Here is a 57,671-nt window from a genome sequence, read left to right on the forward strand (position 1 = left end):
CATTTTGGCTGCGTCAAATCATTAATTTTTTAGTAGGTTCACATGAAAGACAAACACGATCTAAATCAACAAGAGCAAATGGCTTTGATAAGAGAAGAACAAGCCAGAAAATTTAATGAACAAAAAGCAAAAGAAGAGGCAAAAGAACTCTTAACTCATTTAAATTCACTCAATGACTTTTTCCATAGCTCTAAATTTCCTAAAGACAAAAGCGAGGATATTTATGCCTCAATGGAAAGCACAAATCAATATGTAACCTCTGTGATCGAGTTGCAACATAAAGTCGATGAGTTAATCAAAAAATGGAATAGTATTGAATCAGATCTAAAACTACTCAGTCGTGCAATGAAAGAGTTATCGCTTGCAACTGGAAAATCCAGCGGTTTGGAGAATTCATTCGAACATGACTTAACACAATTTTTTAAATATCTTTCTGTACTGCAGGAACATTTAAATGAAGTGATGTCGCATCTTAATGATCGAGATGAAGAGCGACGTTACTATGATAAAAGTATCATCGGTGAAGTAAACGTGCTTCAGGAAGGATTGCAATACATTATAACCCAGTTATCTGAAGAGCAATTGAATGATGTTGATGAAATGACTGCTTCCTCGGTTACTACTGCAGCAATTAACACAATTGACACAGCTGAAGGCGACGAAGATATAAATCAATTTAATCCTTTTTTCGAACTTCCTAATGAAATAATGATGCATATTCTGAGTCACGTCCCCCCCAAGGATTTGCTAAATGCCCGGGGGATGGCGAAATCGAAAACTGCAGTAGTTGATGCAACACTTGAAATCTTAACCCGCCCTCATTTTATCATCGATTACTTAAGTCATGCGGATAGAATTACAGGCAATCAATTTACCGCGTTCTACCAAAGAACACAGCGTTATCAAGAACTAAAGCGCAAAGTTCTTGCAAATGAGTCACTCACTCCCGAAGAAGCCATTTGTTATACGCTTTCCCGTGATTGCAATGTGTTACCTGCTAACTTAAAACAAGCGATGGACAAGGTAACATTAAGAAAAACTTCCAGAAAACATTTAGAGTCGATTATTGAGATGTCCGATAGGATTAGCGATAGATCTGGTGATGTACATTGGCATAGAATAGATTTAAGTGTTCATGTAAGTAATGATCATCATCCTCGAAACAAGCAACGTAGTCATTCTAAATTCTTTAATAAATTTGCTGGAGGAGATTTATGTGAATTGACGCTTAATAAAAATTTGGATTTTTCTCATCTTAATCTTAGAGGGATAAAATTTTATGACTCTGATCTAAGTGGTGCAAACTTTCGAGGTGCGTATCTAGAAGGAGCTGACTTTAATGGCGCAATTTTAGACGAAGCAGACTTTACTGATGCTGAATTTAGAGGCATACAATTAAATGGAACAAGCCTCGATAAGTTTGATTTATCGACAATTAATTTAGAAGAAATTGATTTTGAATGGGCATTGATTGGTCACAGCAGGTTATTACCTTCAGGGACACTGAATAGTCCAGAAGAATTACATACTTTTTTAAATCGATTTGAAAAAAGTATTGCAAAACACTCACTTAGAAGCAAACGCAACTTAGAGGAGCAAATACTCAAGGAAATTGCTAACGCAATTGAAGCAGACACGAGACTTAGCCTAAAGGAAAAAATAGCCTTGTTGGATATTGCATTGGCTGAAATAAAGCAAAAAGATACAATCGTGGGAATATTCCCATTTCAAAATGCCTGTCAGGAGTTAAAAGAAAAATATATTTCGCCACCCAAGCAGGATACCCCAGCACATCCACTGAAAAAAAAGACTCAGAAAATTGTTGAACGGATTTTGAGTGCTATTCATGGATTTGATATGGATACTGGGGAAAAAATATCGGATAAATCAGTCAATCAAAGTCGAAATCAGGCCTATGAAAGGGAATACAAGCAGTTGATTCAATGGATTGCAAAATATCCCGAATTAAATGATGGAATTAAAGTGGCCAAAGCTTTAGGTATTAGTCTTGAAATGTGGCATATGCTCTATTTTATGAGTCCTAACTCACGAAATACACCTAAGCAATTTCCAATCTTAATGGATTGTACGTTTCCTTCCCAGGAAACGAATGAAAATAAAGAAAAACATTACGCAAGCGAGGTGTTTAATGGCCATATATTTGATATCCAGCAACTTCAAGAAATAAAGTTAGACGAATTGGAACACTATTTATATGAAAAAGAAGATTTTGTTATCTTAAATGATAATCCATACACTAAATTACGCGTAAAGCTTGGTGATCTGTTTATAACTATTGACCTATTTAGGAGAGAATATTTTGCAACGATTGAGGTCATCGATTTTGAAAAGTGTAAGCGAAAACCTGCTTTTTCTGTTAGTTTGCTCCATAATGGAAGTATACCCCTTGAAGCATTTGTTCCCTTAGATCTCAGAAGTTTTTATGGAGATGATATTATTCCTTACCGGTCTCCTAACTCCAATCACGCTCGAAGTATTCAAGAAGCATATGCATTAAAGAAACATATAATAGAAAGAGTTTTTACTTCAGAAAAAATCTATCGTAATCATAAGAAAAATGTATTTTTTCCAATTTTTGAGCAACATGAAGAGCAAGAAACGAGCCAACTGGGTGCGTTGCCAGAGCAACTACTCGATAGAGTTTGTGCTTATGTCTATGCCAACAGTTTCAAAGAGCGAAAAAACACTGCTTCTCCTCTTGCCGAAATAAGTGAGTTACATGGATTATTTTTTGCTGAAAAAAACAATCAAGGCCAGACAAAGAGTCACAAAGCAGCACCAAACCCTTCTGAAAAAGGAAAAGAGAAAGAGGCTTCAAATAAGGAAAATCGACAGCCAACCCCCTCAAAACTTGCAGCACCCAAAGAACAAGGATTATTTTCAAGAACTCAAAAGGAAGTGGCTCAGAAAAGCGCTGAACTTGTTCAAAGCACGCAGAATTGTTTGATTTCATAAATAGAAATGGACTGAAGCCGATCGTATGAGCAAACTTATGTTTGCATAATATGATTGGCTAATATCTGTCAACAGAAAAAATTAGCGCCTTGTAAATTGAAATATTGAAAAATCTGCGGTTTTTTCGGGTTTGGAATTAAGAAAAAAATCCTTATTTCCTAATAATGAATAGCACACATTAAATTTAATTTTAATTCAATGAGTTAATTTGGATCTTCCCCAAATCCGGGGGCATTAATCAAGATCACAAAACCTTAACCCTTAATCTGTAATTTTCAAAATTTCTAAACCCATAAACACGTCGCTTAATTTTTAATTTGTCCGAATTTATCGCATTCTTGTTCTATAATTATGATTATCACTTACTCATCAAATATATAGCAAATGCATGAATCTTTGTCACAGTGCTTGCTAATTTTCATGAACAACATAGGAAGTTTTAAATATGGAAAATTATGAATCTGCCTCACAAAAACCTATTCTAACAAAATCAGTACCCTATGAAGGTATTCCTACTTTCTTTAGATCAGAGTATTCACGAACTTTAAAAGGTGTTGATCTTGCTGTTTATGGTGTTCCATTTGATTTAAGTACATTTAATCGTTCAGGCGCTCGCTTTGGACCTAGAAGCATTCGTGATCAATCATGTTACCTAAGTATACTTGGCACTTGTTGGCCCCATACATATAAAATAAATGACAAATTTAAAATTATTGATTATGGAGATATTGGTTTTCCTCCTGGCCAAACTAAAGCCATGTTGGAAAATGTTGAAGCAACCATAAGTGAATTGTGCTCACATAATATTTTTACCCTAGGCCTCGGTGGTGATCACTTAGTTGCTTATCCCGCTATAAAAGCGCTGGCTAAAAAACATGGCAAACTTGCCTTAATCCACTTTGATGCACACACAGATACAGTGCAAATGCCCTACTTGACACATGGAAGTATGTTTTATTATGCAGTTGAAGAAGGATTAATAGATGCTGAAGCTTCAATCCAAGTTGGCATCCGTACAAGCGTTCCAGAAACACCTAAATTAGATGTTATAACAGCGAATCATTGCTTAGAAAAAGGAACACAATTCGTAGTAGACAAAATAAGAAAAATAGTTGGCGATCGAAAATGCTATATAAGTCTTGATGTAGATTGCATGGATCCAGCCTTTACACCAGGAACAGGCACTCCCATGCCCGGTGGACTGACATCTGCTATGCAGCGTGAAATTTTGTGGGGGTTGCTCGGACTGAACATGGTTGGAGGTGATATTGTTGAGGTTTCTCCTCCATATGATATAGCCCAAACAACAGCATTAGTAGCAGCAACCGTTGCATTGGATATGCTACATATACTAGGCGATGCAAAACTACGTTTAGGTTGAGAACCGTAGACAAAAGATATTGACTGCCCCCGCATTAAGATTGCTTTATGGCTACAAGATCATCTTTCAACAAGCAAAAGCTATCATGTATACGATTATTGCAACAATTGGCTGGAGTAATTCAAACACTGGTGATTTCCCTTCTATTTTATATGGTAAGACTTTACAAGAATTTAATACTCCTGCTGTTCAATCTGGAGTCGATTCTTCTGAATCACTGCACGTAATGAGACATATAAAATTATATAATTTAAGTTAAGAAGTTATAATGTTTGATATAGAGCACTTGGTTATATACCAAGCGAGGTAAGTTGGGTTAGGCGTTAGCCGTAACCCAACATGCGATGTGCGTCAAACACCAAATTTCCTAATATAAATTCCTGATCCCCAAGCCCCTATATTCATTACCGCAACCTCCTCTGCCTTTAAAATAATTTATGAGTGTACGCATGTTCCCTTGTTGTGGGGCGACCTTATCTTTCCTAGCACGAAGACGTTCATTTTGTTCAGAAGCATTACTCTAAATAGATATATGAGGTATAATGAACCATCAAAAATAGATTTTTTAATGCAAGGAATAGCAATGAATAATTCATATGGTTTTGGCAAAAAAGTATCTTACTCTTTTGAGAAAGCAATAGAACAAGTTACTAAAGAGCTGAAAAAAGAGGGTTTTGGAATTCTTACAGAAATTGATGTTTCTGCAACACTGAAGTCAAAATTGAATCAAGAAATCCCTCCTTACCGGATACTTGGGGCATGTAATCCTCAATTAGCTCATCGTGCGCTTCAAGCAGATCCATCCATTGGTTTATTACTTCCTTGTAATGTGGTCGTTCGACAAGATGATACAGGCAAAGTATCTATTGAATTTATGGATCCAGAGGCAGTACTCGAATTAGTGAATAAGCCTGAAATTAAACCGATTGCAAAAGAAGTAAAAACTCGCTTGCAACGCGTTTTGCAAGAGTTATAAGCAATAATTCAGTTGATAAAGAACAATTAGGTATGTTGGTTGCGATGTTTTGGAAAAATACTCAAATAAAATGGCTTATTTTTATTGGAATGAGTCAATGTTTCGCTTCTGCAATAACAAGGGCTGAGGTATCTCAACCAATTAGTTATTTTGATGCAGTCAGGCTTTCACTTAGCAGTAATCCACGCATAGGTGCAAGCCAAGCTCATATTGAATCTGCTCAAGCTGCAATTATTGAAACACGCGGCTCAGGATTACCCAAGCTGGGTCTCGAAATGAATGCCGGACGCAGTGATAATCCTTTGACTGTGTTTGGTTATAAATTAAGTCAAGGTAATGCAACCTTTGCAGATTTTGGTTTCGCTCAATTTACAGGACCGGGTTCTCTATTCACTAAACCACAAGCACTTGATTCACCGGGTTATTACAACAACTACAATACTGCATTTAAATTAGTTGTGCCGATTTATTCAGGTGGTGAAACCATTGCTCGGCTTAAAAATACTAATGCATTACTTCGTGCAGCACAGCATGGAGATGAAGCGGCACGCATGCAATTAGCTTATGATATTCTGCAAGCATATGAAGGGGTACTTGCAGCAAAGAAATTGGTGCTTGTTGCTAAAGAAAATGTGGATGCTGCAACCTCATATCTCAAAACAACCAAGGCTCTTTTTAACCAATCGTTAGTCATTGAAAGTGACTTGTTGTTTGCGGATACTTATCTTCGAACCGCAAAAACATTTTTAGTGGCAGCGCAAGCCCAATCTCAAGATCAACTTGATGCGTTTCGCAGTCTTATTGGGCATCAGGAGCGTTCGTATACTCCTAAAGGCTCAGTCAATTTTCCTGCCACAAAAAAATCAATTGCTGATCTCACGCATGATGCTCTGCTTCATAATGCCCAGTTAAGTGCAATTAAATCAACAATTGACGCAGGTCGGGCAAACGTTGATGCAGTAAACTCAGCTAATAAACCCCAAGTTAACTTACAATTACGTCAAGATTGGAATGGAAATACCATTGGTGCAGGTCTTCCTTCAAATCTCATTGCACTGGGCGTAAATTGGGAATTGTTCAGTTCTGGTGAGCGCTCTGGGGCAACTAAAAAAGCAATTGCAGAGGTAAAACAGGCTACTTTTCAATTAGAAGATGCAGCCAATAGTTTGCGTCTTTCATTGATGCAAGCCAAACGTGCGGAACAACTTGCAGCAGTTCAATATCAAGCCAATCGTGCCAATGCGACACAAGCAAAAGAAGTTGTAAAGCATCTTGCCAAACGACATGGACGAGGGCTTGTACCTCTTGGACAATTATTGGAAAGCCAAATGAAGCTGACCGAGGCCAAGAATCAGTGCATCCAATCACAATACAATGAAGTCCTGGCCCGTGGCCGATTGTTAATGCTGACGAATAAACTTATTCCTTCTTTTGAGAAGTAAAAAAATAAAAGGATATTAATGATGCATGGAGCAAAAAAATTTGAATAAAAATATCCCTAAAAGACCTTTATTAAATAGTGCGGGTAAATTAGCACGAGCATTTATTCACTCAAAACTTACCTTACTGATTATTATTGGTTCCTTACTATTTGGTATATTGGCATTAGAATTGACGCCAAGAACCTATAACCCTGAAATTGTAGTCCCTGTTGTTGCTATTTCAGTAAGTCGTCCAGGAAGTGATGCCCATGAAATGTTGCATCAAATTATTAGACCATTAGAAGGCCTTATGGCCTCCATACCCGGAGTGGATCATACCTATGGTATGGCAGTGGATGATAATGCAATAGTTACTGTGCGTTTTAAAGTTAATGAAAATGAAGAAAACAGTCTGGTTAAAGTATACAACCAAATCAACAGTAATATGGATAAGATGCCCGCAGGCACTTTGATTCCCCTGGTGCAATCGATTAGTTTGTATGATGTTCCACTGCTGACAATTACACTGAGTTCCTCTCTATACAGTGGAACGATGCTGCAAAATCTTGCCACTCGGGTATTGGAAGAGTTACGCGGAGTACCTCAGGTAGGCAAAAGCTGGGTTATGGGTGCATCTCCATCTGCCCTACGTGTGTGGTTAGATCCTGATAAAATGGCGTCGCATTTCATTCCTTTGCAAAAAATAAAACAGGCTTTGGAGGTGAATAACGTCAGTTTTAATGCTGGCAAACTAGAACCGGATTTACATCAAACGCCATTGCGTGTCGAAGGAAATCTGATATCTCCTGAGGATCTGGGGAAGGTTATTATTGGGGTTGATAATGGTAAACCGGTTTTATTAAAAGATATTGCTCAAATTGAATTAGCACCAGCAGATGATACCATTCAATCCTATTTTGCTTTTGGTCCCGCCACATTACATCAGAATTCTGGCCAGCTTAAACCCGCAGTAACCATCGCACTTGCACGTCAAAAAGGAAGTAATGGCGTTGAGGTGGCAAATGCAGTTCTTGAGCGTCTGAAGTTAGTTCAACAAAATAATATTATCCCTAAAGAAATTACGACCACGATAACGCGCAATTATGGTGATGATGCGAATGATGCCGTGAATACTTTAGTGGAGCACTTAGGCATTGCTATAGCCTCTGTAGTGATTCTCTTAATGTTGTTTTTAGGCTGGAGGGAAGCTTCTATTGTAATTTTTTCCATTCCACTTATTCTATGCATCGTGCTGGGTATCGGTTGGATAGCTGGCCAAACGATTAACCGAATTACCTTGTTCGCTTTGATTTTATCCTTAGGTCTATTAGTCGATGACAGCATTGTTGTGATTGAAAATATCCATAGGCATATGCAGGAGCGAATTCAGCATAATTTTAGTCGATTGGTTGTTTTTGCTGCAAATGAAATTGGAAAGCCAACGATTATTGCCACGTTTACAGTAATTCTTGCCTTGATTCCCATGGCGTTTGTGTCGGGAATGATGGGCCCCTTTATGGGGCCTATTCCATTTAATGCGCCATTAGCTATGCTGGTCTCATTAATTATTGCTTATACAGTAGTTCCTTATTTAGCTTATCGTTGGCTTAAATCCAAGGCACGACGATTAAAGGCAATTGAAATCATTTCTCAAGAGAAACATCATTTAGGTTTTATTCATAAAATGTATCTTTATCTTTTTACTTCTTTATCACAATCAAGGTGGAAGCGTTATTTATTCTACGGTTTTGTGTTTGCGCTATTAATTTTGGTGATGATTCAACCTCTTTGGCAATTCATCAGACCATCAGGTACTAATGGTCCTTTAAGCACCATGGGTGTGGAACTTAAAATGTTGCCGGATGATAACGTCAATACCTTTCTTATTGAAGTCAATGCTGGGGCAGGAGCATCATTAGAACAAACACGAAACATAACAAAAGACATTTCTCATGTACTGGCTCAAAATCATTTTGTCACAAATTATCAACTGTTCTTAGGTCAAGCAGCACCTGAAGATTTTGCAGCGATGGTTCGTGGGGATGCAATGCAAAGAGGGACGAATTATGCGCAAATCCGGGTTAATTTAATCAATAAACACCAGCGAAGCATTGGGTCTCATGAAATAGCACAACAGTTTTATGATTCTTTATCTGATGTACGTCATTCTTATCCTCTGGCACATATTAAGCTATTCGAAAGCCCCCCTGGACCTCCTGTTCGTTCACAAATGGAAGCGGGGTTGTATGGGCCTGATTATGAACAACTGAGGACTTTAGGGCAATATATAAGTAATACGGTATACCCTAAAATTTATGGCATGATCAATATTGATAATTCAGTCACTGAAAATTTAAGCCAATACACCATACTCATTAACCGTAATGCGACTGTTTTAGCAGGTTTACTTCCAAGTATGCTGGCAAACGATATACTCGGTTATTTCAAAGGAGTACAAGTCGGTAATGGTCATCGGCCAGGTCTTCTTGAACCGGAAAATATAATACTTCGCTTACCTAAACTCTCGAGAGAAAACAGTACGGCATTAAAAAAATTATATTTACTCAATCAACAAAGCCAGCTTGTTCCACTTGCAAAAGTAGTTGATTTTAAGAGTGTGACCCAAGAAAAGCCTATATTTACTCGGGATCAACATCAAGTTGTTTACGTCACTGGTGAAATGTTGCATTCAAGCCCAGCTTATGCAGTTGCAACAACAACCCATATGTTGAAGCACTTAGAATTACCTAATGAGAGTCAACTGACCGTTGGAAATTTAGGATTTAAGGAGGAGCAGCCTCAAGACATTGCCAGGAATCAACTGTTTTGGTTAGGAGAAATGCGTTTAACCTTAGATGTATTTCGCGATTTGGGCTCTGCATTTATTGTCGCAATTGTATTGATTTATATATTGCTCACAGGTTTTTATCGATCGTTTTTCATTCCCTTAATTATTATGGGCGCTATTCCACTCACAATTATTGGGGTTTTTCCAGGTCATTGGATAATGCATCAACCTTTTACGGCGACCTCCATGATTGGCGTTATTGCCCTTGCGGGAATTGTGGTACGTAACTCGTTATTGCTTATTGATTTTATTTTGGAGAATCAGCGCAGTGCCTCTTCTATTGAAATCGCAGTAACCCAATCAGGCGTGGTTCGGCTTACCCCTATTTTGTTAACTGCTTTAGCGATTATTTTAGGTTCTTCTGTCATGTTATCTGATCCAGTGTTTGGCGGCCTTGCCATATCCCTGATTTTTGGGGCTTTTGCTTCAACAATACTTACATTATTTCTCATTCCTTTATTATACTTAAGTTGGTGGAAGTGGCGTCATTCTTAGATCATTGCTCAGGAGTTTAACATGAATACAGAGCGAATTGTTCGTATAGTTGCTGGGTCATTTATCTTGCTTTCTTTGGCATTTGGTGTACCTGAAAGTCCTCTATATTTGAGTAAGTACTTTCTTTGGGTTACTGTTTTTGTGGGAGCTAATTTATTCCAAAGTGGATTTACCCAATTTTGTCCTTTAGAGATGATTCTCAAAAAACTGGGCGTCGGTACGAAATAAAAGATTTATTTAGTTTAGTGAGTTGTTCCGTATTTTTTCTATACGTGTATTGACTAGAGGAATAAAAAGACGATATAGGAATTGTTTGACAATACTGGGGCGATTTCGATAAAGAGTAGATTGATAATATTCTGAAGGCTCATCCCATACTCCATGATCCTCAGTTACCGCGCACATTTGTTGGAAATTTTTTTGTTCAAAATTGGGTTTAGAAGTGTGTTCTTGAGGGGGACATGCTACTGCAAAACCAATATCCCAGCCTCGTTGTGCCAATTTATCCACTGCTCCACGAAAATAAATTAGATCATCAATATAACCATCAATACGTAGCCATGTGTTATCGATTTGAACTTCTATCCAGGAATGAGATATCTCTTTCGGTAAAAAGATATATAGAAATTCAGGAAAAACACCATGCTGAATTTCTCGTTTAATTAGCGAATAGTGAATTCGTGCTGGAATATTGCTTGCTTTACATAAAGCCAAGAAAAGAGTGCTTTTGGTATTACATTGTCCTAATTTTAATTTTAGTGTTTCTGAGGCAGAAACCCAATCGCCCTCTTTGGGGAAGCCAAATTTAATTTCATCACGTACAAAATTAAAAATACTCTGAATCTGCTCGCGAATATCCAGTTTGTTTTGAGTTAAATCATGCGCTTTCTTTTGTATTTCTGGATGAGTATAATCCGCCAAGATTTGAAAATTTTTTGTCATTTATAATCTCAGTTTTTTAATGGTTATTATTCGATCATCTACTCTATTTCCTAATAGTACGTATGTTGCCATAAGAAAATCGATTATGATAAGTTACAATACAATTCAATAGTTAATTCTATGAGAGCTTAACTCATGAATACAAGTTTGCATGTTGTTTGTCCTCATTGTAATACAATTAACCGAGTACCTTCTTCGCGCTTCAGCGAACATCCAAATTGTGGAAAGTGCTAACTGGCACTTTTTAATGGTAAGCCGATAAAGCTGGAAAATGATCAATTTGTTCGCCATATCGAACGAAATGATATTCCGGAGCTCATTGATTTTTGGGCTCAAAGGTGTAGCCCATGCAAAATGATGGCACCACAATTCGAGTCTGCAGCACATTTTATTGAACCCAATTGCCTAAGTTGATACTGAAGCGCAACCTTCTTTAGCCTCTCGCTATGCAATTCAGAGTATCCCAATGCTAATTCTTTTCCATCATGGCAAAGAAGTTGTGAGAAGCGCCGGCATCATGAGTTCACAAGATTTAGTAAAATGGGTAAATGAACATCTTGGTTGAATTGGTGTGCAAAGCTAGAAGCAAAAAGGTTACATTGGATGGTTCTATTTACAGGATGTCGCCCTTGGATCTGTTTCTTTAAATACAGATATTATAGATCGACTATATATTAACTCAGTAAAAGCACCTGTTGTTCCAGACAGTAATTGCTAAATTTGTTACATCGCAATATACTGATTTTATTATGATTTATTCTTAATCAACTTGGCTTTGAACCAAGGTGTCTGGGATTCTAGCCCTCCGATCGCGCCATTTTTTTCTTTTAAAATCAATTAGTTAACCTAATCGGTGTAGAGTACTTGGTTTTAAATTCAAATGTAGCAAAAAAACACTCATTCATGATCAAAAAAAACATCAACCCTTTATAAAAAGCAATATCTAGGGTCCCTTGAAGATAGGCTCATGAACGTTTACGAAAAAGCCATGCTGATGTTGTCAATGAAAAAAGTGATATGAGTGCAAGTGGCCAATATTGAGACCACAAGTGAATAATATGATTGCCTTCTAGGAATACACCACGCACTATAATAAGAAAATACCGCAAGGGATTGAGATAGGTCAGGTTTTGAATTAAAGGAGGCATATTGGCTATAGGTGTTGCAAAACCTGACAATATGATGGAAGGAACCATAAACATAAAAACACCAAGTAATCCTTGTTGTTGTGTCACAGCAAGAGAGGAAATCATAAGCCCTATTCCGATTACAGCGAGTAAAAACAAAAACATGCCTAGACCAAGGGCTAATAAACTGCCCATAAAGGGTACTTGAAACCATAATACAGCAATAATAGCGATCGCTGATCCTTCTACACCACCAATAATAAGTCCTGGTAATGCCTTACCAATCAATATTTCAGAAAGACTCATTGGAGTTACTAAGAGCTGGTCAAATGTTCCCTGTTCACGTTCTCGTGCTACTGAAAGTCCTGTCACGAGTAGTGTTACAACTTGCATTAGAAGAGCGATAATACCAGGGATAATGAACCAACGAGACAAAAGGTTGGGATTAAACCAAGCACGAATTTCCAATTCTGCAGGTGGTTTTGACCAGCCGTGGGCTTTAGCCCAAAGCTCATTAAATGAGAATAAGATACTGTTGGCATAATTTAGCGCAATCGTTGCAGTATTGGAATTACGTCCATCAATGATTACTTGTGTTTTTGCAGAATGATGGCGGAGTAAATCGCGCGTAAAATTCCGGTCTATATGCAAAACCAATAAAACGATTTTGTTATTAATAAGTGGAGCGATTTGTTTATCATCGTGAATCGACGCTACGTGCTGAAAAATAGGTGAACCTTGAAAATGTCCCAAGAGTTCACGAGCAGCAAAGCCTGGATCTTCATTATAAATAGCATAGGGAATATGATTTAGATCAAAAGTGGATGCATAGCCAAAGATTAATAATTGAACTAAAGGTGGTGCGATAACAACAAATCGACCTTTTTTGTCCCTAAACAGTGATAATAATTCTTTAATCGTTAAAGCCCATATTCGTATCCACATTTAATCGAGTCGCTTATTCGAACGTAAAACAGTTAATCCCAAAAAAAAGAAAGTCATGAGTAAAAGAGCAAGGCCATTCCAGAGCAAAATAGACCAAATGTTCCCTGCCAGAAAAAGAGTTTGCAATATATTAACAAAATAACGTGCAGGAATGATGTGCGTAATCATTTGGATGATAAAGGGCATGGAGCGAATATCAAAGATAAATCCTGAAAGAATAAATGCAGGCAAAAAAGTAACGATGACGGCAATTTGGCTCGCAACAAACTGATCACGTGTCACATTAGAAATCAATAATCCCATTCCTAAAGCAGCCAACAAAAATAAAGCCGAGAAACAAAACAGCACCCAAAAATCGCCTACCAAGGGTACAGAAAAAAGCGTAATGGCCAGCAAAACAGAAATCATCATACCACCCATACCTAAAAGAAAATAAGGAATGAGTTTTCCGAGCAAAATTTCACCTATGGTGACAGGAGTTGCCATAAGCGCTTCCATAGTGCCACGTTCCCATTCCCTTGCAACAACCAATGAGGTAAGCAATGCCCCAATGAGTGTCATGATTATGGCAATAAGACCAGGAACCAGATAGTCGCGACTACGTAGTGCTGGATTAAACCACACTCGACTTTGATTCTCGATTGGGATAACTAGAGTTAAACCCATGTTTTGGGCATATTGTTGCAGCCATATTTGCCAGACACCTTGCAAATATCCTTCAAGAATATTTGCTTCATTGGCATTAACCCCATTGACGAAAATTCCAATTGGAGCTGTATTGTCCTGTAAGAGTTGACGAGTAAAATTATTCCGTAACCACAGGATTCCTTTAACCTGACGATTCGTGATCGCTAGTTGCGCCGCGTTAATATCGGGAAATTGTTTCGGCGCAAAAAAAGGTGATTGCTGTAATCCCCCAATAAATGAACTTGTTGAGGATGTTGGATTATCTACGACTACTGCAATAGGCACATGATAAGAATCCAAAGATACCCCATAGCCAAATAAAAAAAGTAATACAACAGGCATAATAAATGCGATCCCAATTGCTGAAGGATCGCGAACGATTTGAATGAATTCCTTACGGATCAAACTAAGTAGACGTTGGACATTCATGACTCTCTCCTAGTTTGCATCTCATGGTGCTCGATCAGACGAATGAATGCATCGTTGAGGCTTGGTTTCGGATTTTGTGCATCTTGAGCTTGTGCACAAATTTGCTGTGGCGTTCCCTGAGCAAGAATTTCCCCTAAGGACATAAGAACTAAGTGATCACAATATTCTGCTTCATCCATGAAATGGGTCGTTATAAGTACAGTGACTCCTTGCTCTGCTAGTTTATTCACTCGCCACCAGAACTCGCGTCGAGTCAGAGGATCAACACCCGATGTAGGTTCGTCTAAGAAAAGAATGGGTGGTTCATGCAAAAGGGCGCCAGCTAAAGCTAAACGTTGTTTAATCCCCAGAGGTAATTGAGCTGCATTAATACTGCGGTATTCCTCCAATTCAAAACTATTCAAGGCCCAATCTACCCGTTCTTTTTGTTTTTTACCACGTAATCCATAGGCAGAAGAAAAAAAATGTAAATTTTGAACAATGCTCAAATTGCCATAGAGTGAAAATCTTTGTGATACATAGCCAATGCGGGCTCGTGCAGCAGTGGCGTAGCGCATGTCAACTCCTGCGACGTGTAACTTTCCAGATGAAGGAAGTAATAGACCACAAAGCATGCGAAATGTTGTGGTTTTCCCCGCTCCATTAGCTCCAAGAAGGCCAAATATCTCTCCTTTTTTGACATTAAAACTGAGGTTATTTACTGCAAGAAAACTGCCAAAATGGCGACTTAAGTTCTTAACCTCAATGATTGTTTCAGCGGATGAAATGTCTTTTGTTGGGGTGTAAGAATGGATTTTCAGTTCATTCGTTTCAGTCCCATTGATTCCTCCTAGTAGCGCCATAAACGCATCTTCAAATGTAGGCTTTATGTTTTCCCATTGTTCTCCCTGTTTAGGATGAGGTTGGCTATCAGAGCACAACACGCGATTTCCTTCTTTTACAATACGTGCATCAATCACTTGAGGACGTTTTCGTAACTGTTCTTGGAGGAGACGTCGAGAAATTTGAGGATTGGTTACAAAATAAGTTCGATTGATTAAAGAAGAATGAAATTCTTCTGGCGATTGTTGTCGCAACATTTCACCTTCATGCAGTAAAATGATTTCATCACATCGCTCTGCTTCATCGAAATAGGCAGTACTGATGAGTACCGTACCTCCTTCTTTTTTAATATCGTGCACGATATTCCAAAGTTCACGACGAGAGATAGGATCGACCCCTACTGTTGGTTCATCTAAAATTAGCAGACGAGGTGAGCGTAATAGAGCGCATGCTAAACCAAGCTTTTGTTTCATTCCTCCTGATAAGGCCTTAGCGGGTCGAGTAGCAAAAGGTCCAAGGCCAGTTAATTGAAGTAGTTGATGTTGCCGGGCCGTATTTTCCTGGAAGCTCAAGCCTTGCAGATCAGCATAAAGATCAAAATTTTCTCGTACCGTTAAATCTTCATAGAGTCCAAAATGCTGTGGCATATAACCTATTTGGCTTTGAATTTGCGATGCATTTTCTAGGCTGTCCATACCCAAAACGGATACTTTTCCTGTATTAGGGAGAAGTAATCCTGTCGCAAGACGAATTAAGGTTGTTTTACCTGCACCATCAGGGCCCAAAAGACCCGTGATACTCCCAGGACGCAAAGAAAAACTGAGCTCCTTCAGCACTTTTTTTTGCGTCGGACCAAAAGGAAAAAATTTAGTCACCTCGATAAACTGCAAAGGAGAAATGGTCATGTCCTCATGTCCTACAAGGATTCTTGCCTAATGGTTGTGGCAAATTATTTTTGAAGGCAATTTCTACAGTAACAGGCATTCCCAGACGTAAACGATAATCTGGGTTACACGCATAGACCCGCACTTGATAAACTAACTGTGTACGTAATTCAGTAGTTTGTACTGTCTTAGGAGTAAATTCAGCAACAGGGGAAATAAATCCTACCCATCCTGGAAAACGTTGTTCAGGGAACGAATCGCTTTGTATCCATGCCTTCATACCTAATTGTATTTTACCTAGCTCCTTTTCTGGAAGATAAGCACGTACCCAGACAGGATTATCCAATGCAAGAGTATATACAGGAGTTTGCGGTGTCACCATGTCTCCTGGTTCAAGAATGCGATCCTGAATCACTCCATCTTTAGGAGCATAAAGTTTACTATCGATAAGGTCTTGCTGGGCAAGTGCTAATGCCGCGCGATTTGCCTGTAAGGTATGATGAGCGATTCGATGAGCAGCGTCAGAATCATCTAAGTTTTGTTTTGATACTGCTTGGGACTTAACAAGGGTTTGATTGCGTGCCAAAGTGATTTTAGCATTTTTTAAAGTAGCTTCTTGAGCCGCTACTTGTCCTTTATTTTTGGCTACAGCATCCTGAAAACGTACTGGATCTAATTCTGCAAGAAGTTGCCCCTTATGGATACGATCGCCTTCTTGTACCCATAATCGATGAATACGGCCACTGACATAAAAAGCAGCTTCTACTTGGCGGATATCTATATTGCCATAAATGGTAAGAAGTTCAGAGTTGGTTTGGGGTCGTAAAAACCAATAAATCGCTATCCCACTGCCTAGAATAAGGGCGAGAATGAGTGTGATGAAACTCTTTTTCTTAGAAATGTCCATTTTCTACTTTTAATTTCCTAAGATTAAAATTGATTTTACATGGACGTAGCGACAAAATAAACTTAAATGTAAAAAAGCATTAGCTGACCCAAAGGATGGTCATGAATAAAACCAGGATAAAGCGCTGCGCCATACTACAGCTGAGTTGGAATCAATGTCTAATTAAGCAATTCCAAAATCTAATCAGTATCATATTATTAACCCTGCTTAGTGGTTGTCGTGTCGGACCCGATTTTGTACGTCCACCACCGCCTGAATCGACCTCCTACACAAAAGCAAAGGTAGCCTCTCACCTGGTTCCTGGAAATGGAGAGCCTTCGCAACATTTGATTCTTGGGAAAGAAGTTCCTGCTGCATGGTGGCAACTGTTCCATTCACCATCACTGAATCAAGTAATTCAACAAGCGATTGCCAATAGTCCAACAATAGAAGCAGCAAGAGCAAAATTAGCTCAAGCACAACAATCAATACTTATGGCACGTGGTTCGTTCTATCCACAAATTGATGGTTCAGGAAGTGCTCAGCGTGAGAAAGGACCTCCTTTGGCCTTTGGTTTATTATCTGCTGTACCTGCTACTACCATTAAAGGAGTACCTACCTACAATCTTTATTCATTTGGACCTACAGTGAATTTTGTCCCCGATGTATTTGGGCTTACATCAAGGCGAGTTGAACAACAAACCGCTCTGGCTGAAAATCAAGCCTACCAGCTTGCAGCAGCACAGCTTTCAGTAACCGGTAACATTGTGGCACAAGCGCTTACTATTGCATCCATTCGTTTGCAAATTAAGGCATTAGAAAAAATCATTGCAGACGATGAAAAGAGTCTTGAGTTGATGCAAAAAAGATTAGTCGTTGGATTAGTGAATCGCACCGATTTTTTATTGGCTCAAAACCAGCTTGAAAAAGACCGTAGCAACTTGCCACAACTGAAACAACAACTTGATGCTGCTGAACATGCACTGACTATTTTGGTAGGTAAATCTCCTGCAGAATGGAGCCCACCAGCCTTTAGCATGGATGAATTTACTTTGCCAAAAAATTTACCTCTTGTTTTCCCTTCCATGCTTGTTTCACAGCGTCCTGATATTATGGCTGCCGAAGCGGAGCTTCATGCAAGCAGTGCTGCCATTGGGATTGCTAAGGCACAACTGTTTCCAACAATTACCTTATCTGCTTCAGTTGATCCTACAGCACTGACTCCCGCTAATTTATTTAACAGCTCTAACTTAGCCTGGGATATATTTTCAGGTGTCGCTACACCAATTTTTCATGGTGGCACCCTCCAGGCACAAAAAAGAGCTGCAATTGATGCGTTTCAAACTTCCTTGGCTATGTACAAACAGACGGTACTAGAAGGTTTGCGTCAAGTTGCAGATAAGCTTCGTGCCTTGAGTCATGATGCGGAACTCGTGCAAGCAGATCGTCGCTCTCTTGATACGTTAAAAGCCTCAGTCACCTTACAACGTCAACGATTTACAGTAGGCACAGTTGATTTACTCGATTTACTTAATGCTGACCGAACCTATCAGCAAGCGCGCATCAGTTATGCGCAGTCACAGTCACAACGTTATTTGGATAGCGCCCAACTTCTTGTTGCGTTAGGAGGTGGATGGAACAAAAAATTAGCTTAATCTTTTAGTCATTAAATTGACATTTTTAATTCAAATATTTATCAATACAATTTCATGAAGTAATTTGTGATAGTAGCGCTAACTACTTTACTATTATTCAATCAGCTCTGTATCAATAAGAATCTTGGATGTTAATGTTCGATGCACTGGACACATATTGGCAATTTCTAGCAACCTTAAGCGCTGCTCTTGCGTAAGAGCTCCTATTAGTTCAATCCTGCGATTGATTCGGTCGATTTTTGAGCTTGTTTTTTCGCATCCAACACAATCCTCGATATAGGTTTTCTCATGCGTTAATTTCACTCTAACTTTTTCAAGGGGAAGTTTTTTAAGATCAGCATACATACGTATAGTCATAGAGGTGCATGAACCTAATGCTGCAAGTAAGAAATCATAGGGTGAAGGTCCTAGATCATTTCCACCATATATAACTGGCTCATCTGCTATGAGATGGTGTTCTCCTATAATAATTTCCTGGGCAAACCTCCCCCTTTCACCTTCCTGAACTATTGTTTCATGTAATTTATTGTTTGATTCCATGATGGCTCACTTTAAATCGACGCAATGAAGTATCGAACAAAAAAATTATATCTATATCTAAAATACTAGGAACTAAATTGCAAAATGCAAACATTAAATTATAAGATTTATATTGCTATACCCGTGATCATTGAAGATGCTTGCTTTTTGGAGCAAGTGAGATCAAACTCTTCATATGAAAAAAATCAAACTGACGGAGATAGAAAAGGAATTACTATCATGAGCACTTGTAGCACCCATCGTCTTTCTTTTTTAGATAGGTATTTAACTTTCTGGATTTTTCTGACTATGGCTGCAGGTGTTGGTATCGGCTCACTATTTACTGAAACACCACAATTTATAAACTCATTATCTATTGGCTCGACCAATATTCCTATTGCACTCGGACTGATTTTAATGATGTACCCTCCTCTAGCTCGAGTGAAATATGAAGAGTTACCGCTAGTATTTAAAGATTGGCGTATCTTGTTATTGTCTTTAATTCAAAATTGGCTTGTTGGTCCATTTCTCATGTTTGGGCTTGCTGTTTTATTCTTGCATAACTACCCTGAATATATGACTGGACTCATTCTCATTGGGTTAGCGCGGTGTATTGCCATGGTTATTGTATGGAATCAGTTGGCTGAGGGCGATAATCAGTATGTTGCAGCCCTAGTCGCATTTAACAGCATTTTTCAACTCTTGTTTTTTAGTATCTATGCATGGTTCTTCCTCACGATTTTACCACCTTGGGTAGGTTTGACTGGACGAATAGTTCACATTAATTTTATGACCATTGCTGAAAGTGTCTTGATTTATCTTGGTATTCCCTTTTTTTCCGGATTTTTAACTCGTATTGTATTGATTAAGAAAAAAGGACTGTCTTGGTATGAAACCATTTTTTTACCAAAAATTTCTCCTATTACCTTAGTTGCTTTACTTTTTACGATTTTGGCAATGTTTGCTTTAAAAGGTGCTATGGTTTTACAACTTCCAGCGGATGTGATACGTATTGCAGTTCCCTTGATACTATATTTTATTGTGATGTTTTTTATTAGTTTTGCGATGGGTAAGCTTATTGGTGCTAATTATGAAAAAACAACAGCAGCATCTTTTACAGCAGCAAGTAATAATTTTGAGCTAGCCATTGCTGTAGCAATAGCTACATTCGGACTTAATTCTGGAATTTCTTTTACAACAGTCATTGGTCCACTGGTTGAAGTGCCTGTTCTTATTATGTTAGTGAATGTTGCCTTTTGGCTAAAACGGTCTTGGTTTTCAGAAAAAAATCAGCAATCTGAAAATCAGGTGTAGCAGATTTGTAACGAAGTGTAATATAACCCTAGTTGTTTCAGGCAGTTCTAGGCAGTAACTGATCAATTTATTACATCGCAATTTACTGATTAATCAAGCAATGCATATATTTTTTCTACAAAGCTCCATATATAATTGAATATTGCACTGTGGGGACAAAATCAAATTTAAATATGTAGATTAAGAAAATCCTATCTATAATTTAGTTTAAATTGGATTTTTTCTAGAGCCTGCATGTGAAATGGAAATATTTTATTCACATCAGTTTAACTTGAGGTAATTAACGATGTTACCTACACAATTGCAGCCCTATTCAGTCATTTTCATTTTACTCCTTTCAATGATTTTCTTTATCTGGAATAAGTGGTCCTATGCAATTACAGCAATATTAGCATTAACTGCTGCTGTTATTCTTGGTGCAGTTCCAGTTGCTCAAACATTCTCCGGAATAAATAACCCTGCTGTAATAACAGTTGCAAGTATCATGATTGCTACAAATATTATTGCTAAATCAAATGTTCTTAAAATTGCAATTAACAAATTTGATATGCATACCCAATCTTTGCAGGTACTTTCATTCAGTCTTTTTATTGCATTTGTTTCTGCATTTTTAAATGATACAGGCGCATTAGGACTTGTATTACCTGTTAGTATCTATAGCTCTCTTAAGTACAACCGTTCACCTTCTTATATTTTGATGCCCATTGCAATGGCCTCATTAATGGGAGGGATGGTCACATTAATCGGCACAGCATCCAATTTAATTATTTCAGATTTTCGAGCAAAAGCTATTGGTAAACCTTTTAGTTTGTTTGATTTTACCTATGTCGGCTTTTTTACAGCTCTGCTCGGGGTTATATTTATTGCGTTTATTGGTTGGCGCTTGTTGCCTAAAAAGAGAATACAAAAAACTTCATTTAAACCCATTTACACCATTGAAATTCGTATACCCCCAAAATCAAAATGGATAGACAAGACTTTCAATTGTTTTGAAGAAAATATTAAAGAATTAGCTGAGATTATGGGACTTATAAGAAGAAAGCGAAAATTAGGTTTACAAACAAATACTGAAATCAAATCAGGTGATCGATTTATTATCCAATCAACCCTGGAAAACTTAGAAGAACTTTCAAATTCTGTTGATATAGTCATTTCTAACTTTATAAGAAAAGGAAGTAAAAACAAGTCAGAAGATATCCTACTAGAAGCTATTGTACCAACTAAATCAAATCTTATAGGCAAAAAAGTTAAAGAAACTAATTTAAGATCAGTTTATAAAACTTCTTTTATCGCCATATCAAAGGCAACCAATTCTAAAATTGGAAGAATCAGAAATATAATTATTGAAGCTGGTGATATGGTTCTATTGCATTGTAAAGATCCAAATGTGTTAGATACTCTTCCGTCTTATGGTTTGATTCCCATAGAGACATCAACTTTACAATTAAAAATGGAATTTAAAAATTTTATACCCTTAATAATCTTCGTCATTGCAATTTTATTATCAGGATTATCTATTATGCCAGTTCAAATTGTTTTTTCTGCCGCAGCACTGCTCATGCTTTTGACTGATAGTAAAGCACTGGCATATGTATATAAGCAGTTTGATTGGGCTGTCATTATTTTTCTAGCAGCGATAATTCCTTTAGGAGATGCGCTAACTCATACCGGGGGAGCAGATCTCTTGGCACAGCTGATATTCAGATTGTCACAGCATCTATCGATTTTTTGGACAATTGCACTCTTAATAGGAATTTCTATGTGCATCGCCAATTTCATTCATAATGTTGCAACGGTCATTGTTATGGCTCCAATCGCCATTAGTCTCGCAAATACTTTAAAGATACCAATAGATCCATTTCTTATGGCTGTAGCCATAGGTTCCTGCTGTGCGGTGTTAACACCTATTGGACATCAAAATAATCTTTTGGTCATGGGGCCTGGAAGGTATAAGTTCCTTGATTATATGCGACTGGGATTACCACTTGAAATAATAGTGTTGCTGGTGGCAACTCCTCTGATATATTGGATATGGTATTTGAAGTAGCATAAGTATTTTATACCCAAAAAATAATGATTTGGTACTGACTGAAATAATTATCTGGTCACATTAGAGCCGCTCTCTACAATTTTGATTTGTAGCTTTCTTTTGATTCTTGAGTTGTGCATCTAATTATCTCTTATCTTATTTTGATGTGTACTAAGTTATGAGCTTTGTTTTTAAGCCATACAACTATACTAATAACCCCATCCATTAAGTAAGGCTTTAGCCCCTTTTGCTTGTAACAAATCATTACGCGCATCTTCAATGATTATTTGGGCTCGTGCTAAATTACGCCATGCTTCACGTAAATCAACCAAATCCCCTTCAAGATTAAAATAACGTTGTTTAGCCACCTTAAAACCGTCTTGTGCAATGTTTAATTCAATATTCAGATGCTTAATTCGAGTTATTGTCGCTCTGATGGTTAAATCAAGTTTTGCATTCATTTCTTCGATATATTGCTTTTGTGCCGCAATTGCTTGTTGTTTTGCTAATAATTCAGCTTGAGCTTGGCTAATGCGACTTGTGATATTGAAATCAAGAAGCGGCATCGATACCCCAACTCCCACAGCATAATTATCTTTGCGTACCAAATGAGTTTTATCCATCCCCCCACCACTGGCAATCGCAACAATCTCAGGTCTGAACGTTGCTTTTTCTTTTTTTAATTTTTCCTGGGCAGCTTTAGCATCCGCAATTGCTCTTTTCACATAAGGACTTGCGAAGACTCGACTTTGTGAATTCAATGAATCGATAAGCTTATCTGAGAGTACAGGACAAGCAATGGTGGATGCATCTATTCCTGTAATTATTGCAAGTTCTTTAAGACTGCCAAGCATTTGCTCTCTTAAAAATGCATGTTCTGTGCGTGCTTCTTGCGTCTCGGATTCCGACAAATAATTATCAACTACAGAACGCTGGCCTGTTTTTACAAAATGTTTTGCCTCTTTGGTAATAAGTGCTGACTCCTTAGCTAAGTTAATCCATATCTCTTGTTTTTTCTTGTAAGTAGCACATTGATAATAGGCTTGTAAGGCGAATAATTGAACTTCATAGGCAGTTACGCGAGTGGATTGTTTTGCTACATCAACTTCTGAGCGTGCTGCTTTCACAGCTGCTGCTGTTCGGCCAAAATCATAAATTAATTGTTTAGTAACGACTCCTGCAGTGGGGCCTGAGCGATATGGAGAGCCTACTAAACCTTCAATACCAAGCCAATTGGAAGATCCTGGAAAACCCGCGCTATCTATTGCTTCTGCTCTTAAAATAGGGAAATAACGTGCTTTGGCTACATCAATCTCTTTTTGTTTCACAAGCACTTCTAACTGGGCTTGAGAGATTGATTGGCTGTTTTTTGCAGCAAGACGAAGCAGCTCTTCTGTAGTTAAAATATGGTTCGTATTAGCCCAAACAGAGGTTGTAATACAATAGAAAAAGATTATGTTCCATTTACGCTTCATTTAGATGCTCGCGCTTTTTTGTGTGCCTTGGCAAAAAACATACGATATAAAATAGGGACAACAAAGAGAGTCAACATGACTGAAAAGAGTTGCCCTCCAATGACCGCTCGACCAAGGGGAATATTCGCTTCAGACCCTTTTTCTATCCCAATCGCCATAGGGATAAGACCAAGAATTGCAGCAAGTGAAGTCATCAAAATTGGCCGTAACCGCTCTTTGGCACCATTGATAATCCCTTCTTCTAAATGATCATTGAGTTTCGTATGGTAAGAAATAAACTCGATCAATAAAACTCCGTTCGCTACTGCAATTCCAATCATAAAAATTGCGCCAATTGCTGCTTGAATACTAAAATAGGTATGGGTTAACACCAACATCAGTACAATCCCTACAACCCCCAAAGGCACAGTAACCATAATGACCAAGGGAAGTGAAAAAGAACGAAACTGAACCACCAAAATTAAATAAACCAATGTTGCAGCAAGTAAGAACCCCCCTCCTAAAGATTGTACTGAATCCATCATCTCGCGAATTTCACCACGAATGGCAATCGAATAGCCTTCTGGCAATTGGGTTTTATCGATTATTTTTTGCACGTCTCGAGACAACCCACCGATATCACGTCCTTGAGCATCCAAATAAATATCCGTGACTCGTTTGAAATTAACATGATCAATCTGGATTGGTCCTTTAGTTTGGGTAATTGTAGCTATTCGTTTCAAAGGAGTAACACGTTCTCGTTCATGACCACGAATTGGAATATCAGCAAACTGCTCAAAACTCGATACTTGCTGCTCTGCAAATTGCACACCCATAGGATAATTAATCCCCGTTTTTGGATCAACCCAAATGACATTAGAAGCAAAGGTTGCACTGCCTGTGACCGCACTCACTACATTTTTTATAACCTCGTTGGTCGTAATTCCTAAATCCATGGCTTTATCACGATTGATATCTAAATTTATAATAGGAGCATCAAATCGCTCCTGAACACGAACATCCACAGCTCCCCGTATTTTTTTGATTTGATGTGCCAACTCTCTTGCAATTTTGAACTCTTCTTTGATATCAGGACCTTCGACTTGAACATCAATAGGCGCTCTTTGACCATAATTCAATGCTGAAGTTAATAGTCCACCTAATTCAATACCAATTCCCACATCAGGATATTCCTTTTTCATTTTTTCGCGAATGATTTTGGCATAATGTTGGGATGTATGTTGCCGATTTTCAGTCAATGCGATATTAAAAAACACATCTTGGGTGCCAACATTTGGGGTAAATGCGGCTGGGAAACCGTATTCAACCCCAGCATTCGTAATAATCATCTCCAGATCGCCTGGTTTTATCCATTGCCGTAATTTGCCATCAATTTCTTTGGCAAACTCTGTTGTTTTTTCGATACGAGTTCCTGAGGCAATGCGCATGGTCACAATAAAACTGCCTGCATCAGCACGAGGAAAAAGCTCAGTACCAATAAGCGGGATGAGCGATATTCCACCAAGGAATAAAGCAATTACCATCGCTAATACTGTTTTTCTGTATTTCAATGCCCAAGCCAATCCTTTTCCATATCCTTCAGTCAAATGATGAATGCCTTTTTGTGGCCAAAGTAACAAACCAGGTAATTTTGTGTGGTCAGAGCGATGTAAAAAGCGTGAGGCAAAAAGTGGCATTACCGTCATTGCAATCAAAAATGAACTTATCATCGCAAACATAACCGATTTAGCTAGCGCTGCGAATAATATTTTTACAATACCTGTTAAAAAAATCACGGGGAACAACACGACCAAAGTAGCCAGTGTTGATGCTAAAACAGGCATTGCCACTTCGGATGCTCCTTCCAAAGCGGCTTGTTTCGGTGAACGCCCTCTTTCTAGTTTTTTACTGATATTTTCCAATACCACAATGGAGTTATCAACCAATACCCCAATGGATAATGCCAGCCCACCTAAAGTCATTGCGTTGATGGTTTGTCCGGAAGCATTCAAACCAATCATTGCTGCCAATAAGGCCAGTGGCAACGAGAGTAAAATTCCAAAAGTTGCTCGAGGATTTCCTAAAAAAAGGAAAATCATAATCGCTGCTAAGCCACCGCCTAATAAGGCCTCTTGAGTAATGCTCGATATGGCTTTGCGAATAAAAATTGATTGATCAGCAACTAAAGTCAAATCGATATCCTGTAGGGTTTTCATCGATTTCTTAATTGCCGCTTTTACATTTTCTACAACTTTAATCGAGTTACCTCCAGGTTGTCGATAAACAGGAACATACACTTGTTCTTTGCCATCAATAAGCACTACATTGGTTTGAATTTGTCCTGAGTCTTTTGCTTCTCCTATTTGTTTTAGGTATACCGGAACACCATATTCTGCTCGTAATGGAAAATTATTCATTTCAGGAATATGTTGCACCAATCCATTACTGATAATCTGATAATCAAAATTACCAATTTTCACATCACCCGAAGGAATAAAAGTATTGAGTTGCACCATCTTTTCTAAAACGGCTAAGGGCGAGAAGTTGTATTCATTAAGTTTTTTAGGATCAAGGTAGATAACCACCTCTCTTAATCTTCCTCCCATCACAGTGGGCGCCATTGCTCCCGGAACTGCTTGAATCGTGTTACGTACTGTGTAACGGGCTACGTCATATATTTTTTCAATGCTTTTATTACCTCGAACCGCAACCAGCGCCAAAGGAATAGATGCCATAGGATCAAAAGGCAGAATTAAAGGCGGCAGAGTTCCTGGAGGTAGTTGGCTCATAACCGACATCACTAAGGATGTAGTTTGAGCCATAGCGGAGTTAAGACCTGTAGTGGGTTCAAAAAAATTTTTAACGATACTTACCCCGACTAAAGATTTAGATTCCTGTCGTTCAATACCAATTGCCTGAGCAGTATAACGTTCAAATCGGGCAGTTAAATTTTCTTCCACATCAGTCACTGGCATACCTGGGTATGATGAAATGACTTGCATTGCGGGCAAATTGGCTGAAGGCAACAAATCTTTTGGAAGACTAAAAATCGCAAGAACACCCATCAAAAGGATAATCAAGCAAGCCACAATAATAAGATGAGGATTATGAATGGCAGTTGATACTAAACCTGTCCCTATGCCTTTCCCTGATTCTTCCATTGACTAAACTTAATGATTTAATAAGGCAAACATGGTGCATTAGTATGTTGAATTTTGCAAGTAAGAATTATCCATGAATAAGTAGTGCTCATTTGAAAAGTGCGATAAAGTCATTTTAATTGCACAATAATTTGAAATGGAATTTTTATGACACCGGAAGTAATTGAAATTTTAAAAAAAATTAAAGAGCAAAAACCTTATGTCTTAACTATTACCAATTATTTTCCTATGGGTTACGTGGCTAGTGGAATTCGCAGTGTTGGTGGATTTCCTTTAATGTGTAATGCAGAACAAGAAGTTAAAGAACTACTAGGGATATGTAAATCTGTGGTGATCAATCTAGGAAAATTAGATAATGCATTTATTAAACTGAGCAACCATATATGCAAAATAGCAAATGATATTAACCTACCTATTATTTTAGATCCTGTCGGAGCAGGTGCAAGCCAATACAGAACCGACACAGCTATCAATATGATAAAAAATCATCGAATTTCTATTATACGTGGCTACCCCAATGAAATTGCTAGCTTATTGACAGGAGAATTAGTAATACAAAATAACAATCACATGATTGCGCAGAATATAATTATTGAACACGCAAAATCATTATCAATAAAACATAATGTAGCCGTGGTAGTTAGTGGGAATAAACACAGGGTCATTGATTCTCACCAAATGAATCAATTTAATTTTGATTCAGACACCGTGCAAAAAGTAGCTGGAATAGGAAATTTGCTTTCGGCAATCATTAGTGTTTTTAGTGCTGTTGAAAAGGACCGATTCATTGCTGCTAAAAATGCAGTTCATTTTTATGCTGAATGTGTTGGCCCAAAATCTAGTGTCGCCCTTGGACCGGCTTCTTTAATTACAGGGATTATAGATCAACTATATATTAACTCAGTAAAGGCACAACTATTTCCACACTAACTTTTGGCAGAAAATAACTTATTTTCAATTTTGTCTAAAAAAATCAATGTATTCTTGTTGAGATTGAGACGAAAACCCCAAAAAACCCAGGTGTAGCAGATTTGTAACAACCTCAAGCATCCCTTTTTTGAACGTCGCTTTTGCTTTATCAATATTCACCGTTGATGGCAAAAAGATAGAACGCTCATATTTTCCATAGCTGAATTATAGATTTTTTGATACAGCCTTTAAATTTTTCTACATAAAATCGTCTTGTCAAGTCAACATAATTTTTTTGAAAAAATCAGGCAAAAAAATATATTAAAAAAAATCAAATCAATTTAATGCATTAACAGTAACAAGCTAAAAGCTAATGCCATTGGCTATAAATTGGACTAAAATAATCTATAATTGCTTTAAATTTAAATAACGTGTTATCAAAGGTGAAAAATGGATAAGTTCATCAATCGATTTGAAGCGGGCGTTATTCTAGCAAAATACCTTAAAGATTTTGCAAATAAACCGGACGTTATTATTTTGGCTTTGCCAAGGGGAGGAGTACCTGTAGCCTATGAGATTGCCAATGCATTATCAGCCCCACTTGAAGTCTTTATTGTTCGTAAATTAGGACTTCCAGGTCATGAGGAACTTGCTATGGGAGCCATTGCTTCAGGGGGTACGGTCTTTTTTAATGAGCCGTTGATGAGTCAATTAAACCTCAATCACTTATCACTACAGGATGTAATAGAAAAAGAACGAGAGGAATTACAGCGTCGAGAGCTGTTATATCGAGGTAATACTCCCTTTCCAAATCTCAAAGGAAAAATAGTTATATTAGTAGATGATGGAATTGCCACAGGCGCTACCATGATGGCAGCAATAGAGGCAATCCGTAATCATCAACCAACATCTATTATTATTGCCGTTCCTGTTGCCGCTTATTCAACTTGTGAAGAAATGGCTCCTTTAGTTGATAAAATCGTTTGTCCACTAAAACCAATTGATTTTTATGCAGTAGGTTTATGGTATGAAAATTTTCCGCAAACCTCTGATAATGAGGTGATTGAATTATTAAAAAAATCACATTCAATACATTCTTCATCTAGGTGAATCATGTCTCATTTTACTTTAAAGGCAACGCACGACATCACCATTCCAAGCGGTAATGCCATCCTCAATGGAATATTATATATTCCAGAGGAAACACGCGGACTAGTACTATTTGTACATGGAAGTGGCAGTAGTCGATTTAGCATACGCAATCAATATGTCGCAAAAATTTTAAACAATGCCAAACTTTCTACTTTGTTATTTGATTTATTCACTCCAGATGAGGATGCTATTGATAGCCGTACACGTCAATTTCGTTTTGATATCGAGTTTTTAGCATCACGATTAATTGATGCAACTCAATGGTGTTTGGGGCAAGAGCCACTTAGTTCTTTACCTATAGGCTATTTTGGAGCAAGTACCGGTGGAGGTGCAGCTTTGGTTGCTGCAGCACTTAAACCAGATTTGGTTTATGCCATAGTCTCACGAGGTGGGAGACCTGACTTAGCTGGAGATGCTTTAGCTCGCGTCCAGGCTTCTACTTTACTTATAGTCGGAGGTTATGATGATGTTGTGATTCAAATGAATAAAGAAGCAATGTCACAATTAAATTGCATCAAGGAAATGGAAATTGTTCCAGGCGCAACCCACTTGTTTGAAGAACCTGGAACTCTTGATATGGCTGCAGAACTTGCAAAAAATTGGTTTGTTAGATACTTAAAGCAACTTTAATGTTCTTTCCAGAACTCAATAGTGGGAAAGGAGACTTTTTATGAATATCGATGCGCAGCTTAAGCTCATTGATGTAATTAATGAGGCAGCAATATCCCTAGAAAAGCCAACTGATTATTCATTACTGATGGAACGAATTGGTGATGCCCGTTTTGTTATGATAGGTGAGGCATCGCATGGAACACATGAATTTTATCAGACTCGTATCGAAATAACCCAACAACTTATCCAAAAAAAGGGGTTTATGGCTGTAGCTATAGAGGGGGATTGGCCTGATGCTCATCGTGTACATCGGTACATACAAGGTCGAAGTGATGTGGATGACAATAAGAGTGCTTTGGATGATTTTAAACGGTTTCCAACCTGGATGTGGCGCAATACCACCATGCCTCCCTTTCTCAAGTGGTTACGTGAATACAATGATTTGCCAACGACTGTAAATAAAGTTGGATTTTATGGTCTTGATTTATACAGCATTAATGCATCCATGCAAGCGGTTATTAATTATTTAACAAAGGTTGACCCCAATGCTGCTGAACAGGCCAAAAAACGTTATGCCTGTTTTGACCATCTGAATGTTGATCCCCAAATGTATGGCTATCTAACCAATACCAGAATAAAAAAATCATGTATCGTCGAGGTATTAGAAACACTTTATGAGTTACAACATAATGCCTTTAAATTCCTGCATGATAAAGATAAAAGTGCAGAAGATGATTATTTTTTCGCAGCACAAAATGCGCGCTTAGTTAAAAATGCGGAGGCCTATTATCGCTCCATGTTTGAAGGGCATATCACATCATGGAATATTCGCGATAAACATATGGTTGAAACGCTTAATGTCATTACTGACCATTTAGAACATCGTTTTAATAAGCCAGCTAAGATTGTTATTTGGGCTCATAATTCACATTTAGGTGATGCCCGTGCTACAGAAATGGGAGCAAGAGGTGAGGTTAATATTGGGCAACTGGTACGGGAACAGCATACTGATACTTATTCGATTGGTTTTTCAACCTATGATGGTTTTGTTACTGCTGCTTCGGACTGGGATGAACCAGCCCAAAGCAAAAAAATTGTTCCAGGGCTTCCTGGTAGCTATGAAGAGTTATTTCATCTTGTTCGTTATAAAAATTTTATTTTAAATCTAATTGGTAATGATGAATTGGATCATTTTCTTAAAATTCCACGATTACAAAGAGCGATTGGCGTGATTTATCGGCCAGAAACAGAGCGTCTTAGTCATTATTTTTTTACACATTTACCCTATCAATTTGACAGCATTATTCATTTAGATAGAACTAGTGCACTACAATCTCTCTGAGGTTAATACGAGCAAAGGAGCCATTATAATGTATAAGAATATTATGCTAGCACTTGATGGAAGTAAGATATCTGACTCTATAGTGGATGAAGTAATTAAACTAACGAAAGATCAGAGCGCTAATGTGCGGATTATCCATGTTGTTGATGAAAGCTTTGTTCATTATGGCGGACCTTCTTTTGACTATCTTTCAATTATTGCTGGGTGTAGAGAAGATGGACAAAAGATATTAGATAATGCTGCACAAAGGATAGCCAATCAATCATCTATCAAACCTGAAACATCCATCTTGGAATTAAAGCCATTTCAGGGAAGAGTAGCTGAGGTAATTGTTGACGCAGCAAAAGAATGGCCTGCTGATTTATTAATTATAGGCACGCACGGTCGACGTGGCTTTAGTCGTCTCTTTCTGGGTAGCGTGGCGGAGAATGTTGTTCGAATTGCTACAACACCAGTGCTTCTGGTGCGCTGTACTGATGCATAAACAAAAAGATGGATTTTTTATTAAGATATTTGCCAGAACTACCAATTTTGCTTTGTACATGAAGTCTATATGTGACAATTATCTCAATAAACACGCCCTAAATAAGGCTGCCTTGAACTTGGTATTAAATTTTCGACAGAACCGGTTAACGTTGAGTTATATTGAATAATATGAATGAGATCCTATCGTCGTTAACCTAACCTTGACTATACGAAAAAATACTCGTACAAATTAAAGAATATTATCCTTCTCGCCTCAATGTTCATGGCAAACTTAATTAATTTCAGAAAATACGTGCCCATAATTTTTTTATTATTATGCTCGACATTACATGCCTCTTTTATTGAGCAAACAATTGGAACTGCTGTAGTGAAGGATGCAACAGCCGTTTACTTTAATCCTGCGGCATTAACTATTTCACCTCATCAACAGTTTATCCTTCTGGGCACCCTGGCAAGAGCGCAATTTGAATTTAGCGGAAGTACACAAAAAATACCTTTTGAGGGTACCGAGTCAGGCTCAACCACCACTAAATCCAATTTTTTCTTGCCTTCCATGTATCTTAGCATCCCTATAAATGAAAAATTCGTGGCGGGTTTTGCTGTCGTTGCAAACGATTTTAATCGCGAGTTGGATAACCAACCCATTCTTCGCTATTTCCTTGCACGCAATCAAACGAATAATATTGATTTTATTCCCGCGCTTGGCATTAAAATCAATCAATTTCTTTCCATAGGAGGAAACCTTAATTTTACCTATGCACATCTCATTCAGGAGCCTATTGCTGCCGGTATTCCCCGTTTGAATATTCCTGAAAGCAATAGCTTAAATGACAGTAAAGCAAACAGTTTGGGCGGTGATTTCGGGATACTGATTAAACCAGGTAAAAGAACAGCTTTGGGGGTTAATTACCGCAGTGCAGTAACTTATAATTTACAGGGTAGTAGTACGATAACTGGTTCGCAGAGTATTTCTTCGAATGATTATCATTTTAAATACTGGACACCAGCAAGAAGTGTCATGACACTAAGCCATTTTGTCAATGAAAAATTAGGCTTTTTAGGAACTGTTCAATACCTTCAATGGAATATCTTTAAAGAGGTCTCTGTGCATAATTTTGCCACGAAGGCCAGCTCGCAGGTCTTTATTGTCCCCCGCGCGCTCATTAATTATCACTTTCACAACAGTTGGCTTCTAACCCTCGGGACAATTTATCAAGTTTCACCAAAGTGGGTTTTCCGAGTAGCGGGAACATATAATCAGTCGCCCTCGAATGGGAGATTTCAAATAGGCCCAGGCGATAGTTTGATTACTGGTTTTTCCATAGGATATCAATTGATGAATTATCTCACTGTTGATTGCGGTTATGCTCATGCTTTTTATAGAAAGGAACCGATTGATATCCTGACCTCCCAGAATATTATCACGGGCATTAATGAAGGCTACCATGATGCAGTCTCACTCAAATTGACGCTCACTGCTTAATGGTGAACTTGAATGAGACAATAATTAATTATCTAGAGGCTATAACGTATTCCTAACCTGATAATTCCTGAGAAGAATGGGGGTATTTAAGCGCTTACCTTGCAATTTGTGCCTTGGAATAGTTTAAAAACCGGGCTCTGGCTCGCCCAAGAGCCCGGACCCGTATGGTTCCGTGAGAAGTTGAGCATCGCGTTATCTTATATAAAGTCAATTAATGTCTATCTTGGAGTGTAATGTGATATGTCTAAATTGCTACAGCACCACCTTATTTTTTTAACCAATGCCACATTAATTTATTTTTAAGTATTTCAACTAAAAATAAATAGGCTATTGTTGCCGCAGTAAGGAATACAAAATAGGCTGGAGGTAGTGGAACAAAACTCCAAAACTTAGCTAAAGGACTAAAAGGCAATAATATGCCAATAGCTACTATGGTAAATACTGTAAACATGAGTGGCAAACTTGGCTTACTCTTCCAAGGGTTTTTGGCAGTCCTTATAACAAAAATGACCAGAGTTTGCGTTGCTAAAGACTCTACAAACCATCCAGTCTGAAAAAGAGGTTCAGTCGCAGCAAAAACACGTAACATGACATAGAAGGTTAAAAAATCAAAAATAGAACTTATCGGACCAATATAAATCATAAACTTTCGAATAATATCAATATCCCAATGTCTTGGTTTTCGAATAAAACTACTATCCACATTATCAGTTGGAATTGAGACTTGAGATATATCATACAGGAGATTATTTAATAATATTTGGGTAGGTAACATGGGTAAAAAAGGGATGAACAAAACAGCCCCAGTCATACTTAGCATATTACCAAAATTAGAGCTGGTTCCCATCATAAGGTATTTCATAACATTACCAAAGGACTTACGTCCTTCAAGTATGCCATTTAGCAATACTTGCAAATGGCGTTTTAATAAAATAATATCCGCGGCTTCACGCGCAATATCCACTGCATTTGCCACGGAAATACCAACATCTGCACTATGTAATGAGGGGGCATCATTAATGCCATCCCCAATATAACCAACTACATGTCCGCGCGTCCTCAAAGCAGTAATTATGCGCAACTTTTGGGCTGGAGCTACGCGTGCAAAAACGCTTGTGCGCTCTGCTATTTGAGCTAAAGCTTGATCATCGATGTGCTCTAAATTATCCCCAATAATAATATTACTAGCATCCAATCCCACTTGTTCACAAACATGTCGCGCAACCAGGTCATTGTCTCCGGTTAAAATTTTGACGGAGACGCCTTCAAATTTTAATTTTTTAATAAGTTCGCTGGCATCGGCTAAGGGAGGATCATTGAAGGCTAAAAATCCTAACAATACCATATCCTTTTCATCACAAACCTTATAACTTGGTTGCGGGATGATTTTGCGGTAGGCAACTGCTAAGACTCGATATCCCTGCCCGCTTAAAGATTCAAAGATGCTATTAATAGTATTACGACCCGGATCATCAATTAGTTTGCTGTCACCATTATCATCAAAATGGGTACAGATTTTAAAGATGTGTTCTGGGGCTCCTTTTGCTATGAGAACATGCTCTCCACTTTTATCCACAACAACACTTGAGCGACGACGAACAAAATCAAATGGGATTTCATCTATTTTGTTATAAGATTGTACATCTGGATGATTGTGTTTAAGAATCGCTATATCTAATGGGTTAAGGTTAGCCTTTTTTAAAACGGCTGAATTGAAGGGATTGGAAATTTCTGTTCCAAATAAGCTTGTCAGATAACCAAACAGCATGACATATTCTGAATTATTGCCAACAGAATCAATTACCTTATCCAGTGTCATTTCACCGCTAGTTAAGGTTCCAGTCTTGTCACTGCATAGAATATCAATACTGCCAAAATTTTGAATTGCAGATAAATTTTTGACGATAACATTTTTTTTAGCCATATGGACCGCACCTGCTGCCAACGTAACCGTAGTGATCATTGGCAATAATTCAGGAGTAAGTCCAACAGCTAAAGCAATAGCGAATAAAATGGATTCCAATAAAGGACGATGTAGATAGATATTAAAAGCAAGGACAAATATGACCAGTAAAAAAATCACTTTCATAATGAAAGTGCCGAAACGGATTATGCCTTTCTCAAATTCCGTGCGCGATGGTGCTTTTGACAGACTTTCTGCTATATTGCCGAACAAGGTATCGTGTCCAGTAGCAACTACTACTGCAGTTGCTTTGCCACTAATAATGGATGAGCCTGAAAAGACACAATTAATGGCTTCCGGCATGTTATTGGAAACTTGTTTAATGACTACTGCTTCTTTCTCTACTGGTAAGGATTCACCTGTAAGAGCAGATTGCTGTACATGGACATCTTTACTGGTTAGTAATATACAATCAGCCGGAATCATGTCTCCAGCTGATAGTCGAATAATATCACCAGGTACTAGGTCATCGCATAGAACTTCAATCCAGTTATTATTTCGTAACACGGTAGCTGTTGCAGCTATTTGCTCTTGTAACTTTTTAACCGCGACTAGGGCTTTGTGACTTTGAAAATAATCTAAAACTATGCTGATGAAAATAATAGTATTTATAATGATGGCACTGACTAAATTTCCAGTAAGACCCGATATTAATGCTGCAATAATGAGTATCGCAACTAATGGATTGGCAGCATGGGATATGGCTTCAAAAAAAACACCCCGACGCTTTTTAGCAATAATTGTATTTTTTCCAAAAACTTTTTGTCTCTGTTTAACTTCATCGATAGAAAGCCCCTTTTCAGAGGTTTCAAGCTTTGACAGTACTTGTTCTTTAGGTAGCGTTGCCAGGCTTTGAAGATTGGTATCCATACTCACTTAGCCGTTCATATTCCTTCAGGTCATTTTATTCAAGTTTTAATGCATTAATCAAATTATTTTTAACATACTACTTAACTCAACAAAATCCAAATTCAAACTAGCATTTGAAGCTCCCACAAAACCTTATTATATTGACAAACCCCAATATGCCAATCAATTACTAGATGATTCTTCTTAAAAGTATTGGCTGAGGGTGAATATCAAATTGAAGGTCTTGCCAAATGCTATTACCCTGAAGGTATTTTTGTTACACCAAATAAAAATGAATCAGTTCTAGATGCAACAAAGCGCTTGCAAATTATTAGTTGCTTATTTGCTGGCTCATTCAATTTCTCAATTATAACTTCGAGCCCACTTCTTCCTCCTTTTTATAAAGGGCAAAGGCATTAGAAAAAACATTTTGGTCAGCTCTCCGTCTCACGCCAATTTACGGTGACGAAACACTGCATAGTCCCTATTGATATTCATGATATAGTTTATTAGCCAATTAAATGTTATAATCATCCGCTGTTATTTTTTAATTATATGCCCTATTATCTTCTTATTGCCTATCTAGGGAAATTCATTTTTATCCTGCATTTTCTTTTCATTACCTCATAGTCATTAGGAGCAATTAGCTATTTATATAGGATATCTATGAGCTACCAAACGTGTCATTATTGTTTAGAAATTAAAAATGATTTTTCCTTAACAGGTAAATCTCGAGCTAAGAATGGAAAATTCCTTTGCTATCACCTCTGTACATCATGTACCCAAAAATTAATTAGCATTAATAGTTTCTCTGATAAACAAGGTCGTCAATTTTTTATAAACACAGTAAAAGAAAACGCTCAAAAATTCCCCATATATGTTGATGAATAATTCCTTTACCGTTAAAGAGTTAATACTTAAATAATTCACTCATGTAAGAACGCGTCATCTACAAACAAAAACATAGCTGAACAAAAATGAAAGGAGCTGCACATTAATAGGAACTGGTTCGAAATTCTTTTTCAATCAGATGTGTTTTGTTATTAGTAATTTGACCATTGTAATTACCAAATTCCCCATCTTGCTGGCTTAGCATCCAAATAAAAAGAGAGTTTAAATTATTCCCAGAGGATCGTTTAATTTCGATGTCATCGAAATATATTTTTGCGGTATAGGTAAACATTTTTTTCTCGATATGAAAGTGTATATGCGCACGATAAGTACGAAAGAAGAAAGGTATAATATGATTAAGTAAAGAAAAAAGAAAATAAAATGCTTATACAATCCCTTATTATTATAGCATACACAGGTGGGTTCAGAGTTTTAAACTACTGACATGCTACAAATAAGATTGACTTTTAACCTTAAAGAGTAGTAACCTAGTCTCAGCTAGAAAATGTCTATTTTATACTCTCCAAATCGTCGTTTTATTCATTTAATCCCTCGTTCTGTAGTTTTTAATTCCTGACCGGTTTCCGGCTAAATTCGCCTATGCAGGCATTATAATAAATATAAGGATTACTTATGTCTAAAACAGTAAACGGAGTCGTTAAATGGTTTAACGAATCAAAAGGGTTTGGTTTTATTGAGCAAGATTCCGGGCCGGATGTATTTGCTCACTTTAAAGAAATTTTAAGTTCTGGCTTCAAAACCCTCACAGAAGGTCAGCGAGTACAATTCATTGTGACGCAAGGAGCAAAAGGTCTTCAAGCACAAAATATAATAGCTCTTTAATTTAAGTAGTTAATATGATTAACCACTATATCTCTTTGTAGTTGTAGTGGTTACTTGGAGAAAACGACAGTGAAGCAAAATAAAATTTATGTAGGTAACTTACCCTTTGGAGTCACTGAAGAATCATTACAAGAGGAATTTTCAAAATATGGTAAAATAGACGAGCTTCTTTTAATCAAAGATCGCTTTACTGGCCACATCAAAGGTTTTGGCTTTATAACTTTTAGCTCCCAACAAGAAGCTCAATCCTCTTTAGATATGAATGGGAAAATGCTGGAAGGACGTCCATTAAAAGTAACTATGGCCCAAGAGAAATACACCTCACGCGGACGTCATCGATAATTTATATTGGTTTTTAATATATTAAAGCTTCTGCTCAGCAGACAGACTATCCTATGCATTTTACCTCTATATATCAAACCATTTTATTCACAAAGAATGAACTGCAGTATTATTGAACGAGAAAAGAGAATTATTGAAAAAAAAATTCTGTGGCAAAAACACGATGTCCGGTGACATACTTGAGGCATTAACCAAAGATGCAGGATTAGCAGGCAACACAATTGGCAAAATTAACATTACCGCCATTTACTCATATGTTACCATCCACCACAGCCAAGCAGATGAACGTACCAATATTTACAAAGTGGAAAATTAAAAGGACGCAAAGTTAATGTGCGCAAAATAAATTGATTTTTCTAAACACTGCGACAATTAACCGTAACAAATGGAAAAAAGAAGAAGTTATTATGTGAAAGGCATAATAATACAAGCTGTATGCATATATTAGGAGCTATTGAAGCAATAATATACAGCAGATAAACATTATTTAATCTCAGGATATCACTCAAATGAAAATACAAGAGGATCTTCATGAACGACGAGCGCTTAAAATATCAATAGCTATTACCTTTCTCTTAGCTGTTGTAGGTATTTTATTTGGGCTACTATCGGGTTCCTTGGCTATCGTCTTTGACGGTATGTTTAATATAGTTGATACCATTATGTCAATCCTGGCATTGTTTGTTGCCCGTCTTTTAACAAGAAAGGGGAATCGGAAATTTCAATATGGTTACTGGCATATCGAACCTATGGTACTTGTTTTGAATGGTAGCATCCTCATACTTCTTTGTACCTATGCAATGATAAATGCAATTGGCAGTTTAATGTCTGGTGGGCATGAGCTTAATTTTGATTGGGCATTTGCGTTTGCTCTTTTGGTATTTTTTTTATCAACTGGCATGTATTTTTATTTGATGAAAAAAAACCGAAAAATTAATTCCGAATTCTTGCGATTAGACATACAAAGCTGGTTAATGTCTGCATTGATTTCCTCTTCTCTCTTAGTGGCATTTGGCATCGCAGCTTTGTTGCATAGTGGGGTCTATGGATATTTTACTCCCTACATTGACCCCCTTATTTTAGCGATTCTTACTGCCTGTTTGATTTTTGTGCCTATGGCCGCGGTCCGTGATGCCATGCGAGACATATTTCGCATGGCACCCTTGGATCTTGACGAAAAAATAAGAGAGTTTTTAGATGAGCTTACCAAACTGCGTAATTTCAAAACTTATACAAGCTACGTTGCAAAAATAGGACGCGCGCAATTTATTGAAATACATATAGTAGTACCCAAGAACTTTCCAATTTCAAGCATTGAAACCTTAGATGAAATTCGTAATGAAATTGCGTTGGCTATTGGAGAAGACACGCCTAAACGTTGGCTAACCATCGCCTTTACTGCAAATGAAAATTGGATTTAGCAAGAGTCTTATTCAATGTGAAGGTATGCTACCGAAAATAGGGGGGTACACCTATGAATTCTTAATTGTAATAAATGAATTAAATAGAACAACTTGCTTGCTAGCAACAAGATTTGCTTATGAAACGCCCCAAAGCAAATACAGACTCGATTGCATCAAATAAGTAGGTTACCCTGAATGTTCTTTAAGTAACATCGGTAAAGATGTTCTCAAAATATTAAATGATTTCAACATCCTCTGCCTGAGGCCCTTTTTGTCCTTTTACTGCATTAAACAAAACATCGGTACCTTCTGAAAGAGTTTTAAAACCAGTCGATTGAATTGCGCTAAAGTGCACAAAATAATCTTTTCCATTACTTTCAATGAAACCAAAACCTTTGCCCTCATTAAACCATTTTACTTTTCCACGTAATTTATCTGACATTTTAAATTTCTCATTTATTTTATAAGTATTGAATTATCGCAAATTGAATTGAATGCGGCTATCTCAAAAAATAGTACGCGCATAGACACTAAAATACAATAGTAGAACTGAATAAGTATTTTTTTTGCCAACAAAGGCGTAGAGTACCCAACGAGAGATTGTTGCAAGCTCCTGATTTTCAAACCTATCCGGGTAAACTCAGAACTGCTTAATCAACCTTTTATTTGAAAAGAGACATAATAAAAAACAAGTCTACATTTCTAATCATGAAAAACTTGACAAGGAAATATTGCTCCAAATGCTCCAAAATACACAACAGTAGAGCAATCTTGAACTACAAAAAAATTATGAGCGAAAACCAAGGTGTCTGGGGTTCGAGTCCCTCAGATCGCGCCAATCTTTCATTTTAAATCAATAAGTTAAGATGACCACATTAATGTAAGAGCGCTTGGTTTTTAGAGAAATTGTGACCAAAACGAATCTTAAAGCACCCTAAAAATGCTCATTATTTGCATCTTATGATGCTTATATAGTACTAATTTTCGCTTTTTTAAGGGTAGCCTACTTGGTTTTTTACCAAGTACTCTCGCTCTAAAGAATAATTCAACCCTCTTACTTAAGTGAGCTTAGAAGCATACCTCATTAAATATCTATAAAAACAATGAGATCAGTGTGCTCTGACGATTTTTATGTTATTGCTAAATATAAATAACCACATATCTTTCTAATATTATGGATAAATTGGGTTTCTTCATTAATAACATTTTGGTGATCGGGGAAAATAAAGGGAAAAACGGTGAATATCGAAACTCTAAAAACTTAAAAAAGAAATCGCATACAGTTATTTGCAACGATAATAGTGTAGACAAGGATAGAGTAACTAGAATACTTAAACAAATTGAAGTTATGGGTCAATGTGCATTAAAAGCCTACAATGGGCGGAACCTTACCCAGGTGATCACCGACGAATTCAGCTTTTATACCAAAAATACTCCTCTTTCCCTAAAAGAATACAAAATGCTGATTAATGAACTTGCTAAAAGCATGAAGAATCTGCCTCCTAATATTGTGCTTGTCGCTAGCAGCATGGCAGTTTTGTGGCCAGATAATAGTTTAAGAAATGCGGTGTTACACATTCAATCCCCTAATGGGAAAAATTTAGAGCCAATTATACATCATTTTAGCAAAGAGACTTTTTCTTCTCAGGATCCTCTCTATTCTAAAGACAATACGACAAGAAATTGCTATGCGTTTAAACCCGATGATTATTCGAGCTCAGAATACTCTCCAGATGTAGTGCTTGCCGATACAAAAGTACGCTGTCACGATCCTGATCAGTACAAAAGCGCAATAATTGTACGAGGGCGTAAAATACCACCTATCCTTCATGCCATTGATGTTTGCCTGGACCATGCGAATGGAGTGGGGATGAAAAACGCTCGAATCCTACTGGAGAATGTTGCGAAGCCGCCTTTGCACATCAGCCACATCATCACGTCTAATTGGATTGACATACGGCAAGAAAGATTAGTCGCTTCAGCTGTTTCTGCGAATTGGAATAGTAAGAGAGTCGATGGAGTTTGTGAAGAAAAATCTGAACCTATTATGAACGTTTTTGGCAAAACAAGTCATGCCTATTATTATTCTAAGAAAAGAGCAGAGATTCTCTACACTCAACTTTTTGATATAGCAAGAAAAAAAATAGCGACTCCTATTGCTCATCTCTCCGATAAAAATGGAAACACGCTGCTGCATGAGGTGCTGTTATTGGAAATAAAAAACTCAAAACAAAGAGGTAATCATCGAAAAAAACGTGTCGATACTCTGCTGCGCCATTTTGACAGGACCACAATCAATCAGCAAAATGCGGCAGGCGATACACCGTTGCATTTAGCAATTGAAACCGTGAAAGATGAAAATACCTTAATAAAATTCTTAGTACGCGGAGCAAAGCTCACAATAAAAAATAAAAAGGGCCTATCTCCTTTGGGCGTGATTTACAAAACTCAAAAAAAATCTTTGATCACCACTTTTTGTAACAAACTCATGAATAACAGAAAGGCTTATCTTCCCCACCGTTTTGCGATCTTTGCTCTTTTATCCGAAATTCAAGAAATTCCAATAAAAAGAAAAATGATCAATGCAGCTCTAAGTTTTGAACTTTCAGAGAAACGACCCGTTGAAAAAATCATCATCGGCCTCTTAAAACGAGCTTATAATCCGAGACAACTGATTATAAATCATCAGTCAAAACTACTTGCCCTGGCAAGTTACATGCCTTCCTTAAAACGTTATTTAATAAATCAACAGATATACACTGGCCAAACATCATCAATACCTATTTTATTTAAACCCAATCAAGAAATTGATACCGTGCAATCTACACTCAAACATAAATGGATTTTTAAAGAGGTGCCACGGCAGCAAGATATCGATGACAAAGATATATTACTACAAAATACAACATTAAAAATTGCAACATTAGGTGGCCTAGTATCACCAAGAATTGGCATCGCCGCAGCCCTTACAGGATTGGGATTATTTGCATATAGTACTTATAACAATTGCCAAGCAGTCAATTCTGGGTCTTTGCTGCTCTCAAACAACCCTACTTTTATATAGGGACTCGCACTATGGTCAGGCATTGAATCGTGAATTGTTAATCAATAATTCACGATTCAATGCCTGACCCCATAGCTGCAAAATTAGGTTAATGCATTTGACGAGAAGGTCCCCGAAGGTTTGTATTATGGCTTAGGATGTAGGGCCCGCAACTCGGTGACTGGACTCAGCCTGTGCTGCAACACGCGCAGATGTTGATACAAAAAAGGTCATTAATTGAGTATCGTGTTAATTATAAAACTATATACGCTGATGCATAAGCAATTACGAGTATATTAGAGCTCATATAAAGGTGTACCATTTTGCACATGCCAGCGAAAATCATTAATATCTGCACGTACTAATGCTTTTTTTACCTTCTTTGTAACACCTTAATACTAATTTTTCTAATAAATCCGATATTCATGCAAATACACAGGCCAATTATTGATCAAAAAGATCAGTAATTGTCTATACTAAAATAAAATTAACTATGCAAAGGAAAGTCATAATGTTAACAAATTTTATAAAATCTTTAATCATTTTAATTGCTACAGGATTTATGGCTAATAGTTATGCGGCGTGGAATTGGAACAGAAATGTTACTAATTGTTACGGAAATCACTGTAAACATGTTGTTGTACATAAGCATTGTAATAACGGTAGATGCTGGGATTATAAACATTATAATACATGGAACAGGTAATTAAGAGGGGCCTTATAAGTCAGTTTATTCACTGTATAAATATGGTTCTCAGTAGCGTATTTTGGTGTAGCGCTTGCTATACCTAATCCATAAGTATTTGTGGTGATTAATATCTTGACATGGCTTTAATAGGTTGCACTATTTTAATAACGAGATAAGAAATCACCACTCTATTTAATTAGCGAAAAACTTTTATTAAGCTCATCCCCCATTTTCAAGATTTTCAATCAAATAAACAGTGAACTCAGTGATATACTTCTTTTGATTCATTAGAACGAAAAATATTGATCAAATGTTTCCTCACAGGTTATTTCATAAGTTAATAAGGTGTGGAGAGTACTCAATTAAAAAATATGCATATTGATACCAATCATCATTACTGACTCGAAACTCTAGAAAAATTCATTAATTAGCACGCCTCTATTACAAGCTCCCCCATCCTTTATACATACATTGGGTATAATCATCTCTCTTCAACATAAAAAAACCTAGATATGGTATGATAGCGCAAAGATTATTCGCCCGGCGCCAGCTATTTTTTCACACTAATGCGTGCATCCAGCTAAGATCTAAACTTTAATTTGGAAGTAACGTCGCCAGACTTTAATCAATATGCTATGTTGCATGCTCATTTGGTATTTAAGGAATAAATATGAGATTAACCATTAAAACCATACAATATTTTATCATTACAATTTTATTATTTAGTTTAAGCGCTTGTATGAAAACAAAGCCTGATGTGGCCTCTTATAAAGTTAAGGGAAAAGTATATACGCCTCTTAAATCTGCAAAAGGATATAAAGCACGAGGACTAGCTTCTTTTTATGGTCACCGCTTCCATAATCGTAAGACAGCTAACGGAGAGCGATACAATATGCATGCGATGACAGCGGCACATCCTACGCTTCCATTGAATACTCGACTACGAGTTAAGAATGTAAAAAATGGACGAACAGTAGTAGTTCGTATTAATGATCGCGGTCCCTTTTATAGCTCGCGAATTATAGATCTTTCTTATGCAGCGGCAAGTCGTTTGGGAATTACAAGTACTTCTATGGTAGAAATACAGGCTTTGAGTTAGAGATATAGCAAGCCTGTATTGAGACGAAGTCGCAATACAGGCCCTTCTCACCAGCGATATCATTTATTCTTTATTAAAACCTATGCAAACTAGAACTTATAAAAAAAATGAACACCGAAGACCACATTTGCAGCTCAAACAACCCCTACCTCATATTTTTCTACCATTGATATAATGAGTCTCATTTCTTGAGTATATTTAATCAGCGGATAATTCGTCGTACTCCCCATAAATTATTTAAATAAAAACATGGAGTAATTATTCGATAATCTGGTCCTTGATAATGACTATCTGTAATTACCCAATCTCCAGTCTGTGGTGTCCAACTTTTAGAACATAAACTGTTAGGGGCAATTTGTTCCGGGGGGATATCATTAGGACCATAACCTACTTTCTTTCCAGTCCACATCACAACATGAGTTACAGACAAGGGCTTTGGAGAGCCTTTACGTGAAGCAGCAATAAATAATAAATCACCTGGTTGTAAGGGTAATGCTGCCAAATCGGCGCTAGTAATACTACCGGGATGTTTCATTCCGTTATTATCAAATACAGACAGGTAACCACCGTGATCTTTACAAGAATGGTTCACTTCAAGCGAGTTATCTCTACAAACTAATTGGCCTGCTGCTTGTAAACTATTTAATACCATTCCCCTTTTTTGTTGATTTGGTGATAAATACTCTTGATGGCATCCCTGTCCAGCTTGTGCGTTAACTTGGCTGCTAAATAATGATCCAAAAGCAAAATTATATAAAAAAGTAGTGTAATTACTACAGTCCATACCATGCCACATTGAATGGTTAACCCAGTTTTCAAGCGTTTCAGTGCCTTTACCACTGTAATTCCAACGAGCTGGCTGTTGATAATAAACAGAATTGGGCTTAATACTTAATGCTGCACTACAATATCCACCCTGGTTAGATTGAGCATCTCTTCTATCTATAGGAGTTTCGTAATTAGGAAGATAATGATGACAGTAATTTAATTTTTTTTTAATCCAAAAATCAGCAGCTGCAAGAATACGCTGCCTTTGCCAATCTAATCCTGCGGTCTTTAAACAATTGATATTATCAGGACTTAATTGCAAATGGGCTCTTGTAGGTCCCCAACCTTTTATAGTGCGTGAAGTAGAGTCATTCTGCTGTAATTCGTAATCAAAGTTAGCAACATTTTTTAGGCAAAACTCAGGGATAGGCACGGGGTCGGCATTTAATCCCAAAGAAATGAATCCCAATGTAAAAAAAAGAATACGTATCTTTTTCATAGTAATCCCCTGGGGAATGCTCCGGGACGGCCCCTATCATTAAAACAATAACATAACACTCGAGTATAAAAAATGAGGTGAGATTACGCTAAATTTCTGGGTCTCCATCTCATTATACGATAGTATTGCAACACTTATTTTTTAATATTAACAATTATGAAACTAAAAAAAATTGTAGCTCCATTATTGCACTTATTTGTTTTCACGTTATTGATAGGTAACGGAGCTAGTGCTAAGGATGTTGCTGTTATTGGTTCAATACCGCATTTCATAGGGCAACCAGATAGCTCTTTTTCTTTAATGCAGAGCGATGCTAATAATAAAAATGATACAAAAATAATCCAATTGCTTCATGTGACGCTTTCTGATGAAGCTAAAGAGCTTTTGGCAAGTCGTGCAAAAGAAACTAAAAATCCCATTCATCAATTTCCCTATGCAATTGTAACATCTGAAAAAGCAGAACAAGTACAACTGGATATGAATAATGTACCCGTGCTCGATCAAGGCATACATGGAACCTGCATCACATTTGCAATTACTGGTGCCCTTGATGCTGCCATAGGTAAAGGAGATTATATTAGCCAGCTTTGTCATCTCCAATTGGGCAGTTATTTAGAAAAACATGGATATGGGCAGAGTGGTTGGGATGGGAATTATGCTATTTCTGTAATCAACCAGATTGAACAATATGGGGTAGTAAATACGGAAAAGCAACGATCTATTGGTTGCGGTGGTTTCAATCAATATCCTACATACTCTAAGCATGATCCTAATTCGTTTATAGATCCCGAACAATATTACCCAATGAGTGAGAAAGTTTTCGGCAAGCTCGTGAATTGGTCCAATATTTATTGGAGAATAAGTTCTTCATGGACCTTGGATGAAGTTAAAACAGCCCTGAATACAGGAGATAGAGTAGTCTTTACTGTCTTACTCCCGCGCATAGATCTTGGTGTTGTTGGAGCTGTTGGGAACTATCAAACCTCAAAAGATACTTGGGTAATGACCAATGATATCTTATACAGCGTACAAAATGCAGACGCAGCACATGCAATGATTATTACTGGTTATAATGATAATGCAGTTGCTGTTGATAATCTGGGGAATAAGCATAAAGGTTTATTAACTTTGCGAAATTCATGGGGTAGTAAGATGGGGGATAAAGGTAATTTTTATATGTCCTATGATTATTTCAAATTATTGACCTATGATGCGAGGCGATTTTCTCGGAATTAAAAGGGGACACCATCATACGAATAGCGTGTTGGAATTAAGAGATGCTTTGCTAACTTTCTGATGAATTTAGCCAGATATTAAAAAAGATGTATTTTCAATAAAAATCCTAGAGTCTCTAGAAAAATCTAGAGACTCTAGGATCTACACGAAGCCTCACCAATTATATATTGATTGCGTCACTACATGATCCGTTGTGTTAAAACTCTCGGCTTGTGGATATTGAAGGCACTGAGATTGTGTCAAGTTATTAGTGGCGATTGTCCATATAACATCATCGTCATTACCACAAATGGACGGCTCTTTAAAAAGAGATTTTCCTTTGATGTAATCTAATAGGTTAAAATAATTTTTATCTCGATTAGGATTGTAATTTAAATCCCCCATAAAAATTACCGCGGCCCCCGGATAAGCAGCAGTTAATGGTTTAACTATATGGTCGTATATGGATTCAAATGCAACTTTTTTATAGATAACTTGACCTTCTTTTCCTTTTGGAAAATGAGCAACTATGACTATCACGGTGGTCTGGGGAGATATGCCACTCGCCTGCGTACTGGTGAAGACACCAAAGGTCGCTAATCTATTCCATGGCCCCCATTCATTTTTTGTATCACCGGGGAAGTAACTACTACGATGATTATCGTCAACATAATTTAGAGGGAATGTATATTGATAACGCGTAGTTTTATTAGGATCAAATGCTTTTTCAAAAGCTAATTTGCACGGTTGTGTGGTCTTTTCATCTATATTTAGTGTGTATTCATTACAATTGTTCTTTAATACAGGATTATCCTCTAGCTTGTTATACTCTTTAAGTGTCCAACGGCTAGCGTTGTAAAATATTGATACCATTTCATCGGGGCTTTGCCCAGATATGCCGCCTCGTTCTCTACCGATAGGGCGAAAATCTACAAAACCATTTGATGCAGAACTAGTCGCTTCTAAGGCGGTGATAAAATCTTCGTTAATTCCATGCAGCATTTCTTCTGTTCCAACAAAGTCAATATTTCCTTTATTTAGATCCATGAATAATTTTTCATATGCCTCTTTCGTATGACTATACTCAGTCAAATGACCGGAAACATTCATATTGACAACAGATATACTGCCGGCTGAAAAAGTGCCAGTAGATACTAAGGCTAAGGAAAGTATGGTAAATATTTCTTTTCTAACATTCATCACATCTCTCCCAATGAAGACACTATTTAAAATTATAGTTGATATCTAGGAGACGGTCCGGGACGGACCACTATAAAAAAGAAACAGGTTGCCATTAATCATTACAGAAATAGTTGAACATTTTCTGCAGGGGGCCGTCCCGGACCGTCCCCATAATCATAATAAGCATAATTAAGCGCGATGTGATCTGTTGTCATAGTTTCAAATTGTTTCAACATTTCATTAGAGCGTGAATCTCCAGTAAGCTGGGTGATCAGATGATTCATATCGATGTTAAAATGCTTGGCATAGTTTGTAACGAGCGGCCGCCAAATGGTGTTAAGATAATCAGGTACAGAATAAAACTCTTCTCCATTATAAGTTATTCTGGCCTCCCTCCCCTTTTTTAATAGGCTATCACGATTAAGCATAAACCAACGATGTTTTGGTAATACTAAAGGTTCCTTTGCTTTGAGTTTATGTAAAACACTCATAAAGGTTAGGACCATTGCCTGGGTAAATGCGTATAATTTTGCAAGCTCGGTTGTATCAGCAAGTCTTATTTCAATACGATACCCTGCTGATGGATTTTTCTCGTCAATCAATTTTGGGAAGATATCGTACCATACATTATATTTTCGTAAGGCATTTGCCTCATCAGGTAAATTGTGACAATAGTATTTAAATTCACTTAAATCATAAAGATCTAAAGATAAAGGACCAGTACGACTCCCACTAATAGCGTCATTAAGACGGACTCTAAATGATTTATAATTGGTGTTCCTACTTGCAAAAATAGGTGAGGATTGTGTAATTACCGAACAAGGCCACATGTAAACCTGCAACCAATGACATAATGGAATCAAATAGTCTATATCACGGACATCCACTCCAAGATTTATTTGAAAACTGCAATAAAACAACGGTCCACCCTGCTCGGCCATTAAGGGTAAAGAAGCCCGACAATATGGGCTATCAGTCATAATTAATTCATCACGACCTCTTCCTGGATGTAAGCCTAATAAAAGCAACAAACGTCCTTGTTGATATAAAAAATTATTGGTAGAACTCAAATTTTCCGAAAGATTTTTAAATGCCAAATCCAAATCGTGACAAGGTAAAGTAGATAGTTCTATTGTAGCGGCATCAAACTCAGTTTGAAGAGCAGGATATCCCTGAGAAAACAAATACGAAGAAAGTTTTTGAAATTCTCCATTATTAAAATTGAGAATAGCCTTACCTGTGTCGATATCAATCACATTGGCTTCTAATTCTAACCCAATGGATAGTTCGCAAGCCTCCATTATTTATTGCCATTTAATAAGGGTAAGATGAATTTAAGAATAGATTAAATTAATTTATTTATCAAACGCCTATAGAAACAGGACGGATCGAGATCAAGATTAAAATAATCTGGCGTGGAATATGCTAATCTTATTTATGATAAATAGGTAATTGCGAATGGAAGCGAGCAAAATGAAAAGTACCAAAACTCCTTTACTAGATGATCTATTGACCCCTAAAAAACTGGATGGGCTGAAAGAGTATTTTAGAAACAGTTTTGAAATTTATGAAAGCTTATTTGCTTGTATTGCAAACGATGAAGCTTATTATTTGCGCGCCGAACCATTAAGACACCCTTTGATATTTTATTATGGCCATACAGCAACTTTTTTTATCAATAAATTGATTCTTGGCCACTATATCGACAAAAGAATTAATGAGCATTTCGAATCAATGTTTGCCATTGGTGTAGATGAAATGTCTTGGGATGATTTGAATGCAACTCACTACAATTGGCCTAAAGTTAAGGAAGTTGCTGATTACCGTAAGCAAGTAAAAATATTAATTGAACAGTTAATTGACACAATACCGCTTAATACAACTATAAATCAAGACTCTCTAGCTTGGGTCATTTTAATGGGTATTGAGCATGAACGGATTCACCTTGAAACATCTTCGGTGATTTTAAGAATGGTTCCATTAAGCTACCTGCGCAAATCAAAAAAATGGCGAGCCTGTAGTGAAGTTGCTGAAGCTCCCTTCAATGAATTAATCGCGGTGACTGGCGCAAGTCTGACATTAGGACGTGGCGATGAACATAAAATTTTTGGTTGGGACAATGAGTTCGGTAGTAAAAACATTTTGGTCAATGATTTTTATGCCTCAAAATTTTTAGTATCTAACCAAGAGTTTTTATCATTTATTGAGGCTGGAGGCTATGAAAACTCAGAGTGGTGGACATCTGAGGGTAAAAAATGGCTCAATTATACTAATGCAAAAATGCCTCGATTTTGGCAATTTAAAAACAGTCAATTTTGGCAAAGAAATATGCTTGAGGAAATACCGCTACCTCTTAATTGGCCCGTTGAAGTCAATTATCATGAGGCAAAAGCTTTTTGTAATTGGAAATCGTTTACAGAAAATAAATACATCCGCTTACCCACAGAAGCAGAATGGACTTTTCTACGAAGCCAAATTGCTGATGATGTTATTGATTGGCAAGAGGCTCCTGGAAATCTCAATTTAGAATACTATGCGTCATCATGCCCAGTAGATAAATTTAAAAATAAATGTTTTTATGATGTTATCGGTAATGTATGGCAATGGACAGAAACCGCAATAGATGCTTTTCCTGGCTTTAAAGTTCATAAACTTTATGATGATTTTTCCACCCCAACTTTTGATGGACAACATAATTTAATAAAAGGTGGTTCTTGGATTTCAACAGGTAATCTCGCCACAAAAAAAGCACGATACGCATTTAGGCGCCATTTTTTTCAACATGCGGGTTTTCGTTATATACAAAGCGAGTCCCCTTTACTACCAATAGAAAAAATAAATGCTTATGAGGCTGACCCATTAATATCCCAACAATTGGAATTCCATTATGGAAATGAATACCTTGGCGTTCCTAATTTTCCCGTGGCTTGTATTAACCAATGTAAAGAATTTTTTGTTAAAATTCCCTCTTACAAGGCATTAGATTTAAGTTGTTCGGTGGGTCGTTTTAGTTTTGAATTGGCTAAATACTTCGAACATGTTGATGCAATTGATTTTTCAACTCGTTTTATCCAACAAGCATTGCGTTTAAAAGAAGAAGGTATTATTCGATATACCATAACTTCTGAAGGTGATTTAGTCGATTATAAAGAATTTAAATTATTTGACCTGGATTATCATGATTTAATTGATAAAATTAATTTTATTCAAGGAGATGCTGGTAATCTAAAGCCTATTTTTAAAGATTATAATTTAATATTTTGTGCTAATTTAATAGACAAGCTTTACAACCCCGCCTTGTTCTTAAAAACTATAAGTGAACGTCTAAATCCCCAAGGTATTTTGGCCTTAACATCGACTTATACTTGGCAAGAAGAGTACACAGATAAAAACAACTGGCTAGGTGGAATTAAAGTGAATGGAGAGTCGCAAAAAACCTTAGAGGGCTTAAAATCTATACTTGAACCTCGACTCCACTTAATTGCAACAAACGACATCCCTTTTGTCATTCGCGAAAGTGAACGCAAGTTTCAATACTCTATAGCGCAATTGTCTGTATGGCAATTAAAGCAGGATACAAATTCATCACATTGATGCCAAATGAGCTTGAGGGACCGGACCGTCCCCATACCGATGGTTTCTTGAAGTAAAAAATAATCGGTACTATTATTTACAATAGCTTGTACTCAAATAAGAAAAACGACATGAAACTGCTAAAAGGAAAAGTTAGTTTATCTATGACCTATTGGGTATTTGGCGTCCTTCCCGCAATATTATATTTCATCTTAGTAGGAATAATCATGGATAACCTACTAAAAATCTCAACGACACCGTATATAAAATGGATAGTGTATGTAGTTATATTCTTTCCTTATTACTATTATCCTTTTATTTTCTTCGCCATTTGGAAGAGTAGTAATCACTACACTAAAAATAAAGTCTGGCCTATCTTAGCCAAAATCAGCGTTATTTTAGGACTAGCTCTTCTGATAAAAATGATTATTTCCAATATCATTGTTTTTAACCATCGTAATGATCTCCCCTATAAATTGCAGTTGGAAACAAATCTATTAAATACCCAACTACCCAAACACATAAACAAAGAAACCATTTTGACAAAAATGACGTTTGATAAGAACAATAACACCCTGACTTACACCATTACATCTCCCCATGATAAATCAGAGATAAAAAGCAACCTGTTTTCTGACGAGTGGAAAAAATTTATGATCAATGGTGCGTGTAATAAAAAAGAAATTAGGGCCGCTCTCGATGCAGGAATAACTTATGTCTATCACGTCAATGACAATCATGGCGCGACCATCACAGATGTTGTAATTAAAGCGAGTGATTGTAAATAGCAGAGAGCCATGGTGCTCTCTTTCTAATTAATTTTAATTTGAGTCCTAGGAAGAAATTTCTTTCCATTTCAGCTTAATATCCCTAATGAAAACCAACTGCATTAAATTATCACAGCCTATAAAACTCTTTGCACAACTAAAGTCTGTATTGACTCCTGTTGAAAGATCTTATTCTGCTCTTTACTTAAATTTAAATGGTGTAAATTATTTTTGTTGATTGCTCCATCATCGGGGACGGTTCGGGACGGCCCCCTACAAAAGGAGAACAGATAGCGGCTAATTGCTATAAATAAAGGATTGATTTATTAGATGAGAACTGAAGTATTGATAAATATAAAATGAGATTGTTCAATAGTATTATTTAAAATCAAAGAGTTAACTCCAATTAGGCTTCCTTGCTCTGACTGTTGGTGAACGAATTAACCAGCTCCCCCTATGCATAAAGATAATACTATGGAATAATTATCAACCAACTTCGATAATATTTGTCTACTTATATGAAAATAAAAGCAGTTCTCTTAATGATCTCTATTTTTTTTCCTATTGCTTTGTTTGCAGGTACTGCGACGTGCCCTTTATCCAATGGAATCAATGTACACACTACAAAGCACATTTTAAATATCTGCAAACAGGGCACTGTAGTTAAGACTTTTAAAGTAGCGCTCGGTTACAAAGGCGTCGGCAAAAAAAAGGCGGGGGATAATAAAACGCCAATTGGTTTATATGGGTTAGCTCATCCAAGAAAATCCAATCAATTTAAAGTCTTTATTCCAATTCTCTATCCGACTACAAAGCAAGCTGCTGCAGGATATACAGGTAGAGATGTAGGGATCCATGGGCCAACGCAATCATCTGGATCTGGTTGGTTGAGTTGGTTAAGCAACTTACCCTACTCAACGCGGGGATGCATTGCTGTGGGTAAAAATAATCATATCGAGTATGTAGCCAAGTGGGTAAAAACCCATCCTGGGACAAAGGTATTAATTATTTAAAATGTAGACAAAATTTTGATACTACAAAGTTCTTCCTACAAAAAATCGAACTCATCAGGCAACCTCTCTAATGGGTTCCAGTAATTAATTTACGATTTAGAATTGCTGTTTGATAAAAATAATATCGCATAGCAAACTCGATTTTTGATGCGTCCAAATTTCTATCAAAATATTTATTTCTAGGAGCAGCTTGAGCTAGCTTAGAAAACTTCTGATAGATCTCAATAAACTCTTGCAAAAAAGATAAGGTCTGTAATATGGTTGCATAACTATGCGCTCAGTTTAATTAAAGGGATGAATTTTATGTGCCGCGTCAAGCAACTACCATTATACTTTTTTCTTTTTTTTATTATTCCTGTTCAATCGCTGTGGGCAGCTGAATCCTCAAAAACAGGAGAAAAAGCACGCTTAACCATTAGTACCGGTAAAAATGGAGTCAGTTGCTCCAAGCCATTGCAAAATTGCGTGGTTCAAGTGAGTCAACCGCAATGTATCCCAAATCCAGGCGCTGTTATCATTACAAATAACTCCAGAATTTCTGCAAATAATATTCAAGCGTCTTCGACAAGTGGCTTTTTTTCTCTTTATGTCGTGCAAAACAATAACTGTCCGGCCTCTTTGTTACCCGGTCAAAGTTGCACCATTTCGTTCTTTACCAACACCTCAGTTGCTTTTTCCATTGCCAATGTCATGGTCAAAGGAACGAATACAACCTCTGCCTTCTTTGATATGAACGCTGTACAATGCATCAGTCAAACGACCATCAGTGCACCAACTAACGCAATTATTCCCACGAATGATTCGGTTGGTACTGACATTACTGTGGCTAACACTACCAGTATCCCAGCGACTAATGTCAGGGTTAATTTACCTGCCTCCTGGATAGCAGCTGGGGTCACCAGTACCACATGTCCTACTATTCCAGGAAACGGCTCATGCGTTATAACCATTGCCTCAACAACCCCTACTTCGTTCGCACCTCAGGGAGGCATCTCTGTTACTGGCGATAATGTGGTGTCTCCCCCGTCAATTGCCTTAGCTTTTTCTATCAGTAATTATTTAGTATTTTCTGTAGTAAATGGTACTGCCCACGTCATATCAGATACTGATTTCCCACCCATCTCTTGGAGTATTGGCAATACCAACGTACCTGGAATTACTGAAACCTCTACAAACCCTCCTGACGCGTGTAATGGGGCTACTGATGGATTTTGCAATACATCGGAAATAACCAGTTTTGACCCCATGGCTATTGCCGCGGGCAATTGTTTTTTTGAACTATTGCCTCAGGGTACTTGGTATTTACCTTCCATTTGTGAACTGGGAACTTCTGGAAGCGCAGGTTGTCCTGCTAATACCTCAAGTATTTTTAACTTGTTTAGTTTAGGATTTACTTCCGGAATATCTGGCCAGTATTGGAGTTCTACCGAGTCCAGCGCCAATCCTACGAACAATGCATGGTTTCTGGATTTTGCTAATGGAGCTCAGGGAATCAATAGCAAATCAACCTCGCATAGTGTGCGCTGTGCCCGTACATTTTAAAGTAGCAAGACGTCAATCATGATGTCAGTAACTGGTACGCGTGATCATCAAGATAATGATCACGCGTAAGTTTTATAATAAAACATATGAGTGTATGTGAGAGTTTAAAAAGTATAGATCAAAACTTGAAGAACCAACGTTCAACCATAGAATTATCTTGTTAGCAATTAGGCGTGGGGGTAAACGTCTTTAATTGGCGAGACTTTATATAATACACAAGGGCATAAACAGCTGCAGCAGCCAGCAGATGCTTCAAAGTATGGCCGCTTATTATTTGATCGGTTGCGTGATAAATTATTTTATCTAAGCCTTCCATGAGTTTGGCTAAACCAAATAAAATGAAACAAATTGTAAGGGAATAATTGCGCCTATATGGTGAGGGGAAAAATAATAAAATGAATAAGATCATGATCAAAGGATAACCCTGTGACCAAAGATACAAACGCATATCTCCGTGTCCCCAGCGCTCGCTAAGCTCCCACTGTAAGGTACAAAGTGCTGCTATCACAATAAATGGTACTAATAAGTAAAAGCCAATTGAGCGATGGACTTGTTCTATAAAAATTGCAGCGAAAAATGACATTAAAAGAATTCCCATCGGAATTCGATCCCAAAACAACGTGGCGTTATTTGGATGTAAATGGTAATAAGCCGAACCTAATCCAGTTAAGATGGTGCCAACAAACCCAAGTAAATAAGCCCACTTTGCTTCTGCTGTGAGTTCGCCTGGCGTTTTAGAAAGCCAGTAAATGGCTTTGAGGCCTAAATAACCCACAAAAATAAAAGCTAGATTGGACATCACATCAGAAAAATTACTCATGTAAAATAGGGTGCGTTGATCAGCAAAATCATGATAGCTCAAAGCCTGCGCAAATGGAGGAACTAAACTTAAGGCAAGGGTCACAACTACTGTAAAAAACAGCAGAAAAGCAATAATTTTATCTTGAAAACTATTCTTAGCCACTGTCTCTTAACCTAGAATATAAAAAGAACTAAACCAATTTATCCCATTAACTACTTGATATCAAGAGCATTCAGGGAAAGCATTAGCCGGAACATTAGGCTTTTAAGTATAAAAATGGAACATCCCCCTCGCCCTAGACCTCTTCCCCAAGTGGTGAGGGGATTTTGATCGAATTTCCATTCTGATAGCGCTGAAAATCCTCTTTCCACGCAAGCAACTTGATTAAAAAATAGACGTCAAATCGCAAATTTTCGTGTTATTTGACAACGTCAATTTGAAATACCGTATCAATTGCTGCGTGATCAGAAGGATTCCCCTGGGCTTGTGTATAAAGTAATGCATTTTTTAATGTTGCATGGCGATAATAAACAAAATCAATTACCGCATTTCCAAAAGTTGGTCCTATGAACGTTCCATTAGACTTCACAGCGGCCAAACCATAATTAACAAAAGTCGACTCCATGATTTGAGCTTGATTTAAGTTATCTTGAATATTATTAAAATCACCAGTAACAAACGTTGGAATGTTTGCGCGTGCAGAGTACTCTTCGAGAAACTCACTCATTGTGCGTACATCATTGTTATGAGCAGCAACTTGCCCTCCGACACAATCAGCATGTCCACCCCATGCAATGCAAAGATGGGTAGTTCCAAGCGCGATAATATCCCCACTTTTTAAATTCTTAAATTGAGAAAATACCGCAACTCGTTTGCCGCCCCCATCAGCAGTCATTGGTATCATTTTTTGGCTGTTCTCTACCATAGCCCAGCGAGAGCTGTCATAAAAAATAGACGCATCTTCTCTTGTTCCAGCTATTTTATATTTTTGATTGAGCTTATAAACACTGTCCATCAAGGAGTAATCATTTTCTTGAGTCGCAATAAAATCAAAATTATGTTCGTTAATATAGGCGGTCATGCGCACAATTGGCGGCGGATTCTTTTTCTTATCCATAGTAGACCAAGAAAATAAATTGGCTTGTAGAATATGTACTTCGGTTGCATTAACTTTGGTCACAATCAATACACTTACTAACATAATATAGAGAGCAAACTGCAAAAAACGCATAGTTACTTCCTCAAGAAAATACCTCAAAAAAAAAGGTGATCAGTGAATAAAATAGGAAAATTTTATCATATAAAATACAAAATGGTGCTTTTATATTTTATTTTCTCGAAAAACAAACAATTAGATCGGATATGTTCCCTGAAGAATCCTGAGCTTTGTTTGAGTAAGAGAAATTTAGATTACAATATATGATTAATTGATGATTAAAACGCTTGGGTATAAAAGTGGAGATATAACTTAAATACTGCAATTTACCTCATTGAAAATTAGAGTACGTTAAAAAGTAAGATTTCCTTAATCCAAAGCAATAAACTCTGATGCTTCCCCATGAATAAAGTGTTTGATTAATTGCTGCCAAAAAGGACGATACAAAACATTAAATAAAGGATGTGAATCTTCAACAGGAAAACAAGGCCCATGATTTGCTTCCAGTAACCAAAGCTTATTACCCTCTGCTTCTACCATAAAATCAAAGCCAAAACATGCAATGCGTGGCTGGCTATCTTGCCAAATCGTGGCGAATTGACTTTTCAAAGTCTTTACTACACTTTGGCAGATAGAAATAATACGCATCTTATAGGGTTGGAAAATTGCTATTTCATCACTTAAGCGTTGAACTACATTAAGTCGTTCATCACTTAGATGTTCATTAGTAAGATGTGCTTCCAGTTGGCTAAAGTTATCTTCTTGATATGGTTTTAAGGCAATATTCAAATAGCCACTGGGGAAAAGTGCTGTACCTGCATGAGTAGAGAGCACCAACAATACTCGAATAGAAAATTTATGACCCAACTCAGGCCCCTGAATAAGTTGTGGCTTAACAATATAACGTTGCAAAACTTGGGAACCTCCCATGCGCTTATGGGAAAGAAAATGTGCTTCAATGGCATTTAAGTCATGAAATATATGAATATTCTGTCCATTATTTAACATAGATGGTTTTAATATCCAAGGCATATTGGCCAACTGTGAGTTGCTGATATGGGCTAAAACTTGAGGCCAAACCTCATCATCGATATAAAA

The 57,671-nt window shown here is 37.3% G+C and carries 46 protein-coding genes and 1 pseudogene (1 of these 47 only partly in view); 29 read left to right on the top strand and 18 right to left on the bottom strand.

The window, feature by feature from the left end:
- The first annotated feature begins 42 nt into the window (after window positions 1-42).
- On the top strand, window positions 43-2,976 hold the full coding sequence (locus tag Lste_RS11000; RefSeq protein WP_058510976.1) for a pentapeptide repeat-containing protein: 2,934 nt from the start codon (window positions 43-45) through the stop codon (window positions 2,974-2,976).
- A gap of 244 nt (window positions 2,977-3,220) precedes the next feature.
- Here the strand turns inward: Lste_RS11000 and Lste_RS19830 are convergent, their stop codons facing one another.
- Window positions 3,221-3,307, bottom strand: coding sequence for a transposase (locus Lste_RS19830; RefSeq protein ID WP_272947126.1), 87 nt, complete (start codon window positions 3,305-3,307; stop codon window positions 3,221-3,223).
- 114 nt (window positions 3,308-3,421) lie between these two features.
- Between Lste_RS19830 and speB the strand changes: the two genes are divergently transcribed.
- The 5 genes from speB to Lste_RS11030 all read left to right on the top strand — a co-directional run bounded on the left by speB (window position 3,422) and on the right by Lste_RS11030 (window position 10,325).
- Window positions 3,422-4,357, top strand: a complete 936-nt coding sequence (gene speB, locus Lste_RS11005) for an agmatinase (RefSeq protein WP_058510977.1) — start codon at window positions 3,422-3,424, stop codon at window positions 4,355-4,357.
- Window positions 4,358-4,940: 583 nt separating this feature from the next.
- Window positions 4,941-5,333 carry a DUF302 domain-containing protein gene (locus tag Lste_RS11015; protein ID WP_058510979.1) on the top strand — a complete coding sequence of 131 codons (393 nt, stop codon included), beginning with the start codon at window positions 4,941-4,943 and terminating at the stop codon, window positions 5,331-5,333.
- Between the two features lie 32 nt (window positions 5,334-5,365).
- The gene (locus tag Lste_RS11020) at window positions 5,366-6,775 is read left to right on the top strand and encodes a TolC family protein (RefSeq protein WP_237760467.1); all 1,410 of its coding nucleotides are present in this window, start codon (window positions 5,366-5,368) and stop codon (window positions 6,773-6,775) included.
- Between the two features lie 25 nt (window positions 6,776-6,800).
- Window positions 6,801-10,097: an efflux RND transporter permease subunit gene (locus Lste_RS11025; RefSeq protein ID WP_058510980.1), complete on the top strand. Its 3,297-nt coding sequence runs from the start codon at window positions 6,801-6,803 to the stop codon at window positions 10,095-10,097.
- A gap of 21 nt (window positions 10,098-10,118) precedes the next feature.
- Complete coding sequence (locus Lste_RS11030; protein ID WP_058510981.1) at window positions 10,119-10,325, top strand: YgaP family membrane protein; 207 nt, start codon at window positions 10,119-10,121, stop codon at window positions 10,323-10,325.
- Between the two features lie 9 nt (window positions 10,326-10,334).
- On the opposite strand, the gene Lste_RS11035 is transcribed toward Lste_RS11030, so the two are convergent.
- A complete protein-coding gene (locus tag Lste_RS11035) occupies window positions 10,335-11,039 on the bottom strand; it encodes a transglutaminase-like domain-containing protein (RefSeq protein WP_058510982.1) in 705 nt (234 codons plus the stop codon).
- Between the two features lie 135 nt (window positions 11,040-11,174).
- On the opposite strand from Lste_RS11035, the gene Lste_RS19885 reads away from it, so the two are divergent.
- The 3 genes from Lste_RS19885 to Lste_RS19895 all read left to right on the top strand — a co-directional run bounded on the left by Lste_RS19885 (window position 11,175) and on the right by Lste_RS19895 (window position 11,604).
- The gene (locus Lste_RS19885; protein ID WP_463673242.1) at window positions 11,175-11,273 is read left to right on the top strand and encodes a hypothetical protein; all 99 of its coding nucleotides are present in this window, start codon (window positions 11,175-11,177) and stop codon (window positions 11,271-11,273) included.
- Window positions 11,274-11,357: 84 nt separating this feature from the next.
- Window positions 11,358-11,453, top strand: coding sequence for a thioredoxin domain-containing protein (locus Lste_RS19890; protein WP_475072244.1), 96 nt, complete (start codon window positions 11,358-11,360; stop codon window positions 11,451-11,453).
- Window positions 11,454-11,505: 52 nt separating this feature from the next.
- Window positions 11,506-11,604: a hypothetical protein gene (locus Lste_RS19895; protein ID WP_475071902.1), complete on the top strand. Its 99-nt coding sequence runs from the start codon at window positions 11,506-11,508 to the stop codon at window positions 11,602-11,604.
- Window positions 11,605-12,004: 400 nt separating this feature from the next.
- Here Lste_RS19895 and Lste_RS11040 read toward each other — a convergent pair whose 3' ends face one another.
- Genes Lste_RS11040 through Lste_RS11055 form a run of 4 tightly spaced genes read right to left on the bottom strand, consistent with a single transcriptional unit; the run spans window position 12,005 to window position 16,840 of the window.
- Window positions 12,005-13,111, bottom strand: a complete 1,107-nt coding sequence (locus Lste_RS11040; protein ID WP_058510983.1) for an ABC transporter permease — start codon at window positions 13,109-13,111, stop codon at window positions 12,005-12,007.
- Window positions 13,112-14,227, bottom strand: coding sequence for an ABC transporter permease (locus tag Lste_RS11045; protein ID WP_058510984.1), 1,116 nt, complete (start codon window positions 14,225-14,227; stop codon window positions 13,112-13,114). It lies immediately after the preceding gene.
- The gene (locus Lste_RS11050) at window positions 14,224-15,954 is read right to left on the bottom strand and encodes an ATP-binding cassette domain-containing protein (RefSeq protein ID WP_058510985.1); all 1,731 of its coding nucleotides are present in this window, start codon (window positions 15,952-15,954) and stop codon (window positions 14,224-14,226) included. The genes Lste_RS11045 and Lste_RS11050 overlap by 4 nt, the downstream gene beginning before the upstream one ends.
- 4 nt (window positions 15,955-15,958) lie before the next feature.
- Window positions 15,959-16,840 carry an efflux RND transporter periplasmic adaptor subunit gene (locus Lste_RS11055; protein WP_058510986.1) on the bottom strand — a complete coding sequence of 294 codons (882 nt, stop codon included), beginning with the start codon at window positions 16,838-16,840 and terminating at the stop codon, window positions 15,959-15,961.
- Between the two features lie 101 nt (window positions 16,841-16,941).
- On the opposite strand from Lste_RS11055, the gene Lste_RS11060 reads away from it, so the two are divergent.
- A complete protein-coding gene (locus Lste_RS11060; protein WP_058510987.1) occupies window positions 16,942-18,474 on the top strand; it encodes an efflux transporter outer membrane subunit in 1,533 nt (510 codons plus the stop codon).
- Window positions 18,475-18,567: 93 nt separating this feature from the next.
- On the opposite strand, the gene Lste_RS11065 is transcribed toward Lste_RS11060, so the two are convergent.
- A complete protein-coding gene (locus tag Lste_RS11065; protein ID WP_058510988.1) occupies window positions 18,568-19,014 on the bottom strand; it encodes an OsmC family protein in 447 nt (148 codons plus the stop codon).
- 219 nt (window positions 19,015-19,233) lie between these two features.
- Here Lste_RS11065 and arsB point away from each other — a divergent pair, with 219 nt between their 5' ends.
- Window positions 19,234-20,307, top strand: coding sequence for an ACR3 family arsenite efflux transporter (arsB, locus tag Lste_RS11070; protein WP_058511720.1), 1,074 nt, complete (start codon window positions 19,234-19,236; stop codon window positions 20,305-20,307).
- 286 nt (window positions 20,308-20,593) lie between these two features.
- Window positions 20,594-22,354 carry an SLC13 family permease gene (locus Lste_RS11075; RefSeq protein ID WP_058510989.1) on the top strand — a complete coding sequence of 587 codons (1,761 nt, stop codon included), beginning with the start codon at window positions 20,594-20,596 and terminating at the stop codon, window positions 22,352-22,354.
- A 191-nt stretch (window positions 22,355-22,545) separates the two neighbouring features.
- Here Lste_RS11075 and Lste_RS11080 read toward each other — a convergent pair whose 3' ends face one another.
- Both Lste_RS11080 and Lste_RS11085 read right to left on the bottom strand, forming a co-directional pair.
- Window positions 22,546-23,811, bottom strand: a complete 1,266-nt coding sequence (locus Lste_RS11080) for a TolC family protein (RefSeq protein ID WP_058510990.1) — start codon at window positions 23,809-23,811, stop codon at window positions 22,546-22,548.
- Window positions 23,808-26,951, bottom strand: a complete 3,144-nt coding sequence (locus Lste_RS11085; RefSeq protein ID WP_058510991.1) for an efflux RND transporter permease subunit — start codon at window positions 26,949-26,951, stop codon at window positions 23,808-23,810. The genes Lste_RS11080 and Lste_RS11085 overlap by 4 nt, the downstream gene beginning before the upstream one ends.
- 147 nt (window positions 26,952-27,098) lie before the next feature.
- Here Lste_RS11085 and thiM point away from each other — a divergent pair, with 147 nt between their 5' ends.
- The 6 genes from thiM (at window position 27,099) to Lste_RS11115 (ending at window position 32,935) form a co-directional block, all read left to right on the top strand.
- Window positions 27,099-27,881, top strand: a complete 783-nt coding sequence (gene thiM / locus Lste_RS11090; RefSeq protein WP_058510992.1) for a hydroxyethylthiazole kinase — start codon at window positions 27,099-27,101, stop codon at window positions 27,879-27,881.
- A gap of 429 nt (window positions 27,882-28,310) precedes the next feature.
- The gene (locus tag Lste_RS11095) at window positions 28,311-28,970 is read left to right on the top strand and encodes a phosphoribosyltransferase (RefSeq protein WP_058510993.1); all 660 of its coding nucleotides are present in this window, start codon (window positions 28,311-28,313) and stop codon (window positions 28,968-28,970) included.
- Between the two features lie 3 nt (window positions 28,971-28,973).
- Entirely contained in the window at window positions 28,974-29,642 is a 669-nt protein-coding gene (locus Lste_RS11100) for a dienelactone hydrolase family protein (protein ID WP_058510994.1), read from the top strand.
- 40 nt (window positions 29,643-29,682) lie between these two features.
- The gene (locus Lste_RS11105) at window positions 29,683-30,966 is read left to right on the top strand and encodes an erythromycin esterase family protein (protein ID WP_058510995.1); all 1,284 of its coding nucleotides are present in this window, start codon (window positions 29,683-29,685) and stop codon (window positions 30,964-30,966) included.
- Window positions 30,967-30,994: 28 nt separating this feature from the next.
- Window positions 30,995-31,450, top strand: a complete 456-nt coding sequence (locus tag Lste_RS11110) for a universal stress protein (RefSeq protein WP_058510996.1) — start codon at window positions 30,995-30,997, stop codon at window positions 31,448-31,450.
- A gap of 294 nt (window positions 31,451-31,744) precedes the next feature.
- Window positions 31,745-32,935 carry an OmpP1/FadL family transporter gene (locus Lste_RS11115; protein ID WP_237760468.1) on the top strand — a complete coding sequence of 397 codons (1,191 nt, stop codon included), beginning with the start codon at window positions 31,745-31,747 and terminating at the stop codon, window positions 32,933-32,935.
- A gap of 265 nt (window positions 32,936-33,200) precedes the next feature.
- Here Lste_RS11115 and mgtA read toward each other — a convergent pair whose 3' ends face one another.
- The gene (mgtA, locus tag Lste_RS11120) at window positions 33,201-35,768 is read right to left on the bottom strand and encodes a magnesium-translocating P-type ATPase (protein WP_058510998.1); all 2,568 of its coding nucleotides are present in this window, start codon (window positions 35,766-35,768) and stop codon (window positions 33,201-33,203) included.
- Between the two features lie 973 nt (window positions 35,769-36,741).
- A complete protein-coding gene (locus Lste_RS11135) occupies window positions 36,742-36,930 on the bottom strand; it encodes a hypothetical protein (RefSeq protein ID WP_058511001.1) in 189 nt (62 codons plus the stop codon).
- A 341-nt stretch (window positions 36,931-37,271) separates the two neighbouring features.
- Between Lste_RS11135 and Lste_RS11140 the strand changes: the two genes are divergently transcribed.
- The 4 genes and pseudogenes from Lste_RS11140 to Lste_RS11155 all read left to right on the top strand — a co-directional run bounded on the left by Lste_RS11140 (window position 37,272) and on the right by Lste_RS11155 (window position 39,244).
- The gene (locus Lste_RS11140) at window positions 37,272-37,481 is read left to right on the top strand and encodes a cold-shock protein (RefSeq protein ID WP_058498931.1); all 210 of its coding nucleotides are present in this window, start codon (window positions 37,272-37,274) and stop codon (window positions 37,479-37,481) included.
- A 69-nt stretch (window positions 37,482-37,550) separates the two neighbouring features.
- The gene (locus Lste_RS11145; protein ID WP_058511002.1) at window positions 37,551-37,823 is read left to right on the top strand and encodes an RNA recognition motif domain-containing protein; all 273 of its coding nucleotides are present in this window, start codon (window positions 37,551-37,553) and stop codon (window positions 37,821-37,823) included.
- A 169-nt stretch (window positions 37,824-37,992) separates the two neighbouring features.
- A pseudogene (locus Lste_RS11150) lies at window positions 37,993-38,174 on the top strand (DbpA RNA binding domain-containing protein); the annotation flags it as partial.
- Window positions 38,175-38,332: 158 nt separating this feature from the next.
- Window positions 38,333-39,244, top strand: coding sequence for a cation diffusion facilitator family transporter (locus tag Lste_RS11155; protein ID WP_058511004.1), 912 nt, complete (start codon window positions 38,333-38,335; stop codon window positions 39,242-39,244).
- Between the two features lie 217 nt (window positions 39,245-39,461).
- Here Lste_RS11155 and Lste_RS11160 read toward each other — a convergent pair whose 3' ends face one another.
- Window positions 39,462-39,668, bottom strand: a complete 207-nt coding sequence (locus tag Lste_RS11160) for a cold-shock protein (protein ID WP_058511005.1) — start codon at window positions 39,666-39,668, stop codon at window positions 39,462-39,464.
- A gap of 1,017 nt (window positions 39,669-40,685) precedes the next feature.
- Here Lste_RS11160 and Lste_RS11165 point away from each other — a divergent pair.
- Both Lste_RS11165 and Lste_RS11170 read left to right on the top strand, forming a co-directional pair.
- Window positions 40,686-42,290 (top strand): ankyrin repeat domain-containing protein, encoded by a 1,605-nt coding sequence (locus tag Lste_RS11165; protein ID WP_193393403.1) that lies wholly within the window; start codon window positions 40,686-40,688, stop codon window positions 42,288-42,290.
- Between the two features lie 1,337 nt (window positions 42,291-43,627).
- Complete coding sequence (locus Lste_RS11170) at window positions 43,628-44,056, top strand: septal ring lytic transglycosylase RlpA family protein (protein WP_058511007.1); 429 nt, start codon at window positions 43,628-43,630, stop codon at window positions 44,054-44,056.
- Window positions 44,057-44,258: 202 nt separating this feature from the next.
- On the opposite strand, the gene Lste_RS11175 is transcribed toward Lste_RS11170, so the two are convergent.
- Window positions 44,259-45,323, bottom strand: a complete 1,065-nt coding sequence (locus Lste_RS11175; RefSeq protein WP_058511008.1) for a hypothetical protein — start codon at window positions 45,321-45,323, stop codon at window positions 44,259-44,261.
- 156 nt (window positions 45,324-45,479) lie between these two features.
- Here Lste_RS11175 and Lste_RS11180 point away from each other — a divergent pair, with 156 nt between their 5' ends.
- The gene (locus tag Lste_RS11180) at window positions 45,480-46,559 is read left to right on the top strand and encodes a C1 family peptidase (RefSeq protein ID WP_058511009.1); all 1,080 of its coding nucleotides are present in this window, start codon (window positions 45,480-45,482) and stop codon (window positions 46,557-46,559) included.
- A gap of 153 nt (window positions 46,560-46,712) precedes the next feature.
- Here Lste_RS11180 and Lste_RS11185 read toward each other — a convergent pair whose 3' ends face one another.
- Window positions 46,713-47,738, bottom strand: coding sequence for a hypothetical protein (locus tag Lste_RS11185; RefSeq protein WP_058511010.1), 1,026 nt, complete (start codon window positions 47,736-47,738; stop codon window positions 46,713-46,715).
- 101 nt (window positions 47,739-47,839) lie between these two features.
- Complete coding sequence (locus Lste_RS11190; RefSeq protein ID WP_058511011.1) at window positions 47,840-49,021, bottom strand: glutamate-cysteine ligase family protein; 1,182 nt, start codon at window positions 49,019-49,021, stop codon at window positions 47,840-47,842.
- Window positions 49,022-49,193: 172 nt separating this feature from the next.
- Here Lste_RS11190 and ovoA point away from each other — a divergent pair, with 172 nt between their 5' ends.
- The 4 genes from ovoA (at window position 49,194) to Lste_RS11210 (ending at window position 54,615) form a co-directional block, all read left to right on the top strand.
- Complete coding sequence (gene ovoA, locus Lste_RS11195) at window positions 49,194-51,314, top strand: 5-histidylcysteine sulfoxide synthase (RefSeq protein ID WP_237760469.1); 2,121 nt, start codon at window positions 49,194-49,196, stop codon at window positions 51,312-51,314.
- 206 nt (window positions 51,315-51,520) lie between these two features.
- On the top strand, window positions 51,521-52,081 hold the full coding sequence (gspS2, locus tag Lste_RS11200) for a type II secretion system pilot lipoprotein GspS-beta (protein WP_193393404.1): 561 nt from the start codon (window positions 51,521-51,523) through the stop codon (window positions 52,079-52,081).
- Window positions 52,082-52,578: 497 nt separating this feature from the next.
- Window positions 52,579-53,073, top strand: coding sequence for a L,D-transpeptidase family protein (locus Lste_RS11205; RefSeq protein WP_058511014.1), 495 nt, complete (start codon window positions 52,579-52,581; stop codon window positions 53,071-53,073).
- 303 nt (window positions 53,074-53,376) lie between these two features.
- Window positions 53,377-54,615: an Lcl C-terminal domain-containing protein gene (locus Lste_RS11210; protein WP_058511015.1), complete on the top strand. Its 1,239-nt coding sequence runs from the start codon at window positions 53,377-53,379 to the stop codon at window positions 54,613-54,615.
- Window positions 54,616-54,775: 160 nt separating this feature from the next.
- Here the strand turns inward: Lste_RS11210 and Lste_RS11215 are convergent, their stop codons facing one another.
- The 3 genes from Lste_RS11215 to Lste_RS11225 form a co-directional block, all read right to left on the bottom strand.
- Entirely contained in the window at window positions 54,776-55,579 is an 804-nt protein-coding gene (locus tag Lste_RS11215; RefSeq protein ID WP_058511016.1) for a ceramidase domain-containing protein, read from the bottom strand.
- Window positions 55,580-55,835: 256 nt separating this feature from the next.
- A complete protein-coding gene (locus Lste_RS11220) occupies window positions 55,836-56,648 on the bottom strand; it encodes an endonuclease/exonuclease/phosphatase family protein (RefSeq protein ID WP_058511017.1) in 813 nt (270 codons plus the stop codon).
- Between the two features lie 294 nt (window positions 56,649-56,942).
- Window positions 56,943-57,671: the 3' portion of an ATP-grasp domain-containing protein gene (locus Lste_RS11225; protein ID WP_058511018.1), read on the bottom strand. 222 nt of this gene lie beyond the right edge of the window; only the last 729 of its 951 coding nucleotides appear in the window; its start codon lies off the right edge, out of view — the gene reads right to left on this strand; its stop codon occupies window positions 56,943-56,945.

This window comes from Legionella steelei (assembly GCF_001468005.1).
GTDB classification, from domain to species: domain Bacteria; phylum Pseudomonadota; class Gammaproteobacteria; order Legionellales; family Legionellaceae; genus Legionella; species Legionella steelei.

Bases quoted from the DNA above. Each gene is read 5' to 3' on its own strand.
- Lste_RS11000 (WP_058510976.1), top strand. From the start codon at position 43: ATGAAAGACAAACACGATCTAAATCAACAAGAGCAAATGGCTTTGATA.
- speB (WP_058510977.1), top strand. From the start codon at position 3,422: ATGGAAAATTATGAATCTGCCTCACAAAAACCTATTCTAACAAAATCA.
- Lste_RS11015 (WP_058510979.1), top strand. From the start codon at position 4,941: ATGAATAATTCATATGGTTTTGGCAAAAAAGTATCTTACTCTTTTGAG.
- Lste_RS11020 (WP_237760467.1), top strand. From the start codon at position 5,366: ATGTTGGTTGCGATGTTTTGGAAAAATACTCAAATAAAATGGCTTATT.
- Lste_RS11025 (WP_058510980.1), top strand. From the start codon at position 6,801: ATGGAGCAAAAAAATTTGAATAAAAATATCCCTAAAAGACCTTTATTA.
- Lste_RS11030 (WP_058510981.1), top strand. From the start codon at position 10,119: ATGAATACAGAGCGAATTGTTCGTATAGTTGCTGGGTCATTTATCTTG.
- Lste_RS11035 (WP_058510982.1), bottom strand. From the start codon at position 11,039: ATGACAAAAAATTTTCAAATCTTGGCGGATTATACTCATCCAGAAATA.
- Lste_RS19885 (WP_463673242.1), top strand. From the start codon at position 11,175: ATGAATACAAGTTTGCATGTTGTTTGTCCTCATTGTAATACAATTAAC.
- Lste_RS19895 (WP_475071902.1), top strand. From the start codon at position 11,506: ATGCTAATTCTTTTCCATCATGGCAAAGAAGTTGTGAGAAGCGCCGGC.
- Lste_RS11040 (WP_058510983.1), bottom strand. From the start codon at position 13,111: ATGTGGATACGAATATGGGCTTTAACGATTAAAGAATTATTATCACTG.
- Lste_RS11045 (WP_058510984.1), bottom strand. From the start codon at position 14,227: ATGAATGTCCAACGTCTACTTAGTTTGATCCGTAAGGAATTCATTCAA.
- Lste_RS11050 (WP_058510985.1), bottom strand. From the start codon at position 15,954: ATGACCATTTCTCCTTTGCAGTTTATCGAGGTGACTAAATTTTTTCCT.
- Lste_RS11055 (WP_058510986.1), bottom strand. From the start codon at position 16,840: ATGGACATTTCTAAGAAAAAGAGTTTCATCACACTCATTCTCGCCCTT.
- Lste_RS11060 (WP_058510987.1), top strand. From the start codon at position 16,942: ATGAATAAAACCAGGATAAAGCGCTGCGCCATACTACAGCTGAGTTGG.
- Lste_RS11065 (WP_058510988.1), bottom strand. From the start codon at position 19,014: ATGGAATCAAACAATAAATTACATGAAACAATAGTTCAGGAAGGTGAA.
- arsB (WP_058511720.1), top strand. From the start codon at position 19,234: ATGAGCACTTGTAGCACCCATCGTCTTTCTTTTTTAGATAGGTATTTA.
- Lste_RS11075 (WP_058510989.1), top strand. From the start codon at position 20,594: ATGTTACCTACACAATTGCAGCCCTATTCAGTCATTTTCATTTTACTC.
- Lste_RS11080 (WP_058510990.1), bottom strand. From the start codon at position 23,811: ATGAAGCGTAAATGGAACATAATCTTTTTCTATTGTATTACAACCTCT.
- Lste_RS11085 (WP_058510991.1), bottom strand. From the start codon at position 26,951: ATGGAAGAATCAGGGAAAGGCATAGGGACAGGTTTAGTATCAACTGCC.
- thiM (WP_058510992.1), top strand. From the start codon at position 27,099: ATGACACCGGAAGTAATTGAAATTTTAAAAAAAATTAAAGAGCAAAAA.
- Lste_RS11095 (WP_058510993.1), top strand. From the start codon at position 28,311: ATGGATAAGTTCATCAATCGATTTGAAGCGGGCGTTATTCTAGCAAAA.
- Lste_RS11100 (WP_058510994.1), top strand. From the start codon at position 28,974: ATGTCTCATTTTACTTTAAAGGCAACGCACGACATCACCATTCCAAGC.
- Lste_RS11105 (WP_058510995.1), top strand. From the start codon at position 29,683: ATGAATATCGATGCGCAGCTTAAGCTCATTGATGTAATTAATGAGGCA.
- Lste_RS11110 (WP_058510996.1), top strand. From the start codon at position 30,995: ATGTATAAGAATATTATGCTAGCACTTGATGGAAGTAAGATATCTGAC.
- mgtA (WP_058510998.1), bottom strand. From the start codon at position 35,768: ATGGATACCAATCTTCAAAGCCTGGCAACGCTACCTAAAGAACAAGTA.
- Lste_RS11135 (WP_058511001.1), bottom strand. From the start codon at position 36,930: ATGTTTACCTATACCGCAAAAATATATTTCGATGACATCGAAATTAAA.
- Lste_RS11140 (WP_058498931.1), top strand. From the start codon at position 37,272: ATGTCTAAAACAGTAAACGGAGTCGTTAAATGGTTTAACGAATCAAAA.
- Lste_RS11155 (WP_058511004.1), top strand. From the start codon at position 38,333: ATGAAAATACAAGAGGATCTTCATGAACGACGAGCGCTTAAAATATCA.
- Lste_RS11160 (WP_058511005.1), bottom strand. From the start codon at position 39,668: ATGTCAGATAAATTACGTGGAAAAGTAAAATGGTTTAATGAGGGCAAA.
- Lste_RS11165 (WP_193393403.1), top strand. From the start codon at position 40,686: ATGCTGATTAATGAACTTGCTAAAAGCATGAAGAATCTGCCTCCTAAT.
- Lste_RS11170 (WP_058511007.1), top strand. From the start codon at position 43,628: ATGAGATTAACCATTAAAACCATACAATATTTTATCATTACAATTTTA.
- Lste_RS11175 (WP_058511008.1), bottom strand. From the start codon at position 45,323: ATGAAAAAGATACGTATTCTTTTTTTTACATTGGGATTCATTTCTTTG.
- Lste_RS11180 (WP_058511009.1), top strand. From the start codon at position 45,480: ATGAAACTAAAAAAAATTGTAGCTCCATTATTGCACTTATTTGTTTTC.
- Lste_RS11185 (WP_058511010.1), bottom strand. From the start codon at position 47,738: ATGAATGTTAGAAAAGAAATATTTACCATACTTTCCTTAGCCTTAGTA.
- Lste_RS11190 (WP_058511011.1), bottom strand. From the start codon at position 49,021: ATGGAGGCTTGCGAACTATCCATTGGGTTAGAATTAGAAGCCAATGTG.
- ovoA (WP_237760469.1), top strand. From the start codon at position 49,194: ATGAAAAGTACCAAAACTCCTTTACTAGATGATCTATTGACCCCTAAA.
- gspS2 (WP_193393404.1), top strand. From the start codon at position 51,521: ATGGATAACCTACTAAAAATCTCAACGACACCGTATATAAAATGGATA.
- Lste_RS11205 (WP_058511014.1), top strand. From the start codon at position 52,579: ATGAAAATAAAAGCAGTTCTCTTAATGATCTCTATTTTTTTTCCTATT.
- Lste_RS11210 (WP_058511015.1), top strand. From the start codon at position 53,377: ATGTGCCGCGTCAAGCAACTACCATTATACTTTTTTCTTTTTTTTATT.
- Lste_RS11220 (WP_058511017.1), bottom strand. From the start codon at position 56,648: ATGCGTTTTTTGCAGTTTGCTCTCTATATTATGTTAGTAAGTGTATTG.